At 54.0% G+C, this 40,406-nt stretch carries 37 protein-coding genes; 18 read left to right on the plus strand and 19 right to left on the minus strand.

Features of this window, described 5'->3' with window-relative positions; translation table 11 throughout:
• The first annotated feature begins 171 nt into the window (after positions 1-171).
• On the plus strand, positions 172-369 hold the full coding sequence (psb35, locus tag IQ273_RS05135; protein ID WP_194022098.1) for a photosystem II assembly protein Psb35: 198 nt from the start codon (positions 172-174) through the stop codon (positions 367-369).
• A gap of 362 nt (positions 370-731) precedes the next feature.
• On the opposite strand, the gene IQ273_RS05140 is transcribed toward psb35, so the two are convergent.
• Positions 732-1,274, minus strand: a complete 543-nt coding sequence (locus IQ273_RS05140) for a rhodanese-like domain-containing protein (protein WP_194022131.1) — start codon at positions 1,272-1,274, stop codon at positions 732-734.
• A 369-nt stretch (positions 1,275-1,643) separates the two neighbouring features.
• Here IQ273_RS05140 and nadA point away from each other — a divergent pair, with 369 nt between their 5' ends.
• Positions 1,644-2,603: a quinolinate synthase NadA gene (gene nadA / locus IQ273_RS05145; protein WP_194022132.1), complete on the plus strand. Its 960-nt coding sequence runs from the start codon at positions 1,644-1,646 to the stop codon at positions 2,601-2,603.
• Positions 2,604-2,991: 388 nt separating this feature from the next.
• Here nadA and secA read toward each other — a convergent pair whose 3' ends face one another.
• Entirely contained in the window at positions 2,992-5,781 is a 2,790-nt protein-coding gene (gene secA / locus IQ273_RS05150) for a preprotein translocase subunit SecA (protein ID WP_194022099.1), read from the minus strand.
• 438 nt (positions 5,782-6,219) lie between these two features.
• Here secA and speA point away from each other — a divergent pair, with 438 nt between their 5' ends.
• The gene (gene speA / locus IQ273_RS05155; protein WP_228052383.1) at positions 6,220-8,136 is read left to right on the plus strand and encodes a biosynthetic arginine decarboxylase; all 1,917 of its coding nucleotides are present in this window, start codon (positions 6,220-6,222) and stop codon (positions 8,134-8,136) included.
• Between the two features lie 99 nt (positions 8,137-8,235).
• Here the strand turns inward: speA and pstB are convergent, their stop codons facing one another.
• The 6 genes from pstB to IQ273_RS05185 all read right to left on the minus strand — a co-directional run bounded on the left by pstB (position 8,236) and on the right by IQ273_RS05185 (position 14,731).
• Positions 8,236-9,042, minus strand: a complete 807-nt coding sequence (gene pstB, locus IQ273_RS05160) for a phosphate ABC transporter ATP-binding protein PstB (protein WP_194022100.1) — start codon at positions 9,040-9,042, stop codon at positions 8,236-8,238.
• A gap of 53 nt (positions 9,043-9,095) precedes the next feature.
• Positions 9,096-10,028: a phosphate ABC transporter permease PstA gene (pstA, locus tag IQ273_RS05165; protein WP_194022101.1), complete on the minus strand. Its 933-nt coding sequence runs from the start codon at positions 10,026-10,028 to the stop codon at positions 9,096-9,098.
• On the minus strand, positions 10,025-10,960 hold the full coding sequence (pstC, locus tag IQ273_RS05170; protein WP_194022102.1) for a phosphate ABC transporter permease subunit PstC: 936 nt from the start codon (positions 10,958-10,960) through the stop codon (positions 10,025-10,027). The genes pstA and pstC overlap by 4 nt, the downstream gene beginning before the upstream one ends.
• A gap of 103 nt (positions 10,961-11,063) precedes the next feature.
• Entirely contained in the window at positions 11,064-12,107 is a 1,044-nt protein-coding gene (locus IQ273_RS05175) for a PstS family phosphate ABC transporter substrate-binding protein (protein ID WP_194022103.1), read from the minus strand.
• 396 nt (positions 12,108-12,503) lie between these two features.
• Positions 12,504-13,664, minus strand: a complete 1,161-nt coding sequence (gene arsB / locus IQ273_RS05180) for an ACR3 family arsenite efflux transporter (protein WP_194022104.1) — start codon at positions 13,662-13,664, stop codon at positions 12,504-12,506.
• Positions 13,665-13,861: 197 nt separating this feature from the next.
• Entirely contained in the window at positions 13,862-14,731 is an 870-nt protein-coding gene (locus tag IQ273_RS05185; RefSeq protein ID WP_194022105.1) for a DMT family transporter, read from the minus strand.
• A gap of 170 nt (positions 14,732-14,901) precedes the next feature.
• Between IQ273_RS05185 and IQ273_RS05190 the strand changes: the two genes are divergently transcribed.
• Both IQ273_RS05190 and IQ273_RS05195 read left to right on the plus strand, forming a co-directional pair.
• Positions 14,902-15,426: a hypothetical protein gene (locus IQ273_RS05190; RefSeq protein ID WP_194022106.1), complete on the plus strand. Its 525-nt coding sequence runs from the start codon at positions 14,902-14,904 to the stop codon at positions 15,424-15,426.
• A 267-nt stretch (positions 15,427-15,693) separates the two neighbouring features.
• Positions 15,694-16,059, plus strand: coding sequence for a phage holin family protein (locus tag IQ273_RS05195; RefSeq protein ID WP_194022134.1), 366 nt, complete (start codon positions 15,694-15,696; stop codon positions 16,057-16,059).
• Between the two features lie 229 nt (positions 16,060-16,288).
• On the opposite strand, the gene IQ273_RS05200 is transcribed toward IQ273_RS05195, so the two are convergent.
• The 3 genes from IQ273_RS05200 to IQ273_RS05210 form a co-directional block, all read right to left on the minus strand.
• Positions 16,289-17,176: a bile acid:sodium symporter family protein gene (locus IQ273_RS05200; RefSeq protein ID WP_194022107.1), complete on the minus strand. Its 888-nt coding sequence runs from the start codon at positions 17,174-17,176 to the stop codon at positions 16,289-16,291.
• A 238-nt stretch (positions 17,177-17,414) separates the two neighbouring features.
• Positions 17,415-18,134, minus strand: a complete 720-nt coding sequence (locus IQ273_RS05205) for a hypothetical protein (RefSeq protein ID WP_194022108.1) — start codon at positions 18,132-18,134, stop codon at positions 17,415-17,417.
• A 6-nt stretch (positions 18,135-18,140) separates the two neighbouring features.
• Positions 18,141-18,422: a hypothetical protein gene (locus tag IQ273_RS05210; protein WP_228052372.1), complete on the minus strand. Its 282-nt coding sequence runs from the start codon at positions 18,420-18,422 to the stop codon at positions 18,141-18,143.
• A gap of 200 nt (positions 18,423-18,622) precedes the next feature.
• On the opposite strand from IQ273_RS05210, the gene IQ273_RS05215 reads away from it, so the two are divergent.
• From IQ273_RS05215 to IQ273_RS05240, 6 genes are all read left to right on the plus strand, one after another.
• Entirely contained in the window at positions 18,623-19,012 is a 390-nt protein-coding gene (locus IQ273_RS05215) for a cytochrome c (protein WP_194022110.1), read from the plus strand.
• A 327-nt stretch (positions 19,013-19,339) separates the two neighbouring features.
• Positions 19,340-20,401, plus strand: coding sequence for a photosystem II q(b) protein (psbA, locus tag IQ273_RS05220; protein ID WP_194022111.1), 1,062 nt, complete (start codon positions 19,340-19,342; stop codon positions 20,399-20,401).
• Positions 20,402-20,747: 346 nt separating this feature from the next.
• Positions 20,748-21,239 carry a hypothetical protein gene (locus IQ273_RS05225; RefSeq protein ID WP_194022112.1) on the plus strand — a complete coding sequence of 164 codons (492 nt, stop codon included), beginning with the start codon at positions 20,748-20,750 and terminating at the stop codon, positions 21,237-21,239.
• Between the two features lie 425 nt (positions 21,240-21,664).
• The gene (locus IQ273_RS05230; protein WP_194022113.1) at positions 21,665-22,213 is read left to right on the plus strand and encodes a GAF domain-containing protein; all 549 of its coding nucleotides are present in this window, start codon (positions 21,665-21,667) and stop codon (positions 22,211-22,213) included.
• A gap of 87 nt (positions 22,214-22,300) precedes the next feature.
• Positions 22,301-22,582 carry a DUF433 domain-containing protein gene (locus IQ273_RS05235; RefSeq protein ID WP_194022114.1) on the plus strand — a complete coding sequence of 94 codons (282 nt, stop codon included), beginning with the start codon at positions 22,301-22,303 and terminating at the stop codon, positions 22,580-22,582.
• A gap of 294 nt (positions 22,583-22,876) precedes the next feature.
• Positions 22,877-25,276 carry a DUF4062 domain-containing protein gene (locus IQ273_RS05240; protein WP_194022115.1) on the plus strand — a complete coding sequence of 800 codons (2,400 nt, stop codon included), beginning with the start codon at positions 22,877-22,879 and terminating at the stop codon, positions 25,274-25,276.
• Positions 25,277-25,286: 10 nt separating this feature from the next.
• Here the strand turns inward: IQ273_RS05240 and IQ273_RS05245 are convergent, their stop codons facing one another.
• Positions 25,287-26,114: a macro domain-containing protein gene (locus IQ273_RS05245; RefSeq protein WP_194022116.1), complete on the minus strand. Its 828-nt coding sequence runs from the start codon at positions 26,112-26,114 to the stop codon at positions 25,287-25,289.
• A 445-nt stretch (positions 26,115-26,559) separates the two neighbouring features.
• On the opposite strand from IQ273_RS05245, the gene IQ273_RS05250 reads away from it, so the two are divergent.
• From IQ273_RS05250 to IQ273_RS05270, 5 genes are all read left to right on the plus strand, one after another.
• Positions 26,560-26,922: a hypothetical protein gene (locus tag IQ273_RS05250; RefSeq protein ID WP_194022117.1), complete on the plus strand. Its 363-nt coding sequence runs from the start codon at positions 26,560-26,562 to the stop codon at positions 26,920-26,922.
• A gap of 165 nt (positions 26,923-27,087) precedes the next feature.
• On the plus strand, positions 27,088-28,536 hold the full coding sequence (locus IQ273_RS05255; protein ID WP_194022118.1) for a YdiU family protein: 1,449 nt from the start codon (positions 27,088-27,090) through the stop codon (positions 28,534-28,536).
• 128 nt (positions 28,537-28,664) lie between these two features.
• Entirely contained in the window at positions 28,665-29,000 is a 336-nt protein-coding gene (locus IQ273_RS05260; RefSeq protein WP_194022119.1) for a DUF3082 domain-containing protein, read from the plus strand.
• Between the two features lie 258 nt (positions 29,001-29,258).
• Positions 29,259-29,996, plus strand: coding sequence for a PHP domain-containing protein (locus IQ273_RS05265; protein WP_194022120.1), 738 nt, complete (start codon positions 29,259-29,261; stop codon positions 29,994-29,996).
• Between the two features lie 6 nt (positions 29,997-30,002).
• Positions 30,003-31,079 (plus strand): carboxylesterase, encoded by a 1,077-nt coding sequence (locus tag IQ273_RS05270; protein WP_194022121.1) that lies wholly within the window; start codon positions 30,003-30,005, stop codon positions 31,077-31,079.
• On the opposite strand, the gene IQ273_RS05275 is transcribed toward IQ273_RS05270, so the two are convergent.
• The 7 genes from IQ273_RS05275 to IQ273_RS05305 form a co-directional block, all read right to left on the minus strand.
• Positions 31,080-31,769 carry a PAP/fibrillin family protein gene (locus IQ273_RS05275; RefSeq protein ID WP_194022122.1) on the minus strand — a complete coding sequence of 230 codons (690 nt, stop codon included), beginning with the start codon at positions 31,767-31,769 and terminating at the stop codon, positions 31,080-31,082.
• 64 nt (positions 31,770-31,833) lie between these two features.
• Positions 31,834-33,207, minus strand: a complete 1,374-nt coding sequence (locus IQ273_RS05280; RefSeq protein WP_194022123.1) for a (Fe-S)-binding protein — start codon at positions 33,205-33,207, stop codon at positions 31,834-31,836.
• A 95-nt stretch (positions 33,208-33,302) separates the two neighbouring features.
• Entirely contained in the window at positions 33,303-35,102 is a 1,800-nt protein-coding gene (locus tag IQ273_RS05285; protein WP_194022124.1) for an NAD+ synthase, read from the minus strand.
• A gap of 100 nt (positions 35,103-35,202) precedes the next feature.
• Positions 35,203-36,171, minus strand: coding sequence for a DNA methyltransferase (locus IQ273_RS05290; RefSeq protein ID WP_194022125.1), 969 nt, complete (start codon positions 36,169-36,171; stop codon positions 35,203-35,205).
• Positions 36,172-36,180: 9 nt separating this feature from the next.
• A complete protein-coding gene (locus IQ273_RS05295; RefSeq protein ID WP_194022126.1) occupies positions 36,181-36,927 on the minus strand; it encodes an NrtR DNA-binding winged helix domain-containing protein in 747 nt (248 codons plus the stop codon).
• Positions 36,888-37,517 (minus strand): nicotinate-nucleotide adenylyltransferase, encoded by a 630-nt coding sequence (locus tag IQ273_RS05300; protein WP_194022127.1) that lies wholly within the window; start codon positions 37,515-37,517, stop codon positions 36,888-36,890. The genes IQ273_RS05295 and IQ273_RS05300 overlap by 40 nt, the downstream gene beginning before the upstream one ends.
• A gap of 45 nt (positions 37,518-37,562) precedes the next feature.
• Entirely contained in the window at positions 37,563-38,918 is a 1,356-nt protein-coding gene (locus IQ273_RS05305; RefSeq protein ID WP_194022128.1) for a nicotinate phosphoribosyltransferase, read from the minus strand.
• Positions 38,919-39,383: 465 nt separating this feature from the next.
• On the opposite strand from IQ273_RS05305, the gene IQ273_RS05310 reads away from it, so the two are divergent.
• Positions 39,384-39,617 (plus strand): NfeD family protein, encoded by a 234-nt coding sequence (locus IQ273_RS05310; RefSeq protein ID WP_194022129.1) that lies wholly within the window; start codon positions 39,384-39,386, stop codon positions 39,615-39,617.
• A 132-nt stretch (positions 39,618-39,749) separates the two neighbouring features.
• A partial coding sequence (locus IQ273_RS05315; protein ID WP_194022130.1) for an SH3 domain-containing protein occupies positions 39,750-40,406 on the plus strand: 657 nt, incomplete at its 3' end.

The following is a 40,406-nucleotide window of genomic DNA, read 5'->3' on the forward strand; positions in this document are numbered from 1 at the left end:
CCCCCACCTCTAGAAGCGCCACCCCCTGCGGCTGGTGGGGAGTAGGTCTAAAGGCATAGGCAGCTGGGTAGTTGAGAGCAGTAACGGCAAAAGGGTCAGACCTGGGGGTGATCCCTTAACTGACCTATCGTCGTAGGATAAAAGACAACCGATTTTGGAGACTAATTTGTTATGGCACTCTATTTTGCGGTATCAGGTGAGGCGGCGACCTCTTCATCCCTTGTGCTGGTCTATGTGGTGGGCTTTGTGGCCGCAGTAACCCTGGGTTCTGTGGCCTGGTACAACTCCAAGCGCCCCGCAGGCTGGGAAGACAAAGAAAAGCCCGACTTCCTACCTACCGTGAAGCCAGAAGAGGGCAAAGAGGGCTAGGTACACCTGTGGCCTAACGACGGCGCGATCGCCCAGATAGAACTGCACTATAGCGCTGTCGGATAGGTTAAGACGGTCACTGATATATATCTGGGAGTACCAAAAGCCCCCGCTGCCATAGGTTTGGCGGCGGGGGCTTTCAACATTAAAAATGGAGAGTCAAACCAACCCAGCTGCTGCCTCCAATCTGTAGGGGCATTGCGATACAATACCCCCAACGAGTACTCGTTCTAGATGAGAATTTCTCAAATTGGACTTCGTACTACCCTATTGAAAAGGCATTGAAAAAACACCTTGACGAGGATCGCTGTTAGCCGAATTAGAAAGAAGCGGCATCTACGTATTCAATTGCTCTAGCTGACTTAAACTTTAGCGCCAGCGGGCGAAGAAAAGGCTTCTACACCTTCGGTAGGCCCACCAATAGCCTTCCAAGCCGACAATCCACCCTGCAGGTGAGCTACTTTTTGATATCCTGCCTGGCGCAGATGATTTACAACTTCTGTAGCTTGGTCAGCACCGTCACCATAGACGTAAATGTCCCGCTGTGGCTCTAGGGACTGAGTTGCTTCAGCAACCTGATCCCGAGACATTGCGCCAGTAATACGCTCGGCGTTAAAGGATTCGCGGCTGCGGGCGTCAATAATAGTTAGGGCAGGCTCACCCCAGTTCAACCGCTTTAGCAACTCATCGGCAGTCGCCTGATTAACAGACATTTCTGGGGGAGTTGGCAGTGGTTGGGTAACCGCAGACTTAGCAGCTTGAACTTGATTAGAAGCTTGATCGGAAAGATTCTTGGCCTGGTCAGCGACTTGGTCGGGAACAATACCTGCTGTCTTATGTTTGTCTTGATCGGGTTGATCAGGATTATTAGAAATACTCTCGTTTTGATCACGAAAATTAGTCATCAAAATACCTCTACTATGGGCATCAATAAAACTACCGTAACAAATCGATGAAACAGCTCTATCCGTCAGCAGACAGAATTGAAAGCCAACGTAAGGATGAGATTGCTTGGCCCCAAAAATACAAAATTTTTGAGGGTTGATTGACGTTATCCAACATTAATACCTACCCATTCACGCCATAGGTAGGTGTTGCCGCGAGTTTACTGCCTACAGTACTGATTTAGACAGGGGAGTTACATAAAACCCCTCTTACACAGAGCGCTACCTACGTTGATAGGGGACGGGAAGCCCTGGTGATTGGGGTGATGGCTAGTTTTGGTGAATTGAACTATAATTCAAGCTATACTAGTTTTCGGCTTGCCTATCATCGTGTTTACCACCCTAACGCCTGCGGCTAATCTGCCTACCTACGACCTAGTTGAAGCCATTGAGACGCTCAAGCGCGAGCTCAATGCAGTTATTCTGGCCCACTACTACCAGGAGTCTGACATTCAAGATGTCGCCGACTACATTGGCGATTCGCTAGGGCTGTCTCGGCAGGCCGCTGCCACCAGTGCCGATGTTATTGTGTTTGCCGGGGTGCACTTTATGGCCGAAACTGCCAAAATTCTCAACCCCAATAAGCTAGTGCTGCTGCCTGACCTCAATGCAGGCTGTTCCCTAGCTGATAGCTGCCCCCCTGATGCTTTTGCGGCATTTAAGGCCGCCCATCCCGACCACCTGGTCATTTCTTATATCAACTGCACGGCCGCTATTAAGGCCATGAGCGATATTATTTGCACCAGTTCTAATGCGGTTAGCCTTGTGCAGCAGTTACCCGCTGACCAAAAAATTATTTTTGCCCCTGATCGCAATCTAGGCCGCTACGTGATGCAGCAGACCGGTCGAGATATGGTGCTATGGCAGGGCAGTTGTATGGTCCACGAAACCTTTTCTGAGAAAAAGTTGGTGCAGCTACAAAGCGCCCACCCTAAGGCCGAAGTGATTGCCCACCCAGAGTGCGAAGAGGCCGTGTTGCGCCATGCCCATTTTATTGGCTCAACCACGGCGCTGCTTAAATACGCTCAGCAGAGTGAAAAGCCCGAGTTTATTGTTGTTACAGAACCCGGCATCATTCACCAGATGCAGAAACAAGCTCCAGACAAGGTATTCATTCCTGCTCCGCCAGCAGCAACGTGTGCCTGCAATGAATGCCCCCATATGCGGCTCAACACGCTCGAAAAGCTCTACCTAGCTATGAAAACTCGCCAGCCCGAGATCGTCCTTAGCCCAGAGCTACAGCAGCAGGCCCTCAAGCCCATTCAACGCATGCTGGAGATGAGTGTTTAGATGATTCCTTAGAAAAGCGAATACCAGCTTTAGTTCAGTGGTTGCAGCTGCTGTGGGGCGGGCAAAACGAAGTGTGCCTATCGAATTCTGGCGATTATGGGGATGAGGGGCACGGACAAGACCCTTTGCCCACCCTTACCACGGCTTGAACCTGCCAAAGCTACTCCAAAATATAACCCCCGATGCCGAAGCACCGGGGGCTGATTCTGTATAGGGGGCTTGATGTTAAGGCGTTCTGTATAAAGCAAGAAGCTCTTGCTCATCTCCACGATGCCCTAGATTAGAGCCACCCGCCGTACCATGCCCTTATCTTTATGGTGAGTTGGTGTAATTACGGACAACCCCAAGGTTTATCCCCATTGTGATGTCAGTCACTGACAGCATTCACCTACACCACTTCTTGAGACGCCTTTACCTGCTGCTGGGGCTGGGGCTGAAACTGGAACAGGGTATAGACCACATTGCGACGAATGCCCGTCATCATGTCGAGGAAGACCTCATAGCCCTCGCTCTTGTACTCGATCAGCGGGTCTTTTTGGCCGTAGCCGCGCAGGCCCACGGTTTCCCGCAGGGCGTCCATCTGCTGCAGGTGGTCGCGCCAGAGGCTGTCGATCTGCTGCAGGATAAAGAAGCGCTCGGCCTCGCGCATCAGCCCTGGCTTAATCTGGTCGACCTGGGCCTCTTTGATGTCGTAGGCAATCCGGGCCTGCTCGTGGAGGAAGGTTCTGATTTCGCCCACTGACAGATCTTCGAGCTGCTCGGGAGTGAGGTCGGCCAGCAGGTAGACAAACTCTTTGACCTTGCCAACCATCTCCGGCAGCTTCCACTCTTCGGGGGGCAGCTCGGGGTTAATGTAGGCATTCACGATGTCGTCCATGGTTTGCTCGGCGTAGCCGATCACCATTTCTTTGAGGGCGTCACCTTCGAGCACGCGGCGGCGCTCGGCGTAGATGGCGCGGCGCTGGTTGTTCATCACCTCGTCGTACTCAAACACCTGCTTACGGATGTCGTAGTAGTAGGTTTCAACCTTCTTTTGCGCCCCTTCCAGCGATCGCGTCAGCATCCCCGACTCGATCGGCATGTCTTCTTCCACGCGGAAGGCGTTCATTAGACCAGCGACGCGATCGCCGCCAAAGATCCGCAGCAGGTTGTCTTGCAGGCTGAGGAAAAACTTGGTGGAACCGGGGTCACCCTGGCGACCGGCTCTTCCTCTCAGCTGGTTGTCGATGCGGCGCGACTCGTGGCGCTCGGTGCCCATCACGTGCAGGCCACCCCGCTCGATTACCTTGTCGTGCTCGGCGTTGGTGAAGGTTTCATACTCTTCGCGAATGTGGTTGTATACATCGCGCAGCTTTTGAATCACTGGGTCATCGGTGGGGGCCTTCTCGGCGGCGACGGCCATCTTATCTTCGGCCTGTAGCTCGCTCAAGCTGCGTTCGCCGTAGGTAGTTACCGCCAGGTCTACGGTTTGCTTGAGCTGTTCGACGGTGGTAGGCGACAGCTCGATGGGGAAAATATCGGGGGATGCTTTCCAAGTTTTTACTTTTTTGCCGGGGGCAAAGCCCTGGGCGGGGGCACGTCCCTTAGTACCAGGTACCGCTGTCACCGAAAACTCGTCTTCGTCTTCGGGCTTGACCACGCGCGGCATGAGATACTCACGCACCTTGAGGCGCGCCATATAGTCGGCGTTGCCGCCCAAAATAATGTCGGTCCCGCGTCCAGCCATGTTGGTGGCGATGGTAACCGCGCCGCTGCGACCAGCCTGGGCCACGATCTCAGACTCTCGCTCGACGTTTTCGGGTTTGGCGTTGAGCAGGTTGTGGGGCACACCGCGCTGACTCAGCAGCGCCGACAGCACCTCCGATTTTTCGACGCTGGTGGTGCCTACCAGGACGGGCCGACCAGCCTCATGCATCTCGGCACACTCTTCGGCCACGGCCTTCCACTTGGCCTCTTCATTTTTGTAGACCACGTCGGAGAGGTCGCGACGGGCGGCGGGGCGGTTGGTGGGAATGATGGTGACTTCGAGCTTGTAGATGCGCTCAAACTCGGCTTCTTCGGTCTTGGCGGTGCCGGTCATACCCGACAGCTTGGGGTAGAGCAAAAAGAAGTTTTGGTAGGTAATGCTGGCCAGGGTCTGGGTTTCGGGCTGAATTTCGACGTGCTCTTTGGCCTCGATCGCCTGGTGAAGACCATCGCTCCAGCGACGACCGGGCATCACCCGTCCGGTAAACTCATCCACAATGATCACTTCGTCATTGCGAACGATGTATTTAACGTCTTTGGTGAACAGCTCTTTGGCCTTGATGGCGTTAAAGATGTAGTGAGCCCAGGGGTCTTTGGGGTCGAAGAGATCCTGTACGCCCAGCACCTCTTCAGCTTTGATAAAGCCTTCGTCGGTGAGCAGCACGTTGTGGGCTTTTTCGTCGACTTCGTAGTGCTCTTCAGGGTTCAGCTCACGGGCCACTTCGTTGGCGCGGTTGTACTTTTCGCTGGGGCGCTCGACCTGACCGGAGATAATCAGCGGCGTACGGGCCTCGTCGATCAGGATCGAGTCAACCTCGTCAATGACGCAGTAGTTGAAGGGGCGCTGCACCACGTCTTCGATCGCGGTGGCCATGTTGTCGCGCAGGTAGTCGAAGCCAAACTCGCTGTTGGTGCCGTAGGTGATATCGCAGCCGTAGTTATGCCTGCGCTCGGTGGGCGACATGCCCTGCTGAATCAGCCCCACGCTGAGGCCCAAGAAACGGTGGATTTGCCCCATCCACTCGGCATCACGACGGGCCAGGTAGTCGTTGACGGTGACCACGTGGGCACCTTTACCCGACAGCGCGTTGAGATAGCAGGGCAGGGTCGCCACCAGGGTTTTGCCTTCCCCGGTTTTCATCTCGGCGATCTGGCCGTCGTGGAGCACCATGCCGCCAATTAGCTGCACATCGAAGTGGCGCATGCCCAGCACTCGTTTCGAGGCTTCACGCACGACGGCAAAGGCTTCGGGCAGCAGGTCATCTAACGTTTCGCCCTTTTCGATGCGCTGCTTAAACTCGCTCGTCTTGGCCGCCAGGGCTTCGTCGGAAAGCTGCTGAATCTCTTCCTCCAGCAGGTTAATCTCGACCACGTCGGGACGATATTTCTTAAGCTTGCGGGCGTTGGGGTCACCGAGGAGGTTCTTCAGCATGAATTCAGGCAGATCAGCGTAGGGTATTGCATTTTAGTCAATCGTAATGGAGACCGCGCAACAAGGGGCGATGTCCACACCTGAGCCCGACCGAGACTGGGTCTCCAGTGTCAGGGGATAGGCTGAAAGTGCTTATCTATCCTATCACTTAGGCTTAGGTGACAGGGATTTGGCATTTTGGAGGCGTTTGAACGGAAATTACGCCCAAATTGCCCTCGAACTGACCCCTTTGGGCACCTTTTTTTGGCATGGCTCTTTGTTACAATTTTGGTCGCGCCTCACGGCGGCAGACCCCATCAGCCGCTGCCCTTCGCCACGTCCCACCTCGCCACTTTGTCAGCGGAGCATCTTGCATTTATGAATATGGCCCAGCAACCGCCCCTGTCGCCGTCATCGCTATCTTCCTCCCATCGCCTGCATCGGGCCACCTTAGAAAATATGCTGCAACCGCCAGAGGCCGCTGCCACCGACTGGACCATTGAAGCGAGCGAAGAGCTGTACCGCATTCACAGCTGGGGTGAGCCGTATTTTTCGATCAACGCCGACGGCCATTTGACGGTGTCACCCAGGGGCGATCGCGGCGGTTCTTTAGATTTGCTCGATCTGGTAGAAGCAATCAAGCAACGCAATCTCAACCTGCCCCTGCTGATTCGCTTTTCCGATATTCTCGAAGACCGCATCGAGCGCATTAATGCCTGTTTTGCCAAAGCGATCGCCCGCTACAAATACTCAGGCGTATATCGGGGGGTGTTTCCGGTCAAGTGCAACCAGCAGCGGCAGCTGCTGGAAGATGTAGTGCGCTACGGTCGGCCCTACCAGTTTGGCCTGGAGGCGGGCTCTAAGCCGGAGCTGCTGATTGCCCTGGCCACCCTCGATACGCCAGGCGCGCTGCTAATCTGCAACGGTTACAAAGACAGAGACTACATCGAAACCGCCATGCTGGGCCAGCGGCTGGGCCAGCAGCCGATCATCGTAATTGAGCAGATGAACGAGGTGGAGATTGCTATTGCGGCCAGCCAGCGCCTCGGCATTCGCCCGGTGCTGGGGGTGCGGGCCAAGCTCAGCACCAAGGGCAGCGGTCGCTGGGGCATTTCGGCGGGCGATCGCGCCAAGTTCGGCCTCACCGTACCCGAAATTCTGGCGGTGGTAGACCGGCTGCGCGAGGCCGACATGCTCGACTGCCTGCAGCTGCTGCACTTTCACATTGGCTCACAGATCTCGGCCATCAGCGTGGTCAAAGAGGCCCTGCGGGAGGCCAGTCGCATCTACGTGGAGCTGGCTGAACTGGGGGCGGGTATGCGCTACCTGGATGTGGGCGGCGGCCTGGCGGTCGACTACGACGGCTCTAAGACCACGTTTTATGCCTCCAAAAACTACAGCACCCAAAACTACGCCAACGACGTAGTGGCCGAGGTGCAGGAGGCCTGCCGCATCAAGGGCATTGCGGTGCCCACCCTGGTCAGCGAGAGCGGGCGGGCGCTGGTGTCTCACCAGTCGGTGCTGGTCTTTGACGTGCTGGGCAGCAGCGATGCCCCCTCCCAGGAGGAAGTCGAGGTGCCCAGCGACGACGACCACGTAATTTTGCGCGAGCTGTACGAGATCTACCAAAACCTCAGCGCCAGCACCGTGCAGGAGCTGTACAACGACGCCGTGCAGTTCAAGGAAGAGGCGATTAGCCTGTTTAACTTTGGCTACCTCAGTCTGTCGGCGCGGGCGCGGGCCGAGCGGCTATTTTGGGCCTGCTGTCGCAAGGCGCTGTCGGTGGTTAGCGATGCTGACTACGTGCCCGAAGACATCGAAGAGCTGCACCAGAGCATGGCCTCGATTTACTACATCAATTTGTCAGTGTTTCAGTCAATGCCCGACACCTGGGCGATCGAGCAGCTGTTTCCCATTTTGCCTATCCACCGGCTCAACGAAGAGCCCAGCAGCCGGGGCACCTTAGCCGACCTCACCTGCGACAGCGACGGCAAAATTACCACCTTTATCGACCTGCGCGACGTTAAACATGTGCTAGAGCTGCACCCGCTGAAGCCCGATCAGCCCTACTACCTGGGCATGTTTTTGGGCGGGGCTTACCAGGAGATTATGGGCAACCTGCACAATCTGTTTGGCGACACCAATGCCGTCCACATTCACATGACCCCCAAGGGGTACCAGGTGGAGCAGGTGGTGAAGGGCGACACCATGACCGAGGTACTGGGCTACGTGCAGTACGACGCCGAAGATATGATTGAAAATATTCGCAGGCGATCGGAGCGATCGCTGCAGGACAGCCGCATTACCTTGGAAGAGTCACAGCTGCTGATTCAGCACTACGAACGCAGCCTCAGCCAGTACACCTATCTAGCGTAGCGGCTGACTAAAAACCCTAGTGCGTCATTGCCTTTTGTGACGCACTAGACCCCAAGTTTCAATCCAGCAGCCTCCTGGAAGAACCCAAAGCAGACTCAATTAACCGAATCGCCCCGATACATAGTCTTGGGTGGCCTGTTCCCTTGGCTCACTGAAAATTTGCTCAGTATCGCCATATTCCACCAGATAGCCCACTTTATTACCCGTCTCCGTAGACTCCGCGTTAAAGAACGCCGTCTTATCAGAGATCCGCGACGCCTGCTGCATATTGTGCGTCACGATCACGATAGTGTACCGACTCTCCAGTTCTCGCATCAGCTCTTCGATCTGTAGGGTCGATATGGGGTCAAGGGCAGAGCAGGGCTCATCCATCAAAATTACTTCAGGTTCGATGGCGATCGCCCGAGCGATACACAGACGCTGCTGTTGACCCCCCGATAGGGAAAGACCGCTCTCCTTAAGCTTGTCTTTAACCTCATCCCAAAGGGCAGCCCGCTGGAGCGAGGTCTCAACTAGCTCGTCGATACTGCCCTTGTAGCCGTTAATCCGGGCGGCGAAGGCAATATTTTCGTAAATGGACTTAGTAAAGGGGTTAGGCTTTTGAAACACCATGCCAATGCGGCGACGCACGTACACGGGGTCAACCCCCTCATCGTACAAATCGCTACCCTGGAAGGTCACTTTGCCCTCAACCCGCGCCCCCAGAATGAGGTCGTTGGTGCGGTTGAAGCATCGCAACAGGGTACTCTTTCCGCAACCAGAAGGGCCAATCAGAGCGGTAATTTCGTTTCTAAAGATGTCGAGGCTGACATCGCGCACGGCCAGGAAAGGGCCGTAGTAAACGCTGACGTTTTTAGCCCTCAGACAGGCTTTGGTGGCGACTTGGCTGACAGAGTTTGTGGTCATGACATTAGCTCTACGCTGCAACTAAAAAACTCGCGCTCATCCTACTTCTGGATCTACTTCTGAAAACGATTCCGCAGGTAAATTGCGGTGGCATTCATCATTAGCAGAATCACCATCAGTACAATAATGGCCCCTGCTGCTAAATCGTGGAATTCGGTCTGAGGCCTCGATACCCAATTGTAGATTTGAATGGGTAACACCGTGAACGGACTCTGTAACCCCCTCAATGACAGCTCTGGCAAGAAGGGAATGTAGGTGAGTGCCCCAATCGTAATCAGAGGGGCGGTTTCGCCAATGGCCCGAGACAGGGCCAAAATGACCCCAGTAAGAATACCCGGCAGCGCCAGGGGAAACACGTGGGATCGAATGACTTGCCAGCGAGTGGCACCTAAGGCAAAGCCCGCCTGGCGCAAGCTACTGGGAATAGACCGCAGAGACTCACGGGTGGCAATAATCACAATGGGCAGCACCAGCAGGGCCAGAGTGAGCGCCCCCGACAACACACTGCGCCCCTGGGTGATGACGAACAGAAGGCGGACAAATACCTGAAGACCGAGCAGACCATAGATGATAGAGGGTACGCCCGCCAGGTTAGAAATGTTGATTTCAACCGCTTTGGCAATCAGGCTATCGGGCACAAACTCTTCGAGAAAAATGCCGGCCCCGACCCCAATGGGGAAGGTAAACAGCGCCACCAGCACCATGACCCAAACGGTGCCTACCAGGGCAGAGACAATGCCAGCGTCTGCGGGTCTTCTAGAGGGAAAGCTGGTGAAGAAGTTCCAGCTGAGCACTGGTGCGCCGTCGATGATTACATCAGCGAGCAGTACCACCAGCACAAACAGGGAAAAAACGACGGCGAAAAGGGCTAGCCACGAAAACCACTTGTCAATGGCTTTGCGCTTGCCCAGGGCACTTAGAACCTCTTTTTGCTCAATATCCCAACCAGCATCAAGGGGGGTTGATTGAGACGATAGGGGCGTCATTCGTAGGTCTCCCGAAACTTGCGAACAAACCAAAAGCTAATAATGTTGAACGCTAGGGTGACCAAAAACAGCGTCATCCCTACCGCAAAGATTGACTTAAAGGCGATAGACCCAGCCGGCGTGTCGCCTAAGCTGACCTGCACAATATAGGCGGTCATGGTCATCACCGGCACAAAGGGGTTGAGGCCTAGTCTAGGGTTTAACCCTGCGGCTAGGGCGACAATCATGGTTTCACCCACGGCCCGAGACACCGCCAAAATAATCGATGCCACAATGCCTGACAGAGCCGCAGGCAAAACTACACCAAAAACTGTCTCCCGCTTGGTGAGGCCTAAGGCATAGGAGCCATCTCTGAGCGCACGGGGCACAGCGTAGATAGCGTCCTCACTCAGGGAGGCAATCAGCGGTGTAATAGAAATGCCTATGACAATGCCTGCACTTAGAGCGTTAAAGCCACCCAGCTGTGGAATGAAGATCTGGAGAAAGGGCGTAACCAGTAACAAAGCGAAGTAGCCGTAGACTACCGAGGGCACCCCCGCCAAAATTTCTAGGGCGGGTTTGAGCCACTTGCGCAATTTAGGAGACGCATACTCGCTGAGGTAAATAGCTGAGAGCAGGCCGAGGGGAACCGCGACAAGTATGGCGATAAACGAGGTTAAAAAGGTGGCGCTGAGCAGCACCAGAATGCCGAACTGAGGGTTTGAGAACAGCGGCGTCCACTGCCGGTCGGTCAAGAAGTTCCACAGGGGAACGACTCTAAAGAATTCTACAGTCTCAAACAGCAGCGAGAGAACGATACCAACAGTCGTAGCGACGGAAATGATTGCAAACAGGCCAAACAGCCAAATAACGGCCTGCTCTACCCGTTTGTTGAGCCCCCGGCTGGGCTGCCAAAGGTCGTTTGGGTCGGGCGGCAAAGAGTTTGTCGTCATGATACAGAACTGTAAAAAATAAGGGGGCCAGTCCTAACTGACCCCCCAGAATCTAATGGCTAACCCTCAAGAAGGTTAAGCCAGAGGGTGCTTAAGTACAGACCTAGAGCACTTCATCCATTTTGACGCCGATGGGGGAGCCACCGTTGAACACACTGCCAGTGGTCTTGTTTGCAAAGCGATCGATCACCTTGGCGTTGATCTCTGAGGGCACGCTAACATAGCCAACTTCATCCACCAAGTACCCGTTGTCGGGCGAGATGTAGAAGTCAACAAAGGCTGCCACGGCAGGGTCGTCAGCCACCGACTGCTTAACATAGATAAACTCAGGCCGAGAGAGCGGCTGATAAGTGCCATCGGCAACAGTTTCGGCACTGGGTGCCACACAGCCGTCGCCGTTGTCGATCTCAACAGCCTTTAGGCGATCCTGGTTTTCAACAAAATAGGCGAGACCAAAGAAGCCAAGGCCGTTGGCATCGGTAGAGACACCCTGCACAATGACGTTATCGTCTTCGCTGGCCGTGAAGTCGCCACGGCTTTCGCCATCAGCACCGATCGCTTCCATGAAGAAGTCGTAGGTACCCGAGTCAGTACCTGGACCATAGAGACCGAGGGGCGCATCAGGAAAGTCAGAGCGAACTTGGTTCCAGCTGGTGATAGTACCCTGGGCGGCGGGCTCCCACATGGTATTCAGCTCTTCAATGGTCAGACATTGAGCGAAATCGTTTTCTGGGTTGACTACCACGGTTAGACCGTCAAAGGCAATGGGCAACTCGATGTACTCGATGCCACCCTCAGCGCAGAGGTCAATCTCTTCCTGAGAAATAGGGCGAGAAGCTCCAGTAATGTCGGTTTCGCCCGCGCAAAATTTCTGGAAGCCACCGCCAGTACCGGATACGCCCACGGTTACCGCTACGTCAGGGTTGACCGCGCCAAACTCTTCAGCCATGGCCTCAGAGATGGGGAATACGGTACTAGAGCCATCGACCAAAACGGAGCCGCTTACATCAGAGCCAGCAGCCGTTTCAGTGGTACCGGCGTCGGGGGCTGCGGTTTGGGAACCACCACCGCAAGCTGCCAGACTAGCCATCACTGCTACGAGTGCGGAGGAATAACCCAGACGCAACATTTTCTTATTCAAAACCATGATCCCTATAAACTCCAAATCCAACGCTTCAACGAACTTATTCAACAAACTTGCAGCTATATTGACCCAGGCAACTGGAACCTTTGTCAATTACTTAAAGCGACCCATTACTAAACGCATCAGTGGGCCTTCCGGCAGACAAAATTTGCGTTTTCAAAGGTTTCCGTGGACACTGTACCATTTACAGATTGCAACGATAACAGCCTTCGTTTATTGACAAAATGGATATGATTAGCCAAATCGAAGCTGCAAAAGACAACCTTTCAAGATTCAAGACACACTATTCGATAAGGCGCATTAAACGCCCGATGACATTGTCTGACATCTCCTTCAAGAGAAGGTCAAGCTAACATTAACAAAAGATTTTTCCTAAATTAACATCAGGTTAAAGCTGCGCTATTCCAGCGGCTTGATGCAGCGTGGGTCGGGCAGGGTCGCCCTTTCCGGCTGACGGGGAAACCAGAAAGCGGTGCGCTTGCAAAACTCCACCAGCACCAGCATCAGGGGAACCTCAATCAGCACCCCGACTACGGTGGCCAAAGCCGCCCCCGAATTGAGGCCAAACAGGGTGACAGCCGTAGCGATCGCCACCTCGAAGTGATTGCTCGCCCCAATCAGCGCCGCCGGGGCCGCATCTTCGTAGACCAAACCCAGCTTTTGCGCCGCCACATAGGAGATCAAGAAGATGAAGTTGGTCTGAATAAACAGCGGTACCGCAATCAGCACAATATGCAGCGGGTTGCGCACAATCAGATCGCCTTTAAAGGCAAACAGCAGCACCAGCGTTGTCAACAGGGCAATCACCGCCACCGGGTTGAGGGCTTTAAGAAACACCTGCTCAAACCAGGCTTTGCCCTTGTGGCGCAAAATCCAGGTGCGCGAGATGGTTCCAGCCAGCAGGGGCAATCCGACGTAGATTAGCACTGACAGCACAATGGTCTGCCAGGGCACCGCCAGGTTGTTCGCCGCCAGCAGCCACCGCCCTAGCGGCGCGTAGAGAAACAGCATGGCCAGGGAGTTGATCGCCACCATCACCAGGGTCAGCCCCTGGTTACTAAACGATAGATAGCCCCACATCAGCACCATGGCGGTGCAGGGAGCAATGCCCAACAAAATAGCCCCGGCAATATAGGAATCGGCCAGAGCAATCTCGCTGCCGCGAACAATCTCAGTACCCTGGAGCAGCGGTCGAAACAGCCCGCCGAGAAACACCTGGGCAAACAGCACCATGGTAAATGGCTTAATCAGCCAGTTCACAACCAGCGTGAGCACGACAGGTCGAGGGGTTTGAGCCGCTCGCTTTGCCTGAGAAAAATCTATCTTTACCATGATCGGGTACATCATGAAAAAGAGGCAGATGGCGATCGGCACCGACACCTGGTAGATACTCATGGCATCCAGGGCGATCGCCACCTGAGGCAACAGCCGCCCTAGGGCAATGCCCGCCCCAATACACAGCAGCACCCACAGGGTTAGGTAGCGCTCAAAAAAGCTGAGCTGCCCTCCCGCGTTGGAGACGTTGGGGCTGACGGCGGCATCCGAACGGTTGGTCGACATAGGGCGTTGGAAGATGCGGTAGAAACGACTACTATATTTCAAGAAAAATTGATGTATTGATTCTACAGGGTATCAGTAGCCCTAAATCCAATAAACGCGATCGCCACTGTGCAAAACCTACGAACCGCAAAACGGTCGAACCGGTGCCCTCGCCTGACAGCCCAGCACGACTTTGTTCACTGCGTTGCAGCCCAGCTTTAGTGAGTCTCTGCCGATGTTTTATCGGGCCAGCTGGCCCAGAGAGCCGTACCAATAGTTAGGCCGCCACCAGCCAGGGTGCGAAGGGCGGGCACTTCCCCCAGCAGCAGGGCCGCCAAAACAATGCCGTAGACGGGCTCTAGGGCACTAATCACACTGGCGGTTTGGGTTCGCAGCACGGCCAAACTTTCAATAAATAGCGTATGAGCCACGGCGGTACACAGCACCCCCAGCACCAGCAGCAGGCCTACCTCCTGAGACGTTAGCGCCAGGGTGGACAGGGGCGCGACCAGCAGCAGACTCATAAAGGCAAACAGATCTTGGTAGAAGGCGATCGCCAAAGCCGAGTACCGCTGCCGGTAGCCTTTATTGAGCAGCTGCAGCAGCGCAAACGACAGCCCCGATAACAGTCCCCAAACTGCTCCTAGCGTTGTAGCCGAGCCTAACCGGTAGTCAGGGATAACTAGTGCCACACCGACGACGACCAGAGCGGCGATCGCCCCATCTATCCAGCGCCAGGGCGTCTTAAATAGCAGCGGCTCTAGCAGCGTGACAAACACCGGAAAGCTAGAAAAGGTCAGCAGCCCAATTGCCACCGTCGCTAGCTGAATGCTGTAAAAAAAGCTGACCCAGTGGAAGGCCAGCAGTATGCCCAAAAGCACCATGCCCAGGCTATCTTGAGGCGATCGCAGCCGTACGGCCCGCCGACCCAGGGCCAGCACCAACCCCAGAGCCAACGTGGCAAACCCGGTGCGTCCCAGCACAATCACTGAGGCAGGCAGGGCCAAAAACTTGCCAAACAGCCCCGACAGGCCAAACAAAAACACCGATGTATGCACCTGAAGTAGGGCAGCAGTGGGGCGAGCCATGGGCAAAAAGCGATCCAAAACTCTGACTATTCTAGCCAGGTGATCAGGTTTGTCCTGGGGCAGCGCTAGCCCCCGCAAACAGGCCAAGTACAGCCCCAGCCAGCCTTAGATTTTTCATATATTTTGCCGATATGGTTAGGCATAACTTGAGGCAAAATATAGGGCGCTTTATGCGAGAAAACTTTACTGCCGAAGAATGGTCAATGCTAATTCAAGCTCCCATGCAGGCTGTAATGGGTATTTGTCTGGCCGATCGGGTAGATCCGGTTTCGTTCTTGCAAGAAGTTAAGTCGGGTATTGCCATTGTGTCTGAAGAGACCCAGCGTTTAGATGTCGGAGGTGGCTTAACCCCAGCTCTGCTCGGCGGCCTAGCCGAACTCGATGCCGCCGATCCTCTGGCTGGTGAGCAACTCCTGTTGAAAAAGCAGTTTGAGCTGCTGGGCCTGATTCAAACCTTCAAAACCTCTAAAGAAGGGCGCGATTATGCGATCGCCCATCTGCAAAAAGTGGCTGTCATTCTAGACACTAAGGTGACTGGCGTACAGGCTAGTGAATTCAAGCAGTGGCTAATGGCGGTTGCCACCAAAGTAGCCGAGGCCCACCGTGAGGGCGGCATTATGGGCATTGGAGCAAGCCGAGTGAGTGACAAAGAAAACGACATGCTAAAAAAAATGAGTGCATCGCTGGGTCTGTAAGCTAACTAAACTTTTAGACCAGTGCTAAAGTACAGCCTTTCTTCAGTCGTGGTATAGATAGCTTTGGGTCTAGAGGCCCTTCGGCTGCGGGCTTAGCCCTGCTCAAGAGGTCGGTCTAGACACTAAAATTCTTGAGAAAACAAGAAAAATTGTAGCAAATGCTACTTTATGGTCGATAATCTCAGGTTGACAGGGCATTTAGCCCCTAACAGCTAACTTTTCGTTTGCTAACCCCATCGTCTATTTGTGTGAGGAGAACCGCCCATGCTGATTGGATTTTTAATTAGCGTCGTCATTCTGGCCATCAGCCTGCTAATCATTTCTAAAATTCCCCCAATTGGAGTTGAGATCGATAGCCCCGTTAAAGCCCTGCTAGGGGGCGCAATTATCGGTGCTTTTAACGGCATTTGGGGCTTTTTCCCCGGTGCTCTGCGCGGCTTTTTTGCCATTATTAGTCTTGGCCTGGTGCCTTTGATTGGTGCAATTATTGTGTTTGGTCTGGCCGCTTGGCTAATCGAAGGGTTTCGGCTCCGCTACGGCATTTGGAGCGCTATTCTCGGCGCGATCGCCCTGGCTATCATCAGCTCCATTCTCAATGCCATTTTGCGATCGGTTGGGTTGGTTGCCATCTAGGCGACAGTCAATTGCTTCAAAAGCCCTGAGCTAGGAATCGATAAGCCGATTTTGATGTTTAGAGTGCGGGGTATACGGTTTAAGGCAGGCCGTGAACCGTATACCCCGCACTCTTTATAAACCTGCTATAGCCAGAGACACCTGAGTTAGGACATCGATAAGCCTGAAAACGTTCAAACGTTTGAACGCCAGTCTGACAGATGTCCTAACCTGATTGGCTACAGCTATATCAGCTGACCAGGGTTTTCTCACTGTTGTTGCGCTGTGCCGACCACGCCGCGAACATGCCCCCACTCACAAACATCAGCAGGCTATAAATAGCCGCCGGAATCGCTAGCTCAGGCTGGTTGAGCAGGGTCGGGGCACTGGCAATTGCGATCGCCAGGGTGCCGTTTTGAATCCCTACTTCAACGGTAATCGCCGTAACGCTCGGTCGGTCTAGCTGAGCCAGCAGAGCAATACCATAGCCCAGGGCCATCGCCGCCAGATTTAGCGCCAGGGTCACCAGACCCACCTGGGCAAAAAAGCCCACCACGCTAGCGCGCTGCTGCACCAAAAGGCCCGCAATAATCAACCCCAGCAGCGCCAGAGACAGCCATTTCACGCCGCGTTCTACCTGGGCCGCGAACTGGGGCAGGTAGTGGTGTAGCGCCATGCCAATGGCCACCGGAATAATGGTAATCACTGCAATCTGCACCATCGTTGCTACGAAAGGCAGCCGCAGGGTCGCAGCCTCTCCCATAAATACCCCCATGGCCAGATTCACCACCAGGGGAATCGTAACCACCGTAATCAAGCTGTTAATAGCCGTCAGCGTAATCGATAGGGCTACGTTACCCCGTGCCAGGTAGGTCACCAAATTCGAGGTTGGCCCCCCTGGACAGGCCGCCAAAATTATTATCCCTACCGCCAGTTCTGGACTCAGCGGAAACATCGACGCCAGCCCAAAGCCCAAAAGAGGCAGCATCACCAGCTGTGCCAGCAGCCCCACGATTACGGCCTTTGGATACACCAGCACCCTCGTAAAATCGTCAAGTCTAAGGCCTAAACCCATACCCAGCATGACCGTAAACAAGGCCAGGGGCAAAAACACTGCTGTTAAAAAGCTTGATTCCACGACACCACGACTCCACCGCTTTTTGCTGCGAGTAGTGTAATGCCAATTTTTGATTTTAGATTGGCAATTTTGAATTGAGGTAAGCGTCCATACAATTATGCGGACTGAGCGGAGTCGTAAGCCTTTCGGCAGGCTTCGCTAACGTGGAACGTTTCTCCCCAAACCCTACCCGAGCTGTCCCCTAGCCCCTCTGGGGCGGCTTTGCCAACGGCTCCGCTGGGGAGACAGTGGCGCACGTCTAGGTCAGATAGGTAAACACACTGACCATCAGCCCCAGGCCAGCAAATACCAGACCCGCGCCAATCAAGTTGGTTTGCAAAGCCGTCAGTCGGTAAGCCGGGCGCAGCCAGAAGCTCAACATTCGACTAATGCGGGGCATTACTAACCAGGTCAGAATTGACGAGGTCACTAAATTATTAATGACCAAAGAGGTCGCCATCGGCCATGACTGCATAATGCCCAAAGCGCCAAACACCATGCTTTGAATCATGATGGTCGGGTAGAGGCCCAGCACCACCGCCAGCACCTGCTTCCAGGGGGGTGGCCCCAGATTGTGCTGTTCAGCCCCACCGGTATGGGTTGAAAACCACCCCTCTAGCCCGGTGGTAAATGACTTGTAGCGGTAGGCCAAAAAGGCATCGCGCCCCTCCTCCAGCAGACCGGCGCGATCGCTTGACTTCAGCCAGTAGTTCAGGGCGTCCGGCGTTCTGAAGTGAACAATGGAGTACCACTTCACCACCCCATCGCCACAGTCTAAAGGGGGGCACAGATCGTTGCGAGTGTAGCCCTCAAACTGTCGGGCCGCTTGTACCAACCGGTCATACCACCGACGAAAAGTGGCCTCTTGCTCTTTGCCATAGGGCACAATGTATTCCACAACAAAGCTGGAGTAAAAATAATCGTCTTGGGAATCCTGAGAGCCCTGGGACTCCTGGGTACTTTCAGAGGAAGATGCCATGACAGCTCAATAGTGAAAGAAGAAAGCCCGAGCCGCGAAGAAGCCGCCTAGCAGCAAAAGCCAGAGCAGATTCTGCTTAATAGCCTTGAGCTCTGCCAAAATTTTCTCTGCCTGGGCACTCGTCACAGGAGCCGAGGTGGCACCAGGGGTAGCGTCCCCACCTTGGGCCGAGCTAGATGCAGGCACTTGGGCAGCAGCGGTTGTTGGGGCAGCCTCTCTGGAAATGGTAGAGCTATGCTCAGAAGCGATCGCATCAGTAGATTGATAGGTGGATTCCATATCGGCCATGCTTTAAGGATGTTGGGTAGGGTAACCAAGTCATATCCACTAAAGGTACTATCCCAGACCAGGGGCCTCAATAGCTGATGTCGCCTGACCATGACCTAAGCTAGCTGCCGGTCCCAATCCAGATCCTTAAGATTCTGTGGCTAACTGGTTTTAGGTTCTTTAAAGTACGTAACATTTAGTTGAAGATACATTGCATACCCTTGGCACAAGAGACCTTAGACGAGCAAGACAACGACCTCAGAAACCTGCTGAAGAAGGCCGCCCTGATTGCGGTAATGCTGGTGATCGCCGTTGTGCTGAGCGTCGTTGCGGCGCGCTACTCCCAGGCGTCTGATCCCTATATTCATCAGGTGCTGTCCATGCAGGGTAACAGCACCCGAGGCGAAGCTATTTTTAGAATGAACTGTGCTGTATGCCACGGCATTGAAGCGACTGGAGAAGTGGGGCCAAAACTAGTAGGGGTGTCTGATCACAAGACTAAGGTGGGTCTAATCAAACAGGTCATTAGTGGCCAGACCCCGCCAATGCCTCAGTTTCAGCCCGAGCCTCAAGATATGGCTGACCTGCTTATTTATTTAGAGCGGCTGTAGCGATCGCGCCCAAAACCGCACTCAGATTAAGCGATTGTTACAAGCTTTATGAGAATTGTGACGAATTTTGGCTGGAGGAGCGATCGCTTCTCAGATTCATAAACCCTTTGCAAAATCAACCGAAACGATCAAAACCCTTTGATCCAAGGACTTCAGCCATCCTCCTCCACCATCTCCACCCCTGTAGCCGCCCCAATTCATTAAGCTGCGACGGAATTTTTGTTTACAAAAGTCCATGACCGTAGTAATGTGTACTCACAGGGGCAACAAATCTAAACGATTTAGCCCCCGTACCTTGAAACGATAAATACCAAGGACTAATACATTATGACCACTACTCTACAGCGGCGCGAAAGCGCCTCCCTGTGGGAGCAGTTTTGCCAGTGGGTCACCAGCACCGAAAACCGCCTGTATGTAGGCTGGTTCGGCGTGTTGATGATTCCTACCCTGCTCGCTGCTACCGCTTGCTTCGTCGTAGCCTTCATCGCTGCACCCCCCGTCGACATCGACGGCATCCGTGAGCCCGTCGCTGGCTCTCTGATGTACGGCAACAACATCATCTCCGGTGCGGTTGTGCCTTCCTCGAACGCCATTGGCTTGCACTTCTACCCCATCTGGGAAGCCGCTTCCCTCGATGAGTGGCTGTACAACGGTGGCCCTTACCAGTTGGTAATTTTCCACTTCCTCATTGGCGTCTTCTGCTACATGGGTCGTGAGTGGGAACTGAGCTACCGCTTGGGCATGCGCCCCTGGATCTGCGTTGCTTACAGCGCACCCGTGGCCGCTGCCTCTGCTGTATTCCTCATCTATCCTCTGGGCCAAGGTTCGTTCTCCGACGGCATGCCTTTGGGTATCTCGGGTACCTTCAACTTCATGCTGGTCTTCCAGGCTGAGCACAACATTCTGATGCACCCCTTCCACATGCTGGGTGTGGCCGGTGTGTTCGGTGGTTCCTTGTTCTCCGCTATGCACGGTTCGCTGGTGACCTCTTCACTAGTGCGTGAAACCACCGAGACCGAGTCTCAGAACTACGGCTACAAGTTTGGCCAAGAAGAAGAGACCTACAACATCGTGGCAGCCCACGGCTACTTCGGTCGGTTGATCTTCCAATATGCCAGCTTCAACAACAGCCGCTCTCTGCACTTCTTCTTGGGTGCGTGGCCTGTGATTGGCATCTGGTTCACCGCTCTCGGCATCAGCACGATGGCGTTCAACCTGAACGGGTTCAACTTCAACCAGTCGATCCTTGACTCACAGGGTCGTGTGATTGGCACCTGGGCTGACGTGATCAACCGTGCCAACCTGGGTATGGAAGTGATGCACGAGCGCAATGCTCACAACTTCCCCCTCGACCTAGCTACGGCTGAGGCTCCTGAAATCATCGGCTAGTCCCCAAAGACTACCCCATTGATTGATTAGCAAAAAGCGCTCCCTTCGGGGGGCGCTTTTTTGTGTCTTATACCAAATCCAAATCCCTTAGCTCCGACCTCAAAAAGGCTAAATCGTACTGATACCAAGCCTTGCCTGCGCACGCCCGATTGACTGGGCATGACAGGGCAGTGCCCCTACCAGGTAACGGCATTGATAAAAAATAATTGGAATTGTAAACATGTGAAAAGTTGAGTGTTTTTATAATTACTGTTAGCCGTTTGGCGGAAATTACGGAAGCCCATTCTTGATGGCATTGGGAATAATGCAGAAGATTGATACCTAGGCAAAGACCAAGGAACCCATTATGTCCACTGCTGTCATTCCATCTGTAGCTCAGTTACGGTCTGAACTTGGCGACTTTAGCAGTATTGTTTGTTTCAGAGCCTTAGTTGTTGGCACCGAAGAAGTCTTAGGTGAAAAGGCCGCTGCGATCGCGCTGATTGGTGCTGGTCGCCGTCGGGGCCGCCAAGTAGCAGAGCAATTGGGCATTGCGGCAAAAGCTATGCCTCTCGATGAACTGGTGAACATTCTTCAATCTGCGCTGGGTAAAGATGGCACCCGCCTCTGCATTGTTGAGAAGATTGTCGAAACTGGAGAAACGATTTTAGTTTACTGCCGAGAAACCATTTGTTCAGCTGATGAACCTGAAGGGTCTCCCCGCAAACTAACCTTTACGCTGGGTGCAGTTCAGGGTGTGATGGAGAGTGTTACAGGCAAGCGTTTGCGAGGTAAGCAAATAGAATCTGTTCTGCGAGGCAGTGCCTTTGATGTAATCGAGTTTGAAGTGATCGGCTAAACCGAATAAGTGAGTTGGCCAATTCAAATGTAGGATGGGTTAGCGATAGCGTAACCCATGCGGGCATTGGGTTACCCTGCGGGAAGCAAGCTACGTGCCTCAGCCCAACCTGCATCGACTTATATTTAATTACGCTTGCCTACTTACAGCTTAAAGACTGTAGTTTTCCTAAAAGAAAAACTACAGTCTTTGAATTTTCTGCTTTTTAATTTGGCTAAAAGATAGAAGTTAGCTGCATTCAGCATCTTGCTAAAGGATGACTGTCAACTACAAGAAACTCTGCCTGTTGGTATAACTAGGCGACCAGTTTTTAGGATGATATTGCTTAAGGGTATGAGATTGATTTGCGAGCACAGTAATCAAACCCTGGCTAAAGGCATTTTGATATACTTACCCTATCTTCAAGCCTTACAGGGAGCCGACCTGTGCAACCGTCTTTTCCTCAAAAACTCAATGCTGCCTCAGATTTGTACGCAGATCCTGGTTTGAAACGGGTGGTTGCCCGTCTTGCTACGACCCTTGAGCGAGATAATTTGGTTACGCAGGTTACGCGCGATCTGCAACAAAAACTCGGGGTCGATAGAGTGCTGCTATATTACTTCTATCGCCATTGGAAAGGGCGGGTTACCTTTGAAGTCTTGAGCGATCCACAATTTTCTATTTTTGGTTCGACTGGGCCAGATGAGTGTTTTAACGGAGATTATGCTGCAATGTACCTGGCTGGACGGGTGCGGGCGATCGCAGATATTGAAGCTGAGCCCATTGCAGAGTGCCATCGCGATTTTCTTCGCAATATGCAGGTACGCGCTAATTTAGTTGTGCCGGTGTTAATTCCCGATGGGTTATGGGGGTTGCTGGTGGCTCACCATTGTCAAGGGGTTCATCCTTGGGCGGAGGCCGATATTGTGGCGATGCAGCAGGGGGCGGAGACTTTAGCGATGGCTCCTTCGGTGCGTGGTGGTGTAGATATGTAGGTTTATGGCATTCCTCTTGTCAGCACGTCTGTAATAAGCTGTTTGAAGCGACGGTACAATAGAGGCAACCTGCCTGGGGAGGTGAGCATGGTTCAAGCGACCGACTACCTTTATGTGGTGCGAGATGATGACATTCTCAATGGAGAACCCATTATCCGTGGCACCCGTACACCGATTAGGGCCATTGTTGAAACGTGGCGAATGGGCATTGCACCGGAGGAAATCCCTAAAGGGATGCCTCACCTGACTCTTGGGCAGATTTTTGGTGCGTTAACTTACTACAGCGATCACCAGGAAGAAATCAATCAATATATTGAGCAAAATCGTATTTCTGATGATTTGATTGATCCGCTAGTTCGAGATTTATGAGCAATTTGTTTATTTGCTTGTCTTGTGTCTGAAAGAAAAAATCGGTGTTTAGTGACGAAGAATTATGATTAAACCCATTGCGTTTCAGATTGGTGCGGATGTTGCTGATGCGATTAATTAGGCTTCTTCTACGCAAAAGATTCGCCAAAAAGTAGCTTCGAATAGTTTGACTGCCGCTGTTCCTATTAAGCCGACAGATCGCTTTTCAGGGATTGCAAAGAGCATTGATTTTGGATTTGATCATAATAAAACATGATTAGCCGACATTCTACTCGGAAAATTCTTACTGTATTTTTGGCATCTCCTGGCGATCTTTCTGAGGAAAGGCGAGTTGCACGAGAAGTTGTCAAAAAAGTCAATCGTATAGTGAGTTCATCTATTGGCTGGCAAATAGATTTAAGGGAAGGAGAAAATGCTTTGCCAGGCGCTGGAAGACCTCAAGAGCTTATCAATAAAGACATTGATTCATGTGATCTTTTTTTAGGTGTTTTATGGAGAAGATGGGGTTCTTCAACTGGAGAGTATTCTTCAGGATTCGAAGAGGAATTTGAAAGAGCAAAGCAAAGGCACCAAAAAAATCAACATCCAACCATGTGGTTGTGCTTCAAAGAGGTAGAAATTGAACAAAAAAAAGATCCTGGAGAACAGCTTAAAAAAGTGTTAGCGTTTTACGACACTCAAGTCAGCTCAAAAGAATTTCTTTTCAAGGAGTTCAAAAATTCAGAAGACTGGCGAGATAAATTGGATGAATGGCTTTTGAGACATGTACTTAATTTTAGCCAAGAGACAAGTCAGGATGAGCAGTTTGAAGCTAATATAGAAATTTCTTCCCCCGCAATTAGTAATTTTTCTGCCATCCCTAATCAGACTCCTTCAGAAGTAGATAGCGACGCAGCCACAACACAGTTGATTAATCTTGTTACCCATGTTTCTCATTCTTTAAGTTCTCCAAAAGAATCCAATCCTTTAAACAGATTTGAAATAGCTCGCTTATGCTTATTCTCCAAAACCTTGCTATCAAATCAATATTACGATGACTTTTTGAGTAATCATGAAATACATCTTCTCTATCAGTATCGGGATCAATTAGAACCAACTATCGAAGAGATTCTTCAGTTTACAAGAACACTGATTGATGATGATAATAATCTAAAGGTTGGATGGTATTGGCTTCAAGGTCTGGACGTAACAACTTTATTGTTTTACTTAGCGCAAGCAAATAATGACTCTGATCTTCGTATCCAAGCAATAAAAATACTTGAAGAAGCAAAAGTTTGTTTGACAATAGAGCCGAACAATCGTCTTAAAATTCGGAACGCAGTTTTAGTTGACAAATCAGTACCTGTCAGGATTGCTTGGTTATCTTACCTTAGTTCATTAGGCAGGCTTGAAGATCTGCCAATAGTCAAGAGTGCCTGTAACGATGAAGATCTACTGATATCTTCTGCAGCTGAATCTGCCAGAATTTGCATTCTTTTAAGACACAATTTAAATGAAGCTGTAGTAGAGTTGGTCGAAAACAATCTTCCTATCACAAAACTAATAGTTGAAACTATCAAAAAGCAGAGCGATTTTTTAAGTAATGCAATTATGCTCAAGGCTCTGTCAAGTCAAAATCCGGAAATTCGCTTGCTCATTCTGAAAGAATTAATAGGCAAAAATATTTTAACGGAAAGACAAATTGATGACTTAATTAATGACGATTCAGTGCTAATAAAGAAAATTTGCTACGAAGCTCTTTTGAAGATGGGCAGAAATATCAGCTTAGATGAAATCAAAAAAGCTTTGGGCGAAGATTTAATTTTTCATGTTGGAAATTCACCATTACTAGAAGCTTACTATCGTATGCTTCCAGTCGAGAAACTTCTAGAAGAAATTTACTCACCTTCAATTTATGCAGCTAATGCATATAAAGCATTGGCTACAGACCATTTTGAAACCGTTTCAGATCGCATCAGGCTCGACTTGGAAGACGACTTTTCGAATTTAGAAATGCAGATTATAAGCAAGCTTGAGATTCAATTTAAAGAAATACTTTCCTTAAACGAAGGTGAACAGGTAAATCAGATTAATGAATTAATTGAATCTTTCAAGAAAACATTTAGAAAATATAGCAAATATGAATTCATAAAAGCCGCGTTGTCAGGAATTGTTTTGCATGGAAATGCCCAAGATATTAGATGGGGTAGAAAATATTTAGAAGAATCTGATAAGTTTATTGATTTCAAGTTGGAGGCAATAAAAATAGTAGAAATTTATGGTGATGAATCTGATGCTATCATCCTAGTAAACATCGCAAAAAATAGCTATGGAGATCTTTCAGACTTGGCGGCCAAAGTGGCTGTGAAACTTTCGCCAGGTATTGATGGTGCAGCATTTGATCTTATAAACTCGGAAAGCTCAAACTTGATCAGAATAGCTATGCAATCCTTTGAGGATAGAAATGGAGATGAAGGTGAAGTTTTTAGAGCTTTAGAGCCATTCCTGAAGAAGGGAAACTTTTATATGCATGATCAAATTCTAAAGTACTTTTTCAAAAAGTTTTCCTTTCAAGAACTTGAAGAATTCTTGGCAAAATATCTCCTCGAGGGGCAATATTACTACCATATTGTCTGCTGGCTTGACAGGATACTGTATGCACCACCTCGTTACAAACAGATGTATTTGCAAAAGCTCACTCATAAACTTAACTAGCACTTTGATATCAGAAAACAGCAGTTTTCAAAAAGTCCTCTAAATCATATAAATTCACGTATTCTAGATCTTGAGGAGGGATAACTATTGTTAGTTTGCGAGCAATAAATTCCTCTTTTGAACCAATTAAAAATGACGTGATTATCAATTTTACCAATACTACTCTTGGGAGATTTGTTCGAGCGAGATTTGAACCAATTACTGGAATAGATATTTGTTCGCCATGTCCTTTTAAGCGAACCTGCTCCCAAAGGTTACTTAGAGAATGCCAAATGCAATCAGCATTGGATTGAATCTTTAAATCGTTTCCCATAGAGCCGTAAGCGACAAGGAAATAGCGCCTATCAAAATTTCCTAATGAAATAGTTGTTCCAATAGGATAACGACGTTGATTACCTTTGAGTTTGCTGAGATCTTCTTTCCCACGTTCTTTATGAGTTTTCAATGCCTCTTCAATATCTGTATCTAACTTTATTTTTTCACTTTTATAAACTTTCAACAAAAACTGCCCTTGAACGCTGGGTTCCGCAATTATCTCTCCTATTTCGGTATCAAAGACATCATTGAATCCTACTACTAAGTGTCCTTTTTCTTGGAAAATATCGCCCAGCTTTATTTCAATTGTTGAGTTGGGCGAACTTAGTTTTCTGGAAATAGATTTTTTAGGAAAACGCAGGAAAATGGAAATTAGCATTGAAGATACTAATAGGCTAATATAGCCACTCAAACCCAATGTAATTGCGTCAGGTATAAACAGTCCTAATGGTTCTATCAACAACCATAAAAAGCCAAAAATACTTATAGAAGTGGTTGCGATTCTCCAAATCCCAATAGTCAAAAAAATTTTCAGATATATCTGGAAATTCATGTTTTTTCTTATTAAAATTAAAGGTTACATCAAAGAGATGGCATCTGAATTGTATTTTCGATCCATGTTTGTGTTCGCTACTATCCTCATTAATCTGAATTTTAATTTTTCCCGTCGTGTGGTTGACGGGAAGTGATCGTGCCTCTATACTCATCCATCAAGCCGTTCACCCGAGCGGTGGCTCCACAGAACTCGAAAACTTTAGCGCTGTCTGAAGGTGCTTGCGACACCAACAGACAGCTAACCCCGCAAATCTCCGAAGCAGATTGCGAGGCTAGGCACATGGTACCCTAGCCCCCTCAGTTTGCACTTCAAGCGTGGGTGGCTAGGGTTTTCGCGTTCTGTTTTCCTCAGCCCTTCTACCCCTAGCGGGGGCAGGGTTTGCTTACTGCAACCATAAAAGGAAACAGAACCGATGTTTGAATATTTAGAACCAGACCCCAGCGACAACCAAGAAGCTGGGGCACTGCCGCTACCACCCAAATCTGGGCCAAATGACCGAGGGGCAAGGCCACTGACGCCCGAGAAAGTGCGCCATATGCTTTACGGCAGCCTGGCCGCGATCGATCGCACCATCAAAATCCTCCATGCTCTCGGCTATGCCGACCCCAATGACTGGAGCGACCCGATCCCCGTACCACCCATCACCGACGGATCAACAACCGCCTGGTCATCGAGCGGAGTCGAGAAGCGGTCATCGAGCGGAGCCGAGAAGCGGTCACTGAGCGGAGCCGAAGTGTGGATGGTGATTATGACCAAAACCGTGCTGCTAGAGTAGCGGGCAACTCAGATCCCAGGGTTCTGGTGCGGGTCTTTGTCTCTAGGCCATAGCCCCCGCTAGAACCCTGGGATCTCGGCGGGCGAACCCCAGACTTAGGAAAAAGTTTGCGATACTTAAGTAATACTCTTGTTGCTAAAGTGCTGTTGCTGACGCCTTAGATCTATGACCGCCGCCAACCCCTTGCTTGCCCTCGACTACCTACCCGCCCTGGAGTCTCTAGGCGATGACTACTACGACATCGTCCCCGCCGCCGAGTTTCCGCAGCAGATTCTGCGCTTTCGCAACGACGAACTGGTGCGGTTGCTCGGCCTCGACCCCGCCACCGTCAGCGACGAAGATTTTATTGAGGCGTTTGGCAAATTTCGGGGGCGCGAGTCGTTTTTGGCCCTGCGCTACCACGGCTACCAGTTTGGCGAATACAACCCCTTTTTAGGCGACGGGCGCGGCTTTCTCTACGGCCAGGTGCGCGGCACCGATGGCAACCTCTACGACTTTGGCACCAAAGGCTCTGGCACCACCCCCTACTCGCGGGGCGGCGACGGCAGGCTCACCCTCAAAGGCGGCGTACGCGAGGTGCTGGCCTCCGAAGCGCTCCACGCCCTGGGGGTGAATACCTCCCGCGCCTTCACCCTGGTCGAAACGGGCGAAGCCCTATGGCGCGGCGATGAGCCTTCCCCAACGCGATCGGCGGTGCTGGTGCGCTTTAGCCAGTCGCACATTCGCTTTGGCACCTTTGAGCGGCTGGAGTACCTCAACCGCCCCGACCTGATCGCCAAGCTGCTAGAGCACGTTATCGACGTTTACTACCCTGAGGCGCGGCTGTTTACCGATGCCCAGGAGCGGTATTTGCATTTTTATCAGGAGTTGTGCGATCGCGTGGCCCGCCTTGCCGCCCAGTGGATGTCGGTCGGCTTTTGCCACGCCGTACTCAACACCGACAACATGTCGATCACGGGCGAAAGCTTCGACTACGGCCCCTTTGCTTTTATGGATGGTTACGACCCGCGCTTTACCGCCGCCTACTTTGACTACGCCGGGCGCTACAGCTACGGCAACCAGCCGCTGATCTGCCAAATGAATCTCAAGGCGCTGCAAAAACCCCTCCAGCTGATCATGCCCGAGGCCGATTTAGAAGCCGCCCTAGAACCCTTCAAAGATCGCTACGCCGCCTACTATCAGCAGCGAATGCTCCGCAAGCTGGGCTTTGAATCTTTAGCAGATGACCTAGCTACCACCTTGGTTAGCCAAACCATCGAACTACTCAGTGCTGTAGACGTGGGCTACCACGATTTCTTCTTTGCCCTCACTGAGCAGCTCTCCCCAACCTGGCGCGAGCATGCCAGTCTCATTTTTAGTTCCACCCTGCACGCTTCAGATGCAGCTGCGGCTTCTCAACTCGATGGCTGGCGACAGACCTACTACCGCTGCTTGCAAAGCCTTGATGCCGAGAAGATAGAGAACGTTGCGTCGCTGCTGAAGTGCACCAATCCCGAAACCGTGCTCCTGCGCCCCGAGATTGAGGCGATCTGGGAACCGATTACCACTGACGACAACTGGCAGCCTTTTTACGAACTACTCGACAAAGTTCAGCATCCCTTTGGGCAGGGCTAAGCGATCGCATTCAGGAGGCGATCGCAACCCTTCTCAGCCCATTGACAGACTCTGATAACCCAAATGTCCCTCGTTTGGCAATGTCCTTATTTGGCAATATATAGACAGTCTTCTAAAGAACCTCAACCATGTCCGACGACTCGACTTCCGCCAGCCCACTCGCGCCGACACCGGTAGCCAAAATTTTGCAGTGCTTTAGTGGGGCCTTCGTGGCGGGCACCATTGCCGTGTTGGCCTACCGCCTCATGCTTTCTATTGCCGCCAACTTTGCGGCCCATCCGGTAGTATCGGACAATCCGGCGGTGGCTAACATTTCAGCGGCGGTGCGCACCCTGGTAGTGGGCATGGCGGCTCTGGGGTCGGGGGTTTTTGGCTTGGCGGGGCTGGGGCTGTTTTTGCTGGGCATTCAGCTCCTCCTGGGGCGACTGACGGGTCGGCCTGCTGCCCCTTCTAAAGAGCAGTAGACGTTTCCCCATGGAAAGCTGGCGTTTGATTGGTCAGTAACGAACACTTTGCCGGGGTTATTTTTGTTAGGTTAAAGATATCTTTAACCTAATGGTTAGGCACGAATTAAGGTCTGTAGCACGGCTCCAACCCGAGCTGAGAGACAGAAATTTTGGTCAATTAGCGACCAGAGCACAAATTTTTCCTCAGTCAACGGACCAAAGTTATATATTTAATAAAGAACGTTAGGTAAAACGCAGCACTTCACACCAAGATTCATGGTTGTCACTCACAGTCTCAGCACCCTTATCCAGCTCCCTCGCACCGGGGATGCCGAAATGCTGAGAGAAATTTTTACTGCTATCGATGCAACCAGCTGCCCCTACACCTACAACTTTCACATGCATACCGCCTGCTCGGACGGCAAGCTTACCCCTGCCGGCCTGATGGAGCAGGTCGTTGATATCAACCTCAGTGCCTTCGCCATTACCGACCACCACACCGTCAAGGGCTACCAGCAGGCCAAAGCCTGGCTCGAAGACTGGCAGTGGCGCAACCCCACCTCGTTGCGCAGTCGTCAGCGGGGTAAGGGGGGGGCCGTACCCCGATTGTTTACCGGCGTAGAAATTACCGCCCTTCTGGCCGAGACCGAAGTGCACATTTTGGGCTATGGTTTTGCGCCTGCCCACGACGCGATCGAGCCCTACCTACGCAGCTACGCGCCTCGGGGCGATGCCAAACTAGCGGCAGCGGTAATCGCAGCCATTCAGGCCGCTGGGGGTATTGCGGTGCTGGCTCACCCGGCCCGCTATCGGGTGTCGGCCAAGACCCTAATTCCGATCGCGGCGGCCCTGGGCATCGACGGGGTAGAAACTTACTACGCCTACGCCAACCCCGAAGACTGGGTACCCTGCCCTCGCCATACCCCCACCGTCGAGCAGCTTGCCCAAGACTACGGCCTGCTGACCACCTGCGGCACCGATACCCACGGGCCTAGCCTGCTGCGGCGACTGTAGCCCCTCATGGTTGACTACGCGACCCTCAAACGGGTACTGGAGCACGATTTAAAGCAGCAAGAAGCTCGCTACGGCCTGGTGGATGAGGCTCTGCACACGCGGGTTTGGCTGCATCCTCAGCCCACCGACCGGGTCTGCCTGTTTTTTCATGGCTTTACCGCTGGCCCTTACCAAATGGAGCGGATTGGCCAGCACTTTTACCGGGCGGGGTACAACGTAGTAGCCCCGCTGCTGCCCGGTCATGGTCGGGCTGGCCACTGGGGTAAAGACAACCCGCCGCCCCTACCCACCGACCCCGAGGTGTACCAAACGTTTGGCCTGCAGTGGCTAAATTTGGTCAGTCTGCTGGGCGATCGCGTAGTGGTGGGCGGCCTGTCGGGGGGCGGTACTCTGGCGGCCTGGCTAGCGCTAGAGAAACCAACCCAGGTCGATCGCGCGGTACTCTGCGCGCCTTACCTCAGCGCCAGCAGCAGGGTGATCGACCTATTTGTGAAAAAAGTCGATACCTACTTTGCCTGGGCCGCTGCCCCCAAGCAAATCGTCAATTCCGCTACGGCAGTCCAAGCGCCACCGCTAGGCTACTCAGGCTTTACGACCCCGGCGCTGCGGGCCGTACTTGAGCTGGGGCAGCTGTGCCAGCAGCGGGTCAAACAGGCTGCGATCGCCCCCACCTTCACGATCTCTAGCGAGAGCGATCGGGCGGTTAGCAATTTCGACCATCAGCACTTTTTTGCCGCCGCCCTCAAGCACCAGCCCACCAGCTGGCACGTGCTGTTCAACAAAGTGCTCGATATTCCCCACACCATGATGACGGCGCAGGAGGGCAACCGCTACCAACACCTGCTCAACGTGATGATTCAGGCCTTTGTCGAAAGCGACCTGACCTGGGCGGAGGTCGAAGAAATTGCCTACCGCATGACCAAGAATCGCCCCTTCAACGCTGTAGTGGCCGATCTGGGCTGGCAGACCAAGGCGTCTAAAGACATGCCCGCCATGGTCACAATGGTCGACAAATGGGCGATCGCGGTGAAGCGCGAACTGGACAGTCGGCAGAGGGGGTGGCGATCGCCGCGCGATCGCTAACTACCGCCGAAACACAAACAAGTTGCCCGTAGCGCCGCGCCCAAACCGCAGATCTTCATCCAGGTAGGAGGTAATCCACAGGGCTTCCTGGCGCAGAAACTCTAGCACCGGTACGGTGATCTGGGGTAGGTTTAGCCCGGTGATGCCCAGCAGGCGGGTGGCCTGCACGCTAATCGCCCCAAAACTAACGCGGGCGCTTTCGCCTTCCTCGAAGGGTTGCCAAATGCCCTGGGCGGTGGCGGTGAGTTCGCCTAGAAACGGCAGCGAGAGCACGGCCCCATTTTCGGTGGCGATCGCTCCCAGGGGCCAGTCTTTAGCGATCGCCCCCGAAACTCGATTGGCGATCGCCCCCAGGGGTCGGCCTTTGACCATCGCAGCGCCATCGCCTTCAGGGCCGGTCAACCGCTGCCACACCCGCTGAATGCCTACGGGTATTGGGAACTGGCGACTGATACGGCGCGTGACCACCGTGCCCCGCGAGGCGTACACTAGCGCCCAAGACCCCAACAGCATGGGCCAGTGCTCCTGGCGCAGGGGCTGATCGATCGGGTTGAGCGTTTCTAATTCACAGATAATTTGATCGATCGCAGGGTGCTCGGCAGGCAGGATGGCATCCTCGGGTTCCAGGGTCTCGATCTGCTGGAGCAGCTGGGTTTTGAGCTGAAGGCGGCGTTGATGAACGGGAGTCATTGTGGCAGAGACATGAAGGGGATGGCCGGATTGCGGCCTAGAGTTTTAGGATACCCCCGTCGGGTCAGCCATGATTCTCCAAGGGTAGCGGCACCCCGCGAATGGAGTGATCCAGTAGCTCGATGGGGTGAAAGAGAGGCATGGTGCGATCTTGATCGGCCATGTGCTGCTGAATCTGTAGCGAGCAGCCGGGGTTGGGGGAGGCCACCAGCGCCGCGCCCGTATTCAGCAGGTTCTTGACCTTCATCTGGCCCAGCTCGGTAGCAACGTCGGGGTGCAGCATGTTGTAGACCCCAGCGCTGCCGCAGCACAGCGCTGCATCGATGGGTTCCCGCAGGGTGACGCCGGGAATTTGCTTCAGCAGCTGGCGAGGCTGTAGGCTAATTTTTTGGCCGTGCAGCAGGTGGCAGGCATCTTGATAGACGACGGGCAGGGTGCCCTCGGTGATCGGGTGCAGGGGCGTTGTTAGCCCTACCTGGGCCAGAAATTCCTGTACGTCTCTAACTTTGTCGACAAAGGCTTGGGCGCGATCGCGGTACTCCGGGTCATCCTGCAAGATGTGGTGGTACTCCTTCAGCGTGTGGCCGCAGCCCGCTGCATTGATCACCACAAAATCGACCCCAGCAGCCTCAAAGCAGTTGATCATGTGGCGGGCCAGGGTTTGGGCCTGGGCCTCTTGCCCCTGGTGGGCGGGCAGCGCCGAGCAGCACCCCTGCGCGTGGGGAATTACCACTTCGCAGCCGTTAGCACTCAGCACCCGCGCCGTGGCGGCATTCACATCGGAAAAAAACACCCGCTGCACGCAGCCCAACACCATGCCCACCCGGTAGCGCTTTTCGCCCACCGCCGGGATGAGTTCGGGTAGGTCATCCTGAAAGCTCTCGGCAGTGATTGGGGGCAGCAGCGACTCCATCGCCGCTAGGCTGGGGGAAAGTTTGGCCAGCAGCCCGGTTTTCTGCACCAGCTTGGAAATGCCCAGCTTTTGGTACAGGTACAGCGGCCCCGCTATGGCCCGCAGCCTGGTGGGGTAGGGGAACAGGCTGAAGATCAGCGATCGCACCAGCCGCTCTGGCAAAGGCCGACTGTGGTTGCGCTCGACCTGGGGCCGCACCGCCGCAATCAGCTGGTCGTACTGCACCCCCGAGGGGCAGGCAGTAGTGCAGGCCAGACAGCCCAGGCACGAGTCGAAGTGCTTCGCTGAAGTGGCCGACAGGGGCGCTTCGCCAGTGTTGATCGCATCCATTAAATAAATGCGGCCCCGGGGTGAGTCCATTTCGGTGCCGAGCACCCGGTAGCTGGGGCAGGTGGTGAGGCAAAACCCGCAGTGCACGCAGGCATCGATCAGCTTGGGGTCGGGAGGGTGCTGGGCATCGAAGCCGTTGGCCACACTGGCGGCTGTGGGCCAAGCGAGGGGCGCTGAAGACTCTGAGGTCGGCATGGAGACGCGGGTAAGGGCTATGTTTAGGCTAGCGCGATCGCTCCCAGCTTTTGCCGCCCTGCCGCAAAAATCCTGCAATGCCAACCATAGGGAATCTAGGTCTGCAACAGTGGCTCAGGGTCGGACGGCTGGGCTATGGCTTGTACCTCACTGGTCCAGCGGTTGGCGATCGGCATGCGCCAGCCCATACCAAAGGCGCGATCGGTGACCTTGAGCACGGGCGGAGCCTGCCGCCGCTTGAACTCAGCCCGCGCCACCAGCCGCACCACCTTGTCGACCACGGCAGCATCGTGGCCAGCGGCAACCATGTCGGCCACCGACTCGTGGCGCTGCACTAGGCGTTCCAAAATGTCATCTAGCACGTCGTAGGAGGGCAAAGAGTCTTGGTCCACCTGGCCGGGCTTGAGTTCGGCGCTGGGGGGCTTGTCGAGAATGTGCTGGGGAATGAGGCCATCGGTGAGGGCGCTGGCGCGATCGCCTAGTTCTGCCAAATCACCAGGGGCAGCGCCACTATCACCCCGGCCCGCCTGCTGATTGAGCCATTGGCAGAGGGCATAGACCCGCGTTTTGGGCACGTCGGCAATCACCGCCAGGCCGCCGTTCATGTCGCCGTATAGGGTGCAGTAGCCCACCGCCATCTCCGACTTGTTGCCCGTGGATAGCAGCAGGTGGCCAAATTTATTTGAAATGGCCATCAGCAGGTTGCCGCGAATGCGCGACTGAATATTCTCCTCAGCAATGCCGGGGCTAGTGTCTGCGAATAGGGGGTCGAGCACCTGGTCGTAGTCAGCCATCAGCGGGCCGATGGCCAAGGTTTGGTGGGCTATACCCAAATTTTGGGCTAGGGCCAGGGCATCGGTGACCGAATGCTCGGAACTGTAGGGGGAGGGCATCAGTACGCCCAGCACGTTAGCGGGGCCAAGGGCCGCAGCAGCGATCGCCGCTACCAGGGCCGAGTCAATACCGCCGCTAAGGCCAATCACCGCCTTAGAGAAGCCGCACTTGTGGGTATAGTCGCGCACCCCCAGCACCAGGGCCGACCAGAGCGCTTCGTTTTCATCGACCGGCAGGGGCGCGATCGCGGTCGGGCACAGCTCGTGCCCAACGGGGTCATACTCCACCACCGCCAGTCCGGCTTGAAAGGCGGGCAGCCGCGCCACCAGTTCGCCCTGACGGTTAAAGGCCATACTGGTGCCGTCGAAAATCAGGTCATCGTTCGCTCCGACCTGGTTGACGTAGAGAATGGGGCAGCGGAACCGGGCCGCACTGTGGGCCAGCATGGCGGAGCGGAGCTGGGCTTTATTGACCGAATAGGGTGAGGCGGAGAGGTTGATGACGATATCGACGCCTTCACCGGCCAGATCGGCGATCGGGTTGCGAGGGTAGCTGCGCCCGCCCCAAAACTCTTCGTCGTTCCACAGGTCTTCGCAGATCGTGACGCCCACCCGAATGCCCCAGTCGCCGCAGGGTAGGGTAAAGCTGCTTGGCCCCTGCCCCGCCGCGAAGTAGCGGTTTTCGTCGAAAACATCGTAGGTGGGCAACAGCTGCTTGTGAAACACCTGCTGCACCCGGCCACCCTGGAGCAGGGCCGTGCTGTTAAACAAAGGCTTTTCGCCAGAGTAGCGGGCTTTGGGATTGGCGGCAGCGTAGCCGACCAGCACCGCTAGATGAGGTGGTAGATCCCTCGCCAGATTGTCTAGGGTCTCGGCCATCGCGTGGATAAAGCCCGGTCGCAGCAGCAGATCGCGGGGTGGGTAGCCGCACAGCACCAGCTCGGTTGTGACCAGGACCTGGGCTCCCAATCGATCGGCCTGGCGGGCGGCATCGAGCACCTGCTGAGCATTGTGGGTCAGGTCGCCAATGGTGGGGTTAAGCTGGGCGATCGCAAATTTCATAGGAGTTAACGGATAAAAAAGGAATTTCGACCAAAACGCTAGCGGTAGTTTGCCTGAGAATTTATCGCTGGCTGAGCGGAGTCGAAGCAGCGGTAAATTCTCAGGCTTCAGTGGGTATGGTTTTTTTAGGGCGGTGGCGCTGGGCAGCCAGGGTATTGCGCTCCCAAAACACGCCATCGGCATAACCCTGAATGCTGGGATCTAAATTGACTAGCGCCAACCGCTTCTCAGCCAGGCAGCAGTAGTCAACATCTTGCTCAATACCCACATACCGCCGCCCCAGCTTTTTGGCCACCACCGAGGTTGTACCGCTGCCGAGAAATGGGTCAAAGACGACATCATTGGGTTTAGAACTGGCGAGAATTAGTTTGGCAACGAGTTTCTCGGGTTTTTGCGTCGGATGATCGGTGTTTTCGGACATTGACCAAAAGGGCACGGTAATGTCAGTCCACAGGTTAGACGGATGGGTGAGGCGATAGTGTTCTGAGCCGCTGTCGTCCCAGTCTTTGGGTTGGCCGGTTGAATTTCGGTAGGGAGCCATCACTTGACGCTTAAGCTTCACCGCATCCACATTAAAGGTGTAATGTTCAGATACCGTGCAGAACCAAATATCTTCGCTAGCGTTCTTCCAGTTGGCCTGGGCACCGCGCCCTTTTTCACGTTCCCAAGTAATTCTATTTTTAATCAAAAAGTATTTTTCTAGAACTGGATACATGGCTGTTGAGGTGGCCCAGTCGGCGCAAAAATAGGCAGAGGCACTGGGTTTGAGCAGGGGTATGAGCTGAGCAATCCAGCGATCTAGCCAGTCGGCGTAGGTGGCGCGATCGCACTGCTTAAACCTCTTGCCGTTGAAGTCTTTAGTCAAGTTGTAGGGCGGATCAACAATCAGCAAATCGACAAAAGTCTGGGGCAGATGACGTAGGGCACCAAACACATCCTGACAGATGGTTTTATTGAGAATGTCGGCGGTAGATCGATCGCCATTCAGGCTGATTAAACCCGGCGAAAATCTATCTCGATCTTCATCAGTGAGGTCTATAGTTCGATTTTTAGGTGCTCTGACTTTCATCATTACAAATCAAATAAACACCATCGGCTTGTCTTTACAGGGCTCAAAGGCGTCGGCATCGAACCGATACAGGCTGGCGGGTCGCCCGGCCCCGCGCGAGGTTTTGCAGCCGGTATCCTGCAAAAAGCCCAGCTTGAGCAGCCGGGCGCGAAAGTTGGAATAGTCGGAAAAACCTTCTCCCAAAACGGTGACGTAGAGCTGGTAGAGGTCACCCAGGGTAAAGACTTCGGGCAGCACGTCGAAGGCGATTGGGCTGTACTCTAGCTTGTTGCGCAGACGGCGGTAGCCGTAGGCCAAAATTTCGTTGTGGTCGAAGGCGAGCTGGGGCACCTGGGCCAGCGGGTACCAGGCAATACCGCTGACGCCGTCGGCGATCAGTTCAGCATCTTCGAAGCGCACCAGGGCAAAGTGGCTGACGGAGAGGTAGCGCACATCAAAGGCAGTCGGCGACTCGCGGGGGTCGCGATCGGGGCCGCCGAAGGTATAGAGCTGCTCCAGATAAAGGGTGTTGACCCGAATTTTTTCGGCCAGCACTCGGTAGGCGGCGTCTTCTAACGATTCGCCCTGGCGCACCAGGGTACCGGGCAGGCTCCAGTAGCCTGCAAAGGGGGTATCAGGGCGCATAACCACCAGCACCAGCAGCCGGTTTTGCTGAGTATCTACAGAAAAAATTACGTTGTCGACCCCCACCTTAAAGTCGGCCAGGGGCACCGGGCTTAGGGGGTGGTCAGAGGTTCGTTGGAGTTTTGCGGACATGGGTAGAGGTGGTGTTGAGCAATGTAGGCCTGCACCGCTGGGGTGAGCTTGGGGGCACTGGAGGAGCTGGCATCATCGTCGCACTGGCGGTAGCGAGACGACGACACATCGATCGCGGGCATGGCCGCTACGGCGACCTGCGTACGCTGCCGCAGACTGGCCAGCCCGGCCTCGGTGAGGTCATAACCGGGGCGAGGGATAACCAGAATGTTAACCGCTGCGAAGATTTCGTCGACCCGGTGCCAGGTGGGTAACTGCTCGACTAAGTCGGCCCCAACGATCAGAGAGAACTGGGCACCAGGCCAAATTTGCTGGGCTCGCTCCAGGGTGACGACGGTGCGCATGTGGCTGAGTTCGGGGTGGACCTGCACCTGTCCGGGGGGCACGTCTAGTTCGTCGATTAAAAGCTCCAGCATGCGAAAGCGATCGCCCAAATCGGTCTGGTGCGCCTTGAAGGGGTTGTTCGCTGTCCACACGGCTACATGGTCGAACTGAGTGGCTAGCCAGGCCAAAATGGCGGCGTGCCCCCGGTGCGGCGGGTCAGCACTGGTGCCAAACAGGGCGATGTGGAGCGTTTCAGGGCAATCCATAGGGCGGCGATCGGCGAGATCAGGCGAGGTCAGGGGGAGCCAGGCTTAGTGCCGGCGTAGCGGTGATGGACGGCGACGGGTGCGGGCCGCTAAATCATCCAGCGCATCGGATAGCGCCACCGCGTAGGTGGCCGGATGCTTTAACTGGCGCACAGATAACGGCAGGCTAGCTACCGAGGCGGCGGTGCGGGCGGCGATCGCATCCAGCGATTCTAACCCCTGCAGTGGCTGCCCCTGCTTGACGACGAGCTGCAGGAGGGGCTGCTCGTCGGGGGCAGCGGTCTCGTCTACCAGGCCGAGGCGATCGCCCACCGCTTGCCCACCGTCGTAGCGCCGAAAAACTTGCTTACGCCCCGGCAGGGTGGCCTTGTGGCTCGATTCTTTCATTACCGCTATGCCGTCGATATCGACCAGCTTATACACGCCATTGACCGGGTCGCCGGTTACCAGTTTGGTGCCCAGGCCATAGCCGTCGATGGTAGCCCCTGCCCGCTGTAGCCGATCAATTTCGTACTCATCCAGGTCGCCGCTGGCAAAGATTTTAGCCTCAGGCAGGTGCGATCGCACCGCCTTCGACAGCTCCACCAGGTCACCCGAATCGAGCCGCACCGCTGCTACCGGCGGTACCTGGCCCGCCAACCGTTCTGCCGCCGCTACCGTATCGTAGGTATCAATCAGCAGGGCCGCCCCCGGAAAGTAGCGCTGAAAAGCCGCAAAGGCATCGTCTTCGTGACCCTCTAGGGCGGCAAAGACCATCACCAGGGCGTGGGCCATAGTGCCCGCTGGTTTGCGCCCCAGTTCGATCGCCGCCAACACATTAGAGGTTTCATCTAGCCCCGCCGCCAGGGCCGCCCGCGCCGCCCACAGCGACCCTTGGGGGCTAAACGCGCGACGGGTGCCAAATTCCAGCAGCTTCGTCGCTGGCCCGGCCACGTCCCGCAGCCGAGCGGCGCGGGTGGCCACCAGAGTCTGGTAGTTGAGGGTGTTGAGCAAGTAGGTCTCGGCAATTTGGGCCTGCCATAGGGGGGCCTCAACTCGCAGCAGCGGCTCGTTGGCGAACACTGCCGTGCCCTCTGGCACCGCCCACACATCGCCCGTAAATACCCCATCTTCTAACCGCTGCCAAAACTCAGCCGGGGCGTGGTCAAACAACTCCATTTGCCGCAGAGCCTCCAGATGGCGCGCTGAAAACCGCAGGTTAGCCAGGTAGTCGATCGCCTGGGCTAGCCCCATGGCAATCAGGTAGCCATAGCCGCTGGGCAAGCGGCGGGTAAACAACTCAAAACTGGCCCGGCGATCGGCCGTGCCCTCACCCGCATAGCAGCTTGCCATCGTGAGCTGGTACAGATCGGTCAGCAAGCCGTAGTCTTCGGGAGCGGCCAGAAGCGCTGGATAAGTCATCGAGAGGTGCGGGTATTTTAGTTGTTTATACCATAACTATTTTGTGATTGTCGTGCAGCCAGGAGGGTTTGTTGACTTAATCTTGCTTGAAAATTGCCTTGGTTTTGGTGACTTCTACCGTTAAAGCTCGTCCAAGGGCTGGATTAGGGCAGTGGCTGCTGCTGCTGCTGAGCCTGCGGCAACAAACAATTCAAAATCTGTCATAGGAATATCCCTAAGCCAGTGCTATACCCTCTATCGTCCATCATTACTGGGTTATAGCAGCCCTGGCTCAGAGCATCGGCTAGAGCTAAGGAGGCAAGACCACAGGCTAAGCCCCCGATCGCACCAGCTAGCTCACCAGCTAGAGATAGGAGCGCCGAGCCTACATATCGCTACACCACTCGGTCTGTCACAGGCAGTACCCAAGCAGCACTTACGAGTAAGCACAAAACACTTTACTTAAAAACCATTGGGAGGATAGCGATGAATCTGACCCACACGCTGGAACTGTTTGATCACCCCAAAGCCGCCCGGGTAGATTGCCCTATTTCCGCTCAGCTAGAGGGACGGGTCTACTATCAAGGCACCTACTGGCCCGCGCGGGTCTACGAAGGCGTCATTGATGCTGGTACCGCTCTAGCTCCGTCAAGCTGGGTGACGGTGGTGGGCCGCTACGGGCTTACCCTGCTAATTGTGCCGCCCCTGGCAGCGGCGTAGACCGATGTGGCCTGGACTGATTAATCAGCCCAGGCCGCATGGCCGCATTTTTGGCAATAATTCCAGGGATACAGCAAAAACCGCTATGATTAAGGTGGTTTTGTCTAATTTTTCTGCCACCATCGTTGACCTATGGAGAGCCTGGCCCAAAACCTGCTGTGGCTAGTCTGGGAAGCTGACCTAGATACTGACCACAATCCGCCGCTAACGGCTCCCCCCGCGCACGAGAGGCTACGGGTACCTCGTGCCGTTGCTGTCGCAGCGGGGGCGATCGTTTTGGGCACTAGTCTATTGGGCACTGGTCTGAGTGCCCCAGCGGTGGCTGTCGGCCAAAGCTGGGGTAGCACGGTCTATGTTGCCACGCCTCCAGGCTACGCTCTCAATGTGCGCTGGGGGCCTAGCACCAACAACGGCATCTATCGCCGGGTGCGGCGGGGCAGCGTGTTACAGGTATCTGGGGCGCGCCGCAACGGTTGGGTAGAGCTGGTCGACGCCACCTGGGTAGCAGGTAATCTGGTCAGCGCCGCACCGGTGGGAACGGTGCCTACCGATCCACCTGCGGTAGACGATCGCAATTTGGCCACGGTAATCACTCCGCAAAATTTTGCCCTCAACATTCGTTCTGGCTCCGGCCGCGAGTACCCGGTGGTGGGGCAGTTCGTCAACGGTAGCCGCATTCCACTCACCGGGCGCTTTAACGTGGGCTGGGCGCAGCTGACCAGCGGCAACTGGGTCGATAGCAGTTACCTCCAGTACAGCGGCCCGATTCGAAATGACCCAGCCCCGACT

It is taken from the genome of Nodosilinea sp. LEGE 07298 (assembly GCF_015207265.1).
Classification (GTDB): domain Bacteria; phylum Cyanobacteriota; class Cyanobacteriia; order Phormidesmidales; family Phormidesmidaceae; genus Nodosilinea.

Coding starts and splice junctions, on each gene's coding strand:
- IQ273_RS05310 (WP_194022129.1), top strand. CDS start 39,384: ATGAATCTGACCCACACGCTGGAACTGTTTGATCACCCCAAAGCCGCC.
- psb35 (WP_194022098.1), top strand. CDS start 172: ATGGCACTCTATTTTGCGGTATCAGGTGAGGCGGCGACCTCTTCATCC.
- IQ273_RS05270 (WP_194022121.1), top strand. CDS start 30,003: ATGGTTGACTACGCGACCCTCAAACGGGTACTGGAGCACGATTTAAAG.
- IQ273_RS05305 (WP_194022128.1), bottom strand. CDS start 38,918: ATGACTTATCCAGCGCTTCTGGCCGCTCCCGAAGACTACGGCTTGCTG.
- IQ273_RS05260 (WP_194022119.1), top strand. CDS start 28,665: ATGTCCGACGACTCGACTTCCGCCAGCCCACTCGCGCCGACACCGGTA.
- IQ273_RS05185 (WP_194022105.1), bottom strand. CDS start 14,731: ATGGCTCGCCCCACTGCTGCCCTACTTCAGGTGCATACATCGGTGTTT.
- IQ273_RS05280 (WP_194022123.1), bottom strand. CDS start 33,207: ATGCCGACCTCAGAGTCTTCAGCGCCCCTCGCTTGGCCCACAGCCGCC.
- IQ273_RS05210 (WP_228052372.1), bottom strand. CDS start 18,422: ATGGCCGATATGGAATCCACCTATCAATCTACTGATGCGATCGCTTCT.
- IQ273_RS05140 (WP_194022131.1), bottom strand. CDS start 1,274: ATGACTAATTTTCGTGATCAAAACGAGAGTATTTCTAATAATCCTGAT.
- psbA (WP_194022111.1), top strand. CDS start 19,340: ATGACCACTACTCTACAGCGGCGCGAAAGCGCCTCCCTGTGGGAGCAG.
- IQ273_RS05265 (WP_194022120.1), top strand. CDS start 29,259: ATGGTTGTCACTCACAGTCTCAGCACCCTTATCCAGCTCCCTCGCACC.
- IQ273_RS05300 (WP_194022127.1), bottom strand. CDS start 37,517: ATGGATTGCCCTGAAACGCTCCACATCGCCCTGTTTGGCACCAGTGCT.
- speA (WP_228052383.1), top strand. CDS start 6,220: ATGCTGCAACCGCCAGAGGCCGCTGCCACCGACTGGACCATTGAAGCG.
- pstC (WP_194022102.1), bottom strand. CDS start 10,960: ATGACGACAAACTCTTTGCCGCCCGACCCAAACGACCTTTGGCAGCCC.
- IQ273_RS05175 (WP_194022103.1), bottom strand. CDS start 12,107: ATGGTTTTGAATAAGAAAATGTTGCGTCTGGGTTATTCCTCCGCACTC.
- IQ273_RS05275 (WP_194022122.1), bottom strand. CDS start 31,769: ATGACTCCCGTTCATCAACGCCGCCTTCAGCTCAAAACCCAGCTGCTC.
- IQ273_RS05225 (WP_194022112.1), top strand. CDS start 20,748: ATGTCCACTGCTGTCATTCCATCTGTAGCTCAGTTACGGTCTGAACTT.
- arsB (WP_194022104.1), bottom strand. CDS start 13,664: ATGTCGACCAACCGTTCGGATGCCGCCGTCAGCCCCAACGTCTCCAAC.
- IQ273_RS05290 (WP_194022125.1), bottom strand. CDS start 36,171: ATGAAAGTCAGAGCACCTAAAAATCGAACTATAGACCTCACTGATGAA.
- IQ273_RS05250 (WP_194022117.1), top strand. CDS start 26,560: ATGTTTGAATATTTAGAACCAGACCCCAGCGACAACCAAGAAGCTGGG.
- IQ273_RS05190 (WP_194022106.1), top strand. CDS start 14,902: ATGCGAGAAAACTTTACTGCCGAAGAATGGTCAATGCTAATTCAAGCT.
- pstA (WP_194022101.1), bottom strand. CDS start 10,028: ATGACGCCCCTATCGTCTCAATCAACCCCCCTTGATGCTGGTTGGGAT.
- IQ273_RS05285 (WP_194022124.1), bottom strand. CDS start 35,102: ATGAAATTTGCGATCGCCCAGCTTAACCCCACCATTGGCGACCTGACC.
- IQ273_RS05205 (WP_194022108.1), bottom strand. CDS start 18,134: ATGGCATCTTCCTCTGAAAGTACCCAGGAGTCCCAGGGCTCTCAGGAT.
- secA (WP_194022099.1), bottom strand. CDS start 5,781: ATGCTGAAGAACCTCCTCGGTGACCCCAACGCCCGCAAGCTTAAGAAA.
- IQ273_RS05235 (WP_194022114.1), top strand. CDS start 22,301: ATGGTTCAAGCGACCGACTACCTTTATGTGGTGCGAGATGATGACATT.
- pstB (WP_194022100.1), bottom strand. CDS start 9,042: ATGACCACAAACTCTGTCAGCCAAGTCGCCACCAAAGCCTGTCTGAGG.
- IQ273_RS05295 (WP_194022126.1), bottom strand. CDS start 36,927: ATGTCCGCAAAACTCCAACGAACCTCTGACCACCCCCTAAGCCCGGTG.
- IQ273_RS05255 (WP_194022118.1), top strand. CDS start 27,088: ATGACCGCCGCCAACCCCTTGCTTGCCCTCGACTACCTACCCGCCCTG.